The following is a 55,412-nucleotide window of genomic DNA, read 5'->3' on the forward strand; positions in this document are numbered from 1 at the left end:
CAAGCAGCACGGCGTCGGCTCCCCTGCTTTGGCGCAATCCAAACGTTGCAAAGGACCGGGGCCGATGTCGCAGCAGTAGGTGCGTGGTGGGGGGAGGGGCAGCAGCAGCGCCAACTCAGCCAAACTCGGCTTTACCGCTCGTGAGTGTGGAACGCTGCCACCCCTCCCCCCCCCCCTTACAGGGGTGCCGATCGTCGATATCGCTTCACCCGGCTGGCGATGATCCCGCCTGCAACGGCCAGCATCGGCACCGGATACAGGGCAAAAAGGTGCAGCACGCCAACCGTGGTCGCAACCGCCAGCAATTCCCGCGGTCTGGTCAAAACAGCAACGATTGCAGCCAGAATGATCGCCAGGGCAATCAGCTTCGCCACAGCAGCGAGAACGGCCAGCGCCAGACCGATCGTTAAAAAGGTACGCATCACGCCACCCTCCCCGCGTGTTCGATATACAGCAGGTCCCCGATCCAATCCCGGCGGACAGGATCAACGCCAGAGGCAAACCGGGAGAACCCCGCTGCATCGATAACATCGCGCTCGCTATCGTCTGGTTCGACGACAAGCACATGCGGCAGATCGTGCAGAAGATTATTGATGGTGGACAGGTTCATCATGGCAAATTCCTTTCAGACATAAAAAAAGCGCCCTTCGGTGAGGACGCTGTCGGGTTTGTCGGGCGCGAGGTTTCAGCCGTGCGGGACGGCATGTCCCCTGCAGATGGCTAGCAACTCTGGATCACATTCCGTGCTGTCGGGAATGAGCACGACGTGGCCGTGGCCATAGTCGTCTAGGACGAACACCGCTTCGTACCAGCCACCATCGGCAACAATGAACTCCCACTGTTCGAAAGGGCAACCGCGTGCTGTGTCCAGATCCTGCCTGCGGTCACCCGGCTGAAGGACGTAGAGGACAGCAAGCTGCTCCTCCTCCATCAGCGGCTGGTAACGTTTGAGGATAGATGACAAGCCGGGATCGCAGCCTGCCCTGAGAACGTGTGCAAGGCTCGCAGCCGTTGCGATAGTCAGCATCTCGTTTCTCCAAAAAAAGAAGCCCCCGGAAATCTTCCGAGGGCTTGGTGTAGGATTGGTGGCCGGGTCAGGCGCGTGGATCTGGTCCGTAGTCGTTATCGCCAGTGTCGCCCTGTACCAGCATGAAGCCAAGCACGATCAAGGCACCAAGGTAGGGTATGAGATTGATAGCTGCGAACCAGCCGGACTTGTTCTGATCGTGAAACCGCCGAACCAGCAGCGCGATGTATGGCACAAAAGCACCCAGCACGCCGATCACCAGCACCAAAACGGCCACCTTGCCCAGCATACCCAGCTGACCCAAATAGTCGGTATCGATGAACGCGATGGTCAACAGCCCAGCGAACACGACATTGATGGCCAGCAGGAACATCCAGAACTCCTTGCGGGTCGAGCGGCCATCGAACTGCGCGTACCGTTTGAGCGGTAGCAGCGCCCAGCCCAGATAGTCCTCTTCTGCGGGAAGCCCTGTGCCTGCCGCCCGCATCGTCATCGGCAACGCCTGGGGGCGTTTTGGCTGACCTTTCAACAGCCGTTCCTTGGCGGCAGCGAAATCCTCGGCAGTGATTACGCCTTCTTCTTTCAGCTTGTGCAGCTTCTCCAGATTACGGAGGGATTCATCGTCTATCATGGTGTGTCCTTTTGCATGGAAACAGGACCGCACCCGACCATCGGGCACGGCCGAACAGGCAGCGAGACACGCCGCTAAGGCTCTGGTCTGTGCATTGGCTTCCCCCCATTCGCTGAGGGGCAGACACTGGCTTCAACCCTTGCGCCGCCCCTATGTACCTCTCGGGAGCGACGGCCAAAGCCGGATGTTGGAAACCTGGCATACACACAGGCGCGCACACCTTTACCGTTACCGGCTGGACATACGTGTACGCCACCCGGCCCCAGAAATCTGGCGACCGAGTCGTGTATGCAGGGGTTTCCACGCCCCACCTTCTGGCTTTCACAGAAGGCTGGGCGACTTTGCCGTGGGATCAGTGCTTTCGCAAGGGACCTCGGGCCTGTTCATATAAGATGGCCCGTTTTGCGTGACTACAATGACGCTTGCGGCAAGCGACAGATCAGCAGTTTATAACAGGGCGAATGGGCCACGGATCGGCGCTAACTCGCAGACGGGTCACTTTCGCCCAAAACGATTTACCGCGCTATATCAACGGGATGCATCCCGAAATCGCGGGGTAGAGTGTGCTGGATATCCGCTTCTCTTTCGCGCACCCCGCTCCGGTGATTGCGACCGCCCGTGCAATGCCGGTCTACAGCCCCTCGATCGCATGGAGCTGGCTGCGGGCCTCCACGCCAGACGGGGTTCGCAGCGGATCGGATTTGATTAGAGGATTCCGGCCCACATCAGTCAGCGATTACAATGGCTTATATGCCATCCGAGTCAGTTTCGGGTCACACATCAGATTTGATTGAGAAGCTGCCACACCCCAAAATCACGCTTTTCCCTCACAACATCAACACCTTGCACCTGCGAAGCTTCGCGTACGGTGTGCCGATAAGTCACCCGTTTTCGGGTCGCGATCAGGTGAAGGGGCCTGAACGGGATTGGAGGACTTGCAGCGCCAGTCCAGCAGGTACCACCATGGCACCGTTTCCACGCCCATAGTGCCATCGGTGACGGGCGCAAAAACGATGTGCAGACAAACGATTATCGCACCCCAACCAACAGCAGGGTGCCATGACTTCTATCTTGCTTTATCGCCGTTTCCAGAAAGGAATCGGCGTTCGAACCAGTTAAGGAACCACCACATCAGGAAGCCATCGACGAGGGCAAATGGCAGAGAGATCAGGCCCGCGCGCAACTCCGGGAAATTGATTACCGCAATCGCGATTATATGTATCAGCGCGAGACCGGCAATAACCGACCAAAATCGCCAATCCGCTAAACTTTCTTTTCTAGTTTCCGATTTAGTCTGAATAATCGTCAGAAAAACGCCTAAAACTACAGCAGAAGCCAAAGCCTTCTCAGCATTAGAGACTAGATAGACAAAAATAAAAGCCGCTAAAACTGCCAATATGCCGATAAAGTTCCCTCTAAGAGACGACGCGCCTTTTCTACTCTTCGCCATGTCAGTTTCCTGACCTGCACTGATTGTAAGAATTAGCCGTCTTTGCAATATCATAAGCCGTTGAAGCTGTGAGTGCATACACTCCGATTCGACCAGCAATTGCGGAACCAGTCCCCCGCAAAAGTCCATTGGCTACAGCAGCTTGCTTGCCGGTGTAAGCAATAGTGCCCGACACCACAGCGTCGCCAGACCCACTGTTATCTATGGTAGCCCCTGCGATACCCGCAATACCCAGCGACGAGCCAACAACAGCCGAGGCAACTGAAGCTTCGGGTAAGAGCGCATTTGCGATCCAACCGGCAGTATCCAGCGCCAAACCAGTCTTGTTGTCCCATATCGCCGACCCTAGGCAACTAAGCCTTGATTTCGGCTGTTCCTTTTGCGGCTTTTCTTTAACTGTCAGCCGCAGACCGTTTCCGCCATAAATGCCCGACCCATTTACCAGAATACCACGAATAGAGCCAATAAATCCGCTAGGAACATACACGGTTAGTCTTTTTCCGCTTACAACAATAGGCGGGCCATCATCAGAGTTACACTCATCCCCACCCGAACCACCACCATCAGCAGCGGAAGTCGTGCTTGGGGTGTCCTCGCACGCCAGCCCCGTCGGATCGACAGCATTGACGGGATCGCCACCGACATAGTTGTACCAGTTCATGCCATCGGCATATCCGATGGGGTCGGTCTGCATGAACCGTCCGAGGGTGGGCGAGTACATGCGGGCCTTATAGTAGTACATGCCCAGTTCGGGAACCCATGCCTGCCCGGTGTACTGGAACCGCCCGGTGTTACCGCTGCCGGGGATGCCGTATTCGTCGTAGGTGTTGATCGCGATGCTGGCCCCCACATTGGTGTCGAGGGGGAGCTTGGTTGTTCACTGAAAGTCCTGCTGGATTAAGGCGACCCATAAAAGATGCCCAGATTTGCGCGTCAGCTATGCGCCCCACCTCAATCGTTCGGCGACCTCGTCGATGATCCCAAAAGCGGACTTTGTTATGTTGCCGACTGAAGGAAATTGTTGTTGGACATTCCAGCCGCGACGATTTCATCGGGAATTTGAGAAACTCCCAAGAGACAGTTTCCAGCTGTGTTACTAAGGCAGTCGCTAATGCGAGGATTGCTTGGGTGCCAGCGAAGAGTAACTTCCTCCGATGCCGTGGAACGAGATCCAAAGGCCCTGAGGAATTGGGGCGCGGCCCACGATCACCATCGTGAAGCCAGCCAAGGTATGGGTAGATTGGTCGACAATTTCCGAGATGCTCCGAATATCAGCTTGCGAAGGATGTGGCACGTTCTCGGGATGCGTGTGCCAATCTCCAACATAGTGTAGCCCGTCCTGAAAGAGGCGGTTGATTTCTGCACGTTCGACCTGACGATTGGCCCGAAATCCAAATCGGGATCGAAAATCAGTCGGCCGTGGCCCCGTGGCCAAAGTTATATTCCAGCGATCTCCGTCAATTCTTGCAAATAGTTGCCCGCCTGCTTCGCGGTCCCACCATCTGCGTTGGACGTTCGATGAAAAATGCTTGAGCACCGAAGCATCAATCCGAAGATTGATTTTTTGGGGGGCTATAAATTCCAACGATTGCTCAATGACATTCACAGAGCGCCCTCCCAGACCAAGTTCCAGCCATCAGCCTGCCTCCCATCCCAGGATCACCAACGTTGGCACAAAACCGGTCGGACCAGAAGCCGCCCGCTCCCTCCAGGGTGCCCGTCAAGCTAGTCCAAATACGCCATACCGGCGGAGAAGCCAGCCGTGCACCAATATCTATAGCCAGGGAGGCAACTAGGTTTTGACCAGCGGCGAGGTCCAACGCGCCGTAGGGAGAAGTTGGCCCAGCGCAGCGGGGATCGTTATCCTCTTCCCACCAATTTGCTGCGACTATATCTGGCTCGCCAGTGTTTCCGAAGCCACAGCGGAGGCACGGAGTTTTGCCCTGCAAGGCCAACGCATGAGCAGCTACAGCATTCCGTTCAAGCCAGCCATGGACGACCGGGCATCTCACAAGGCCTCGGCACTGCAAATCACTAAGTGCGGCTTCACTAGCCCAATCGCCCGTGACGCTAACGACTACATCAACCTGTTCGAATAGCTCAGGCTTCTTTTGGACCAACGTTCTCCAATCCTCGCCTAGGCCGACAACGCTTTCCAGATGCGGAAGCTGCATCAAAAGCTGAGATGCAAGAGCTTTCGCTTTGTTTTGCCCAACGCGCTGTGCACCTAGTTCATGCCGACCGATATTTTCCCAGCCCAAGAAATCTGGGTCGATTAACGTCAAATTGCTCACCCCTTGCTGAGCGAGAAGTCGTGCAACGCCGCTCCCGAGAGAGCCGCAGCCGATGATTGCAACTCTTAGATCGCGAGTGGAGGCTTGTTGAACCGTGGGAAGTCTGCTTTCAGCAGCACTTACTTGTGTTGTCATGACGCGATCTAGGGATATTCCGGCACCGACGATGGCGGGCGGTGCTCGGCCGGGTCGAAACCCTTTGACCACTTTTAAAGCGCTTGGCGTTCGCAGATGAAACGCTGCGGAGCCAGCCTTACCGGGAGCCGTTGGTCCAGCGATCATTATCACGCTGTTCCCGCCGGGAGGAGGCAGCAACTGATCCAGGTCTACTTCGGGCGACCTCAGATTTAGGAACTTTCTCAGCTGAGCGACCGTGGCTGGGTATTCCGATGGTACCGGAAGCGGGTCCAACCAAACCAGCAGCGAGGGTGCTGTTACCCCATTGAATGGCTTGCCCAGGAAATTCGAGATCCATCGTTCCAACTCCTCAGCGCCATCGGCCACAATCAATTGCGAGTTATAATAGGCCTGCGCCAGCGGTCGGGTTGGAGGCTCCAACTGAACGATAGTTTGTACGCGCAACTTCGACGTGCTGGATCTATGCCAATATGCTTGAAAATCGATCCGGAAGTCTTCGAGAAGCTCTCCTGCTCTAATGGCTGAAATCAAGTTCAACGCATCTTCAATGAAATACCGCACGACGCCCACTGGATCCAGATGATCAGTGGTGGTCCCAGAGCCCGCAACACAAAGACGCAGGTTCCGCTCAACATGCGGAGCATCCTTCGGCGCATCGGGTCCGAAGATAGCCGTTTTTGGCCGCGAATACGGAAATAGCCCATCGACGGCGATCAAAAGTGAGACGCCCTCACTGACCGGCAATTGCCACCCCGTACCTTCAAACTCGTGCTGCGCAATTTGCCACTGTTTCGCTCTCTCGGAAGCTGGGTATTGTTCCTTTATCCAAAGGTCGACAGCGGCGACTGCCGCATCGTGAGTGTCCGCGAAGGCTGCCACGTTATTTTGCGTAGGTGCCCCCGCCACTCTTGTTCACAGGCGATGCTGGCTCACCGCCTTTCCCGCCCTGTTCAGGAGGCTGTTGCGAAAACCAATCTGTATAGAAAACCTTGTCCCACGCGCTCATAGCCTGCTCGTGAGTACAACTGGCATCATCAAGTACCGCGAGGGTATTTACAGCTTCATCCAAGCGATCCTTGAAATGGTTCGAGCGAGGATCATCAGCCGATACCAAAAGCTCGTCCACGACCGGATGGGCGATCTCTTTTTTTGCAGCTAAACGGTTGGCAATCGCCTGCATTGTATCGCGAAGAGCCTCATCATCACGATTGAGTTTGGCGACAAAACATTCCTCAGCAAGTTTTGTGATTGCGAAGCCGCTCGGATTTTTGGATTTCCAAGACGCTCTGCTCTTACTAAACTTTTTTAGATAGCGGACGGTGCGTCGAAATTGGCCTTCGCCAAGATCAGGGCTGAGTTCCTTGTTCACCTTACGAAACCAGGTCGTAACGTTCTTGGCATCCGAGATGCGCCAATCAGGTCCCGCGAGTTCGTACGAATAGGTAACTTTCCCATCCCACGCACTCGTCGTCTCAATTCGGCGGTATGCAGGGACGTCTACATGATACCCAGCATCGTAATACACTCTAACGCAATTTTTTCGAACTTCCGGCTGCTTCTTAAACTTGTCGTCGGTGAGTGCATCACACACCATCTTGCGTACAGCTAAAGCCGACATTGGGGCGCCTTGAGCCCCCACAAGGTCCGTGGCCTTGAAGTAGGCTCCGTCATCGATATCGTAGTCAAGGTCCGGATCCTGAACCATCGTATGCATGGCATAGGACCCTTGAGTATGACAACCAATCGGCTGGGGATTTTCGTTCTTGGCGAGGCCTTTTTTAAGCCGATCCCGATTTGAATTACGGCGATTTTTCATCTCTGTGCGAGCTTTGCCCAGAATAGCGATCTGGTCACCGTGAAAGGCGAGCATTTGCTTTGATGAATTGAACATCTTTTCTATTCCCCCATAGCAGGCATTTGTTCAAACAAGGCTCTTATGAGTTTTCCGCTAGGATCGTTTGCAGCGTCGCACGCGCTTTTGGCTAGATTGACGTCCGCCCTGGCCTGATTGATTAACGCGGTCATGGCGGATTCGGACGTGTTATCTAGTTCTAGATACGGCACCATGTCGGGCTTTAGATCGCCCTTGGGAAAGCGAACTAAATCCACTTGCCGTCCCATTTTTGAGAATTCAGCTGCGAACATGCGGGCCATGTTATCAAACGCAAATTCTTGCGCGGCGATACTCAGTGAAGCCGCCTTTGCGCCAAGCTGCCAATCCACGTATCCTCTGTCCAAATCTGCCTTCTCGATATTTTCCCCATCCGGCCGGGGGTATGTGCCTAGGGCGAAGATTTCGAGAGGTCGATTTCCGTCCATCTTAATTGCGTCCAGCAAACCGACCAGGATCGGGTTGTTTGCCCAAAGACCGCCGTCTGCGAAAACGCGATAACCGCCCAATCCACCATTATCGTCAACCGCAGCTAACGAACGGAAAATGGGAGCTGCACTTGTGGCTAAGCAGGCGTCGACGAGAGTTGTGTCATCATCGCGAGTGCCGCCCCAATGCCCCGTTTTGAACACCCACGAGCGCTGTTGGCTCATTTCCACCGCCGGAATTGACAGAGCGATTCTTCGATCCTGATGGACGTCGCGAAAGGTCTTTTTGCCAAGAACCCCTTCAAGCGCCTCTTTCAGTGCAGTAGCTCCCGCTCGATTAATACCTGATCGTCGGGGAATCTGGAGCAGTATTGCGGCTTTACGTGCGGGAACTCGCTTCGGGAATATTTTAGGACCGTGCTCTCGATAAAGCTTCACGACTTCGGCCATAGGTTCGCCAATCGCCAACGCACAGCCAACAATGGCACCCGTGCTTGTTCCGACAATTAGGTCGAAGCCTTTGCCTAAGTCCAGGCTCGCGCATTTACGCTCTTTGGCGAAAAGATGCCCCAGTTCGTGCAGAAATGCCGCGGAGTAAATTCCCCGCATCCCGCCGCCGTCGATAGTTAGAACTCGAAGTGGCTTTTCCATGCGCCATCCCCCGCGACTAAATAAGGATCAATTTGGACGATTCAATTAGCCGCTACCTAGTCACTTCGCAAATGGACCCAAATAGCAGTCGTTCTTGTTTCCGCAGCCCCGCAGAACGAAAGGATTTCAGAAAAATCTTGGCAATGGCGCCGACCTATGTCGGGCTCGAGCGCGCCATTCGTTACTCCTTGCTGCGTTTCGCGCTAGCTAGGGGCTTGATAACTGAATGAAGGGCGGTTCGTATCCGTCCGTGGCTTTGGCGGCCGAGCAATTGGTTCGACTGAAGGTCTGCTCTTATGATTATCGCGCCCGATAGCGGACAGTCCGCTCCCGGCCCAGTTATGGCCCTTCATCTCACAGCTGGTCGCCCGTCAAAGCTGTAGTGGGATTGAGTTGGGTCCGAGCAATTTTCTTGCCCAAAGCGACCCAAACAGGACCCAAAGTGCATGACCAGCCCAACAGCCGTTCCGCTTAATTCACTCGATTTGCCTGCTGGAAGTGGTGGTGCCGCTTACGTGACTCGAACACGTGACCCCATCATTACGAATGATGTGCTCTACCAACTGAGCTAAAGCGGCACAGGGTCCGCCCCATAGTAGGGAGGAATATGCGCTGCAACGGAATTTGCCGTTACAGGAAATGGAGGCCCGAGCCGGAATCGAACCGGCGTATACGGATTTGCAGTCCGCTGCGTCACCACTCCGCCATCGGGCCTCGCGCCCCTTGCTCTCGCAGGGGAAGCGGCCCCCTAGCGCCTCATGCGCTGCAAGGCAATCGCTTGTCTGCACTTCCTGCTCTTCGGACTGGCGCTTTATCTCAGATTCAGTATTGAATCGAAACTATGAGCTTCAAGAATCTGATAGACGCCATCGCTGTCGATCACTCCGTCGTTATTCTCCCGGACGCCGATCAGTGGATGCAGGGCAGAACGTTGTTTGGCGGCGCATCGGCTGCACTCGCGCTGGCTGCAGCGCGGAAGGCGTTGCCAGATTTGCCGCCATTTCGCGCCGCGCAAGTCGGGTTTGTAGCGCCAGTCGGTGCAGAGATGTCATTTCAGGTAGAAATCGTACGCGCCGGGCGAAATGTCACACAGGTTCGCAGCGATATTTTGTGTTCAGGGTCGCTGGCGTTCACATCACTGATGCTGTTCGGTGAGGAACGGGATGCCAACGCCTTGCATCCCGCACGCAGAGCAGAACCCTGGCCTGGCCCACCGGAAGAGGCAGAGCCGCTCGTCAATTCCGTAGGGCCAGCGTTTTTTGTCAACAATCTGGAGATTCGCCGCGCGCAGGATCAACGCGGACCGGGCGAACCAATCGTGCGGCGCTGGGTCCGGCTGAAGGATCGCAGCGGGCTTGATGCAGTTACGGAGGCAATCGTTCTTGGCGATGCACTGCCTCCCGGTTCGATGAGAGCGATGCAGCGTCAGGGCCCGCTCAGCTCAATCAACTGGAGCTTCAACCTGCTCAATCCCGCAGCGACAACCCGCGATGGCTGGTATCTTGCGGAAACAGCAAGCGATCATGCCGATCACGGTTATTCGAGTGAGCGGTTGCGCCTGTGGAATGCCGATGGCGAACAGATACTTGCGGGGATGCAGGCGGCAGCGATCTTCGGATAAAAGCGCGCCTGCCCGATCAGATGGGAACTGGGCATGGCGCTACCCCTCAAACGTCTTCGTAGCTGGCGCGCCTCTTCTCCATTCCCGCCATAACTGCCTCGATCTGATTTTTGGAACGCATCAATGGGTGTTGTTCGAGGCTTTCGTCCATCAGCAGGCTGTCTGTCGATTTGTCCGGCATGGCATTGGCAATTCGCTTCGCCGCACGGATCGCATGGGGGCTGCGATCGGCAATTGTGCGCGCGATGGCGAATGCACGCGCCAGCGGGTCGGTGTCGATATGCGTGGCCAGCCCCAGTTCCAACGCCTCCGCACCGGTAAACTCGCAATTGGTATAAATCAGTTCGCGCAGCACATCGTCGCGCACCAGACCGCGCCACAGGGCATATCCGGCCATATCCGGCACCAGACCCCATTTCATCTCCATAATCGCCATCCGGGTGTCTGGCGCGACGATGCGGATGTCGGCCCCACTGGCAATCTGCAATCCGCCACCGAAGCAAACGCCATGCACTGCCGCGACAACCGGTACGGCAAGTTTGCGCCACTGCATGGCAACCTGCTGAAACTTGTTGGCATTGCCAAACGTGCGTTCGGTCAGCGGCGGTTCGCCTGTACGAGAGTGGGAAAAGCTGGTGAGATCGAGCCCCGCGCAGAACGCGCGCCCTTCCCCGGATAAAACAACCGCGCGCAATCCCTTAGCATCATGCAGCGCACTACCGGCAGCGATGATCTGTTCGAACATATCTGGATCGAGCGCATTCATCTTGTCCGCGCGGATCAGCCGAACATGCGCCACGCCATCGGCATCCAGAGTAACCGCTACCCGGTCGTTTTCACGAAATTGCATGACGGTCATCCTGTGCTGCGCCTTGCCAGTTCGGAGGAACCTCGCGCATGGCGGCAGCCAAGTCCAGTAGCAAACTGCAATTGGTCAGATACACCCCGCCAAACGCATACTCAAAACGCGCGTTCTGGTGACAATCAAATGGTCGATCAGCGTTATTTCAAGAGGTTGGCACACAGCCTCCAGTCGCCGGGTTTCCACGATATCGACTTCGCTTGGATAGCATTCGCCTGACGGATGATTATGGGCCAGCAACAGACCGGATGCCTCCAAAGCGAGTGCACGGGCGATCAGCGGCCGGGTTCGGGCAACGATCTGGCCCCTGCTCCCCTCTGCAATCAGCGCATCCCCCAGATATCCTTGCTGATGATCGCAGAATACCACGAACAGCCGCTCGTCCGTCTGGCCACCGATGCTTGCCCGCAAATGCTGGTGCAGCACAGGGTCGGCCGCATCGATCCTGCTCGATATCAGACGCTCTCGATATGCACTGTCGACCAGTTGTCGGGCGGCGGCAATCGCCCGACATGCCTCATCGTAGCCACCCGCCACTTCACGTAGCTGAGACGAACTGGCCGATAGAATCCGCTCCAGCGAACCGAAGCCCGCAATCAGCCGTTCGGCCAGTTGGATGGAATCGTCGCCCGCAAACGGCTCGAAGAGTTCCGCCACGCGCGATATGTCCCGTATTTGCGAACGCGGCGGTGATGGTTCCATATGCCCAGAGCCAGAATGACGATCTGACAATATGATGGCCCCACATAGAGCACCACATAAGCCAGTGCGGCCGTCCCCTGCGCCAGATCTTTCGCCAGGTGAGCAGTTGCTGCCAGCACCTGAAACGCCGCAAACCACAGCGGATACACCCGATTGGCCGTCAGAGCGACCGCCACCGAAACGATCAGCGCGACCCCATCGAGTATCGCATTGGCCGTATCGAGTTGAGAAAGATCGCTCCACTGACCAAGAAACCAGTTCGCTATCGGGAATGCGATTGAAAACCAGAGCAGGACTCCGGCCAACACGCGTTCAGGCCCGCCTCCATATCGCCACGCCGCAATGGCGAGAATGGCGAACAGGCCGAACTGGAACCAATATCTGAATTCACCGGAAGCAAACCACACCTCTCCTCACTATATCGAGTCAGGATGCAACGGAAGCGCGGATGTCAGTGGCGATCGCATGGGCTTCGATCGGGGTATCAAGGCTGCCATCGCTACCCATCTTCTCCCGCGCGACTTTGCTCAGTTCATCGTGGACCCGTAGGAGATTGGTCGACAGCGACAGAGCCTGCTGTTCGGCATGGATCAAACGCATCAGTGCGCGCTGCCCGGTATCGACCTCGGTATCGGAACGAAGCCGGGCGAGAATCATGGCCTGCTTGAGGCGAGCACAGGCAACCATCGCTTCATCGCTGACGGCTTCCGCTTCGCGCATCAGTTTGCGGATATTAAGCGCCTCATCATGCGTTTTGTCAGTCATTTATAACTCCAGCGGAAAGCATCCGCTGAAGCTCAGTCAGCCGATGCCGAAACTTTCGACGGAGTGACCACAATCCCCTTCAACGCCTCGCTCAAAGAGAGAGTTGCCGTCACCATCAAGACCACTGCGGCGACGATACCGAATGCGATTCCGATGATGACGGCGAGGCGTATCAAGACAGCATTGTCGCCATCCAGCACCCCGGGCACTACCTGCGGTTCCTCATACTTCTTCCACGGCGCCTCGATCGCAATTGGCGCTGCATCGGAAAGAACGAATTCCCCAGGTGCGACCCGGCTTCCTTGATCGAGTCCATCATCGCTTTTCGGAACCTGAGAATTTCTCCATGCAGAATTTCTGCAGGGTTGATCCGACAGCAAATTCGTTTGATTGCTGGCACTTACGGCTGTGCGCGAAGCCTCACCCCGCCATGCTTCCACCAGTTCGCCAAGGCTGGCGACACCGTAGATTTCCTTCAATGCGCGGACATGCTGGTTAACCCGCGATTCGGAAATCCCCAGCTCAGCCGCCACCGCCTTGAGCGGCAGGCGCCGATCAATGCCTTCCAGAACAGCGATCTGCCGTTCGGTCAGTTGGGGTTTATCCTCGTCAGCCATCATACTTCGCATCGTCACCGAGGCCCAGTATAGGTGTCGAGCACGCACACGGCAAACGTCCCGCAAATCGCTTCACGGAACGTTGCCCTGCACATTACGCAGCCGAGCTGTTGATCCCAAGCGACTGGAAATACCGCTTCACATTGCGCGCCGCCTGGCGGAGCCGCTGTTCGTTCTCGACCATCGCGATGCGAACATAGCCCTCGCCATCTTCGCCATACCCGACACCGGGGGCCACCGCGACTTCGGCATGGGTCAGCAACTGTTTGGAAAACTCCAGGCTTCCCATGTCTTTAACGGCAGGCGGCAGAGGTGCCCACGCGAACATGCTGGCGGGCGGCGGCGGGATATCCCACCCTGCCCGGCCGAACGCCTCCACCATGACATCGCGCCGTTTATGATAGAGCTGGCGGTTCTTCTCCACGATGTCCTGCGGGCCGTTGAGAGCGGCACAGGCCGCTGCCTGAATCGGCGTGAAGGCACCGTAATCCAAGTAAGATTTCACCCGCGTCATCGCGGCGATCAGATTGCGATTGCCAACGGCGAAACCCATGCGCCAGCCCGCCATCGAATAGGTTTTGGAGAGCGAAGTGAACTCCACCGCGACATCCTTCGCCCCTTTGACCTGCATGATCGAAGGGGTTGGATTCCCATCATAATATAGCTCGGAATAGGCGAGGTCCGACAGGATCCAGACCTTGTTTTCCTTCGCCCAGGCAACCAGCCGTTCGTAAAAAGCAAGGTCGACTACCTCGGCTGTCGGATTGGAGGGATAGTTCACCACCAGCACGCTGGGCCGCGGCACGGTGAAGTGCATCGCCTTGTCCAGACTGCGCCAATAGTGTTCGTCGGGCGTCGTCGGGACCGAGCGGATCGTCGCGCCTGCGATAATAAACCCAAATGTATGAATGGGATAGCTTGGGTTCGGCGCCAGCACCACATCGCCCGGTGCGGTGATCGCGGTGGCGAGGCTGGCCAGCCCTTCCTTCGACCCCATCGTCACCACGACTTCGGTTTCGGAGTCGAGTTCGACGCCGAAACGATTGCCGTAATAATTGGCCTGAGCGCGGCGGAGGCCGGGTATTCCCTTCGACTGGGAATAGCCGTGCGCGTCGGGCTTTTTCGCCACTTCGCACAGTTTATCAATCACATGCTGGGGCGGCGGCAAGTCGGGATTGCCCATGCCGAGGTCGATAATATCCTTGCCCGCCGCTCGCGCGGCCGCTCGCATCCCGTTCACTTCGGCGATGACATAAGGCGGCAGTCGCTTGATGCGGTAGAATTCGTCGTCCATCTTTCCCTGGCTTGGTTCGAGGCCGTGGCACTGCGCCACCGGCTGTTTAAGGCCTTAGGGGATATTTCGTTTCCGCGAAACAGCAGATCATGCCAAGATTGTTGCGCCCGATGCAGGCCAAAGTGCAGGAGCGAGAGAGACGATGCCGGAAGACACCCCCAGCCCCAGCGCCCAGTTCGCCGCTCTGATGGACGCGCAAGGCGAAGCGATGCGTGAGTTCTGGAGCCAGTTTGACACCATCTTTGACACTAAAAGTGCGCCGCAACCCATTCAAAACTGGAATGAAATGTCCGAGTGGACCGACAATGCCCGGCATATTCACGCAATGTGGCTGGAATTTATAGCGGAGAAGACGGACAACACCGGTGCTTTCACCTCTCCGCTCGATCCGGCGCAGTTCATGATGCTTTCGCAAGGCTGGACCAAGGCCGCGCCGTTCGATTCCAGGGCCGCGCAAAAGTTCGCGGAAGACAGCCTGAAGCTGTGGCAAAGTGTGCTGGGTCTGAATGCCACCGATGATGCAGAGGCCAGCGCGGCGGAGCTTCCGCGCAAGGATCGCCGGTTTAACGATCCGGCATGGCGCAACCATCCGGCCTATGCCCTGCTGCACCAGACCTATCTGATGCTGTCGGACTATTTCGTGTCGACCGCCGAGCATGTCGAAGGGGTCGATGCGGAAAAGCAGGAGCAACTGGCCTTCGCGACGAAGGCGCTGGCCGATGCGATGAGCCCGGACAATTTCCTGCTGACCAATCCCGTGGTTCTGCAACGCACGATCGAATCGAAGGGGGAGAACCTCGTTCGCGGGATGCGCCATCTGATCGACGATCTGAAGCGCGGCCAGCTGACTCACACCGATTCAAACGCGTTTCGACTGGGCGAGAATATAGCCACCACTCCGGGCAAAGTGGTGTTCGAAACACCGATGTACCAGTTGATCCAGTACACCCCCACGACGGACACTGTGCTGGATGTGCCGCTGGTGATTTTCCCGCCGTGGATCAACCGGTTCTATATCCTCGACCTGACTCCGAAGAAGAGCTTCATCAAATGGGCGCTGGATCAGGGGATCAGTGTTTTCGTGGTCAGCTGGAAATCGGCCGATGCATCGATGAAAGATGTGGTGTGGGACGATTACATCCGCAGCCAGATCGAAGCGATCGACCATATTCGCCAAAGGCTGGATGTGCCCGCTGTCCACGCAATCGGCTATTGCGTTGCCGGCACCACGCTGGCGGCGACGCTGGCGATCCTCGCCCGCCGCGGCGAAGCGGACAAAGTGAAGAGCGCCACGTTCTTCACCGCACAGGTCGATTTCGAAAAGGCGGGCGAACTGAAAAGCTTTATCGACGACAGCCAGCTCGAAATGATCGGCCAGCTATCGCCTGAGGGGTATCTCGACGGGCGCTATCTGGCGGCGACGTTCAACCTGCTGCGCGGCCGCGATCTGATCTGGAACTATGTCGTCAACAATTACCTGCTGGGCGAGGAATATCCGGCATTCGACCTGCTCCACTGGAATGGCGACGTCACCAATCTGCCGGCCCGGTGGCACCACGAATATCTGCGCGATCTCTATCGCGACAACAAGATGGTGGTGCCCGATGCGCTGGAGGCGGATGGCACCCCGATCGATCTGACCCGCATCGAAACCCCGGTCTATATTCAGGCCGGTCGCGAAGACCACATCGCCCCGGCGGAAAGCGTCTGGCGCATAACCCGCCATGTGAAGGGCGATGCGGTGTTCCTGCTCGCCGGGTCGGGCCATATCGCCGGGGTGGTCAACCCGCCCGCCGCTAACAAGTACCAGTACTGGATCGGCGACAGCGCGGCCCCGACCCTCGAAAAATTTATCGAAGGGGCGCAGGAACATCCGGGGAGCTGGTGGCCGCACTGGCTGGGGTGGTTGCAGGAACAGGATGCCACGCAAGTGGCCGCCAAAGGAAAGCGCATCCCCGGCAAAACCAAAAAAGACCCCGTGATCGAAGACGCCCCCGGCCGCTACGTCAAAACACGCTGATACCGGCCGCATATAACTGGCCCCATATAGCCCGTGCGACGAGGCGTTCTCCGCTCATGTTGCACTGCACAAATATTCCTTGACTTCGCGCTTGCGAAGCCTATTTTGTGCAGTGCAACATAGGAGCGTAAACCGATGGCCGATGCCAGCGATCCGAAAACTGTAGAGCTGAAAGCCGACGCATCTGCCGAGAAGGCATATGCAGAAGCAACCAGTGGCACCGCAACCGCGAAGGCAGCGCCGCCTGAGGTAGTAGCACCTAAGGCAGCGGCAAAACCGGCACCGGTGAAGGCAGCACCTGCCAAGGCTCCGGCGAAAAAGCCGGTCGCCCGCAAAGCGGCGGCCAAACGCCCGGAAAAGGTTGCCGCGAAGAAGGCCGCCCCTGCCAAGCCAGCCCCGGCTCAAAAGGTTGCAGCGCCGAAGAAGGCCGCAGCTCCGAAAAATACCAAGACCGCCACCGCACCAGAATTCAAGGATACCATCATGACCAAGACCGCAGATTTCACCAAGACCATCAAAAACGCCGCCAGCGACCTGCAGGAAAAGGCCAAGACCGCCTTTGAAAAGAGCAAGTCCTATGCCGGCGAAATGACCGAATTCAGCAAGGGCAATGTCGAAGCTGCCGTCGAATCGGGCAAGATCCTGAGCAGCGGCATGCAGGACATGGCGCGCGGCGAAATCGAAGCGGCCAAGGGCGCTTTCGAAACCGCCACTGCCGACATGAAGGAATTCGCCGCGGTGAAGAGCCCGACCGACCTGTTCAAGCTGCAAGGCGAACTGGCCCGTCGCAACTTCGACGCGATGGTTGCTCACATGTCGAAGAACGCCGAAGCTTCGATGAAGCTGGCCAACGAAGCCTTCGCGCCGATTTCGAGCCGGATGAGCATCGCTGCCGAAAAGTTCACCAAGGCAGCCTGACACGAATTCTCCCGCCGCCGACTCTCTCCTCTCCAGTAAAAGCGGCAGGATCATCGCGGGCCGGACGGTACATCACCGTCCGGCCCGTTTCGTTTCAGCACCAGTCGCCATTCAGCCCTGACGGCCTGCAAATTGCGATTGGTCCTGGCTGCGCGTTTTATCCGCGTTGTTTTAGCTGGCGCGTGTTTGGATGGATTTAACCGTTTCGCGGCATCTTTCCGGCATGACGGAGTTCCCGTATTGAGAGTCTCGTCTTGCCCTCCGCCAATCGCATACGATATTGCAGCCATGATGATTGCTTCGCACTACTCTGCCCTGCCCCAACCTGTCCGCGCAGCGGAAGATGACGACGCACACGATGGCGAAGGCCAGATCGGCATCGCCACCAAGGCCAGGGCCAAACCCAAAAAGCCGAGCCAGTACAAAGTGCTGATGCTCAATGACGATTACACCCCGATGGAATTCGTGGTGATCGTGCTGAAACGGTTTTTCAAAATGGATCTGGAACAGGCGACGCGGATAATGCTCCACGTTCACCAGCGCGGCGTGGGCGTGTGCGGGGTTTTCCCGTATGAAGTGGCGGAAACCAAGGTCAATCAGGTGATGGATTTCGCACGGGAAAATCAGCACCCGCTGCAATGTACGCTGGAAAAGGCCTGATCGCCCGATCCCCGTTCGGAAGGGGGCTGCTGTTTTGGGGGCATGACCTGCCGCAAATTTCCCGCTAGGGCAGCTTGCATCTGACAACCGGACCCCTGATCGCTTGCTCAAGTTTCTTCCTGCTATCGACCGTTATATCCTGCGGCTCACGCTTGTGCCGATGCTCGGCGTGTTCGTGCTGGCGGCATCGCTGCTGACGCTCGATCAGATGCTGAGCCTGTTCGATTTCGTCGGTGCCCAGGGCGGCCCGGTGGGGATCGTCTTCAAAATGCTGGCTGCGCTGCTGCCCGAATATGCCAGTCTGGCGATACCGCTGGGCCTGCTGCTCGGCGTGTTGCTGGCGTTCCGTAAGCTGGCCACCACCAGCGAACTGGACGTGATGCGCGCGGTCGGCCTCAGCTATGGCCGGTTGCTGCGGGTGCCCTATGCCATTGCCGTGCTGCTGGTGGGGGTCAACACCGCGCTGGTGTTCTATATCCAGCCGATGAGCCAGTATTACTATGCCCGGCTCGACTACGAACTGCGCTCCGGCGCGCTGGGCGCATCGATCAAGGTCGGTGAATTCACTACGCTGAAAGATCGCATGGCGCTCCGCATCGAAAAGAGCGAGGACGACGGGCGCCGTCTGGTGGGAATCTTCGCGCGCATCGCCGATGGCAAGGGCGAAGTGCTGTCGATCTCCGCCCGCGAAGGGCGCTTTCTGGCGACGAGCGACAATCCCAACACGATCATCCTGCGGCTGACCGATGGCACCATCGTGCAGGACAGCGCCGGCAAACCGGGCCGCGTGCTCAGCTTCACCAAACAGGATTTGCCGATCGACCTTCCTGCAGTGGAAGCGTTCCGCAAACGCGGAGAGGGGGAGAGCGAATATATCCTGCCCGAACTGCTGCGGATCGGGTGGAACGGCGCCACGCCCGAACCGGCGCGCGATGCCAGTCAGGCCAGTTTCAATTATCGCATGGTCGAAGTGGTCATGATGATGCTGATGCCCTTACTGGCGGTCGCGCTGGCGATTCCACCCAAGCGATCGAGCAGCGCGCTGGGCGTGTTCGTGTCCATCGTGATGGTCGTCGCCTATCACAAGATCAACCAGTACGGGCACGATTTCGCGACAATGGGGCGGGTCGATCCGATACTGGCATTGTGGGGACCATTCGTGCTGTTCGGCGCGCTGATCGTGTGGATGTATTACCGCGTGGCCTATGTGCCCGGCGGGCAGGCGATCGGGGCGCTGGAAACCGTGTTCGCCAAACTGTCGAAGCGCCTTGGCAAACTGTTCAGCAGGCGGCGCAAACTGGCCGGACACCTGCAAGCGACTCCGGCGGAATAACGCGATGCAACTCGATTTCTTCCCCAGCAGAACGCTGACCGGCTATCTGGCCAAGATGTTCATCGTGCGGATCATCGCCGTGCTGGTAATGCTGGTGATGGTGCTGCTGATGCTCGACCTGCTGTCGAACAGCGGCAAAGTGCTGGCTGCACCCGGCAACGGGCAGGCCGAAGTGCTGACGTATGTCAGCTTGCGCGCGCCGCAACTGATCGCGCGGTTCCTGCCCTACTCCGTCCTGCTGGCGTCGATCCTGACACTGGCGACGCTCAACCAGAACAGCGAAGTGATCGCGATGAAGGCCGCAGGTCTTTCCGCGCATCAGGTGCTGGCGCCGCTGCTGCTGACTGCGCTGGTGACATCGGGGCTCAGCTTCGCATTCAACGAACGGGTGCTGACCCGCGCCAACGCCACGCTGTCGGCCTGGCAAGCCAACGATTACGCCAAAATGCCCACTGCATCGGGGGCGAAGGCCAATGTTTACGTCACCGATGGCACCAATATCCTCTATGCCGCGAATGCCAGCGGCACCGGCGCGGCCATGCGGCTGGAAGGCGTGACCTATTACCAGCGCGCGCCCAGCGGGGCGATTGCCACAGAGACACGGGCCGCCAGCGCCACATACGCCAGCCCCGGCTGGAAGCTGACCGATGCCACCCGTTTCGAAGTGGCCACCGCCGAAACCACCCGTCAGCCCTCTGTCGTACTGGGGCAGGATCTGACACCCGAACAGATCGAGCTGGGCAGCGTGAACCCCGACGGGCAATCGCTGATGGAACTGTCCCGCTCGATCGCCGATTACCGCGAAGCCGGGCGCCGCACTGCCGAGCTGGAGGCGAAGTGGTGGCACAAGATTTCCGGCCCGCTGTCCGCTGCGCTGATGCCCTTGCTGGGCGCGGTCGCCGCATTCGGGCTGGCGCGGTCGGGCCAGCTTTTCCTGCGCGCGATCATCGGCATGGCGCTGGGCTTCGCCTATTTCGTGGTCGACAATGCCGCGCTGGCGATGGGCAATTTCGGCGGATACCCGCCATTCCTGGCTGCGTGGGCACCGTTCATGCTGTTCCTGCTGATCGGTGAAACAGTGCTGATCCGTACAGAGGAATAGCCCGCGCGCTCCATAGCGAGCGGCGCGCCTCAGGCGGGGCAGCACAGCCAGACAGGCAGAGGTGCAGCGGCCTGATCTTGTACTCGCCTGCGTTGTCTCCTCGGCAGAGCTAAGCTGAGCTGAACTCGGCACGGCCTGCCCGGCCCGCTCTCTTCCGGCAATACCGTGCCTGCGGGCGGCTGGCGGCGACAGCCCTTGCCGCGCAGCCAGTTATTCCGCCGACTTAGCCCGGCTATGGCGCCGCTATGGCGCGCGGCTTACGCGGACTTGTCGGTGTTCCGCGCGCGCATCGTGCTCGCGGCGATCCGCCCGACCAGCGGGATCATCCCGGTATAGTTCGCCTGAAGATACGTCGAATCCGCGCCCAGATGCGCCGACAGCCGCCGATGCGCCTCGCCCAGCGAGTGATAGGGCATCGATGGCAGCAGGTGGTGCAGCGCGTGAAACCGCAGCCCCACCGGCGCCCACATCGCCGCGGCAATGCCCGGCGGCGGCACGTTGACCGAATCGAGATACTGCGCGGTCACCGTCATCGGCTCGCCCTGATTCTCCCACAAATGCGCCACCAGCGTGCGAAGCTGGTTGAGCACCGCGACCACGGAAAACACCGCCAATGCCACCAGCAAGGGCCGCCAGCCAAGCAGCGGAATGCTGGCGAACAGCGCCAGTGCCCAGATCGACGCGCCTGTTTCCAGCAGGATATACCAGCGCCGCTTCGATTCCGCAGGCGGGCGGCGGCGATAATCGGGGTTGATCGCCAACGTCGAAAACCGTTCCCAGTTCATCTTGCGGATCGCCGGGAAAATCAGCCCCAGCGGCGCGAGAATCCCGAACCGGATCATCAGCGCAGGCGGTGCCAGCAAGGCGATCAGCAGGAACACCGGCAGGCTCCACGGTTTCATCAGCGCCAGCGGCAGATATTCCGGGTCTTCCGGGGTGCCATATTTGGTCCGCGAATGGTGGATGGTGTGCCCGTCTTCATACATGAACGACGGGGTCAGCATCGGAATGCCGACCAGCAGATTCCACACAGAGCGGAAACCGGGCAGCGCATCGCGATGCATGTGTGAGATTTCGTGAATGAACAGCAGCGCGCGATACAGTGCCTGCACCGCCACCAGCCCCAGCAGAATCGCCAGCCATGTCTTGTCGGTCAGGATCGCCCCGGCCAGCGCGGCATAGCCGATCAACGCAGAACCGAGCATGTCGGGCCAGTAGATCCCCGGCTTGGCTGTATGCAGGTCGCGCGTCAGATCGACTGCGGCGCGCAACAGCACCTTGTCGTCCGGGAGGCGCGTGCGGTCAATCGCCGCATCTGTTGCGGTTTGAGCTTCCTGCCCGGAGTAGGCGGTGGAGTGACTGGCGGGTTGAGTGGCGTTCATTATCTGCTTTTCCGAAACGATGACACGCCTTACTGCGCCCCTTTCGGGGTGGCGCGCTATGGCATAGGTCAAATCGCAGCTACCCCGCAGCTATGGAACACACAATGAACGAGGCTGCTGCTGTGTCTGACCGACAGATAGAAGTGATCCCTGTCACGAACAAGCGCGAGCGCACGGATTTTGTCGATCTCAGTTATCGGATTCATGCCGACGATCCGCATTGGGTGCCCCCGCTGCGGATGGAAGCGATGGAGCTGGTCACCCCCGGCAAGAACCCGTTTTTCGACCACGCCGATGTGCAGCATTTTCTGGCGAAAGAAGGCGGCCGCACGGTCGGGCGCATTTCCGCGCATATCGATCATCTGGCGATCGCTCAGCCGCCGGAACAGGGCATGGGGCCGGGCGTCGGCAACTGGGGCCTGTTCGAAGCGGAAGACGAAACAATCGCCGCCCGCCTGATCGCGACGGCAGAAAAATGGCTGCGCGACAAGGGGATGAACCGCGTTCTTGCTCCGCTGTCGATGTCCGTATGGGAAGAACCGGGGCAACTGGTGGTCGGCCACGATCACTCGCCCACGGTGATGATGGGGCACCAGCCCGCCCGCTATCGCGACTGGTTCGAAGCGCTTGGCTATACCAGGGCCAAATCGCTTTATACTTACGAACTGGATATTACGCAGGAATTCCCCCCGCTGATCCAGCGCATCGTTTCTTCGGGCGAGAAGAATGCGAAAATCCGCATCCGTAACGTCGATAAATCGAAATTCGACGAAGAAGCGCGCCTGATCCTCGATATTCTCAACGATGCATGGTCGGATAACTGGGGCTTCGTGCCGTTCACCGACGCCGAAATCGCCTATGCCGGCAAGAAATTCAAACCCATCGTCCGCGAAGACCTCATCATGGTCGCCGAATACGAAGGGGAGCCGGTGGCATTCATGATGACGCTGCCCGATCTCAACGAAGTGCTGAAACCGATGAAGGGCAAACTGTTCCCCTTCAACTGGATCAAGTTGCTGACATGGCTACGCAAGCCGCAGGTCCGCACGATGCGGGTGCCGCTGATGGGGGTCCGCAAGCGCCTGCAATCCTCCCGCCTTGCCAGCCAGCTGGCGTTTATGATGATCGAATATATCCGCCGCAACGCGATTGAAAAATATGGCTCGACACGCGGGGAAATCGGCTGGATCCTCGACGATAATCAGGGAATGGTCGCTATTGCCGAAGCGATCGACAGCCATGTGAATCGGGAATACGTGATCTATCAGAAAGGGCTGTAAGCGCGATTGCTTCAGGGCGGTGACGCAACGAAGGGCGCGCACATTATCAGCCCCACCGTCACCCCGGCCCCAGAGCCGGGGTCCAGCTTCTGCTGGCTCCACGCCGGAAGAATAGCCGGGCCGCCGGATAAAGTCGGGGGCGACGTGGGTGATTGGCGCCCCCACCTCTCGTCATTGCGAGAAGCCGCAGGCGATCTGGCAATCCATAGACCATCCCTCGCCCCCTCACAGCCGCCGCGATGGGCGGGAACGTGGGGTGGAAGATGGTCACACGAAGGCGCGAAGGCACGAAGTGGGTTTGGTTCTTGGGTGGGGTCGCACTGCCAATGGTTGGCCGTTACTATCGCACATCAACCATCCCTCGTCATTGCGAGGAGCGTAAGCGACGAGGCAATCCATGGAACGCACGTTGCCTCAGCTTAAACCGATGCTGTGGACGGAGACGTCAGGCCATGGATTGCTTCACTGCGTTCTCAATGACGAGCAGGAAGGTGGACGCTGGAGAGATCCGGTATGAAAGCCCCACCGTCACCCCGGCCCCAGAGCCGGGGTGCAGCTTCTGCTGGCTCCACGCCGGAAGAATAGCGCGCCCCCCGGATCAAATCCGCCGCCCCCTCGTCATTGCGAGGAGCCGCAGGCGACGCGGCAATCCATGACCCTACCTCACCATTATTACAACCGGCGCGAAGGGCGGATCGCGGCGAACCGACAATCGCCACTCACATTGCCCACTAAGCGCCTCTATTCGTGGTATTTGTGCCACGCGGCGACGCAATTCTGCGGGACGCGGGAACGGTGTTCTGCCACCTGTCGTTCGCTTCATATGATCGCCCCGGCTTTTCCGTCCGGTGGCGCGATGAGGAAAACGCGCAGGTGGCAACCCAAGGGGTGAAATCTTATAATCGGTCCAAAGCGGCTGCCGCGCCGCCAATCGGTATCGTGCTGGTGGTGGAAGACGACGCTATTCTGGCGCTGAATATCGAGGAAACCCTGCTCGGCGCAGGCGCGACACGGGTTATTCAATGCAATTCGTCTGACGATGCGCTGGCAGCATTACGCACGCATCGACCGGACGCCATGATACTGGATGTGCATCTGTCGGATCGCGACGATGGCTGGGCGCTGGCCGAACTCGTCAGTTCGGTCGGGCCGAAACCGCCGCGGATCGTATTTTCCACTGGTGCCCCGCAAGATATCCCGGCCAACATCGCCGAACTGGGACCGGTGCTGGAAAAACCCTATGCGCCCGAGGATTTGCTCGCCGCGATCCAAACGCGCCCCGGTGCAACCGGGCTGTTCTCCCGCTTGAAAAGCGTATTGCGCTAAAGCGAATTCGCGCTGGCCCCGCTCCCGCAGCGCGCACTGCCCGCTACACCGCTCTTTGTCTCCGAAACTTCGCCAAACCCACCCGTTTCGCCGGGCCATAAAAAAGGCCTCCGCTCGCATTCGAGCGGAGGCCCTTCGGGATCGTATCACCAGCCGCTTGGACGGGAGGGGGGGTCTCGGCGGTGACATAAGGGAAATGCACCGACCGAAAACCGGTTCCCCGCAGAATCGCATTTTTCAGATTTTTTTGATTCACCGCAATTCGGCGGCGCAATGGGAGGTGTGCGGGGGCCTTCGCGGGATGCCCTCTCAACCCCTTCAAATAAAGGGCCGCATTTGCATTCGGCGCCCTTCGAACTGCGCGAAGTCGCTGGTGCGTTCCATATCGGGCACGGCGATCCGGCCATTGCGCCAGTCGACCAGTTTTTCGCTCCGCAGCCATTGCAGCGTGCGGTTCACATGCACCAGCGACAGGCCGAGCATTTCTGCCACTTGCGTCTGCGTGATCGGCAGTTCGAGGCTGTTGTCCCGCCGGGCGATTCCGCTCGCCTGTGCGCGGTCCACCATCCACACCGCCAGATTGGCGATCCGTTCGCGGGCGTTACGCTGGCCGAGCGAGACGATGTGTTCTTCCAGCTCGGTTTCTTCCTTCGCCGCCATCCACACGATGTCGTATCCCAGCCGCGGATGCGAGCGGATCAGCGTGGGGAAATCGACGCGATGGAATTCGCACAGCCGCGCCGGCAGGATCGCTTCCACCGAATGGCTGCGCGGATCGTCGAACGCACCCTGCAGTCCGACCAGATCGCCGGGGAACATCAGGTTGACGATTTGCCGCCGTCCATCGTCCAGCGTGCGGACCCGCATCAGCACCCCTTCCAGCACCGTGAACAACTCGCTCCCGTCGCTACCCTGTTCGAACACTGTATCGCCGCGCTCGACCATGCGTTCGCCGCGTTTGATCGACTGCATGGTTTCGACTTGTTCGGGGCTGAGCGCACGGAGACATTGTGCCAGTTGCAGCGGGCATTCGCTACACCGCGTCTGTTGAGACGATCCCACCCTTAACCCCCATTGCAAAAAGCAGAAAATGCCACCACTTCACGTGCGGTGGCAGCGGTCTGTCCTCTCGCTGCCAGCTTGTCAATTCGCAGGCGGAACCTTCGCTGTCCTGCAACGTTACCCCGCTATCTCAAACGGGAAGGGTTTACATGTCGCTTGGAGATCAAGTCGCTTCCAATCTGCCGTATTTGCGCCGCTATGCCCGCGCACTGACCGGCTCTCAATCGACCGGTGATACATTCGTGCGCGCTACGCTGGAGGCCGCACTGGCCGACGACGAGCTGAAAAAATCGCTCGAGGCCGGTCGTGTCCCGCTCTACCGCGCATTTAACAAAGTGTGGTCGAGCGCCTATCTCGAAGTGGCCGACGATGGCCGCACGACCGATGGGACCGGCGAACACGAAAGTGCCGCCCGCGATCGGCTGAAAGTCATCACCCCGCTTAATCGGCAGGCTTTGCTGCTGACCACGCTGGAAGATTTCTCCATCCCCGAAACCGCGGAAATCATGGAGCTGGATTCAGCCGAGGTCGAATCGCTGGTCAAGGAAGCTGTCGAGGAGATCGACCGCGAATCCACCACCAGCGTTCTGATTATCGAAGACGAGCCGCTGATTTCGATGCAGCTCGAAGATCTCGTTCGTTCGCTGGGTCACGATATCTGCGGCACAGCCGCTACGCGCACGCAAGCGCAGGAAGTCGTTGCCGAAAAGACACCCGGCCTTGTGCTGGCGGATATTCAGCTGGCCGATGGGTCTTCCGGTCTCGATGCAGTGGACGATATTCTGGAAATCGGTTCGGTGCCGGTGATCTTCATCACCGCCTATCCCGAACGCCTGCTGACCGGCGACCGGCCAGAACCGACCTATCTGGTCACCAAGCCGTTTCAGGAATCGACCGTTCGCGCCGCTATCAGTCAGGCGCTGTTCTTCGGATCGAGCCGTCCGCTGGCCTGACACCGCGCATCATCGCATATCGACCCGGCGAGACAGGCAACTGTCTCGCCGGGTTTTTTAAATCTCACACCATTGAACACACAGCACGGACAGAGACACAGCGATCGGCTGTGATGTCAGAGCTGCGCCAGCAGCAAGCCGCTGGCGCTGCACTCACCGCCTGCCTTTGGCCTGCCGACGCTCTGCCCGCTTACGCGCACGGATTTCGAATTCGCTGGGGCGGCGTACCGGCACCAGCAATCGGCACCGCACACCTTCGCGGGCAAATTCCAGCCGCACCGGATGGCGCAGTTCGTGGGCCACGATCTTTTCGATCAGATCGGTGCCGAACCCGCGCGAACGCCGATCGGGCACAGGCGGACCGCCGCTTTCCACCCATTCGATACTGGCCAGATTGTCGCTTTCCAGCGCCCAGGTCAGGCACACTTTGCCCTCGGGCGTGCTCAGCGCGCCGTATTTTGCGGCATTGGTCGCCAGTTCATGGACCGCCAGACCCAGCGACAATGCGTCGTTGGGTGCCAGTTCGACATGCGGCCCCTTCAGCTCTATCGACGCTTCGCTGCGGGCATAGGGCGCCAGTTCGGCCTGCATCACCGCGCCCAGTGGCGTCGTGCTCCAATCCGACGATGTCAGCAAATCGTGCGTGGCCGACAGCGCACGGATGCGGCCGTCCAGCCCGTCGGCAAAATCGTCTATATCGGTCGCCCGCCGCCGGGTGAGATTGACGATCGACAGCACATTGGCCAGCGTGTTTTTGACACGGTGGTTCAGTTCGCGGGTCAGTGTGTCGCGGATCGAATTCTGTTCTTCCAGCCATTCGAGCGAAGCCTGATCTTCCGCCGCCTGTTGCGTCAGCAACCGCACCACCACCATCAGCAGGCTGGCCACCAGCAGCCCGAACAGCAGCGTCAGCATCGATAGTGTGGATAGCCCCGCCCCGCGCGCGGATTCCACTTCCAGCACCATCGGGTGATTGGCGATGCTTACCTGACTACGCACGACGCGCCCGGTGCGCTGCGCCGGGGCGAGTTCGGCCAGCAGGTTATCCTTGCCCGGCGCACCGTCATACAGGCGCACACCCATGTCGCCCGGCGTTTCCAGCTCCATCGCGGAAATCAGGAAATCCTGCGCGTTGAACGGGCTATAGACAAATCCGCGCAACTTCCGTCCGCGGACCCCGCCTTCAAACACTGGCATATAGATCAGAAAACCCGGCTCTGGCTTGCGGCCTTCCTGTGCCAGCACGACTTTGCCGCTGGCGGTGGGGCGCACCGAATGGATCGCTTCCTCCATCGCCTCCCGCCGGACAGGCTCGGAATACATGTCGAACCCGATGGCGCGGCGATTGCGTTCGGTATCGGGCTGCAAAAACGTGACGGGCACCACCAGTTTTGCATTGGCGGGCGGTTTGGGATGCACCGTACGACGGCTGGCAGTCAGTTCACTAAGCGCTGCTTCATACCGGGAGACATCGCCCGGTTTCAGCGCAATTGCCCAGCCGATACCTTCCGCTCCGCGATAATCGGAATCAAGCCGCAATTCACTGATAAAGCGCCGGAAAAGCGGGCCTGGCACAGCATCGACCGTACCGAACAGAGCCGCGCCAGCACGCAGATAGGCCGAAGAGGTATTGCCGCGCCGTTCCAAAGCCGAACTGACTGCCTGCGCTGTTTCGCTCAGCCCGGCCTGTTCGCGCTGCCACTCGCCCCGCTCTATCGCGAAGATCGACAGAGCGGTAATCGCTGCAATCAAAAGAAAAATCGCCAGCGGCGCGGCGCGCGGATATTGGACCAGCAATTGCCGTGCCCGGCGATTCTGCACGTCCGAATTACTCAACCCAGTACCCCCAACCGGCTTGCTGACCCAACCGACCGCAAACCATTGTCTGCCAATACATACCCGGCAATATCAAGGGAACCATGCGCGCCCGGCTTCGTTCCCAACTTGACAGAACAGCCATTCCGAAGAGTAGGCACTCAACGACCGGCCGTTTACTGCGGACGCATTTTGTATCGATACATTATTGTTTGGGACGTTCATGACAGCGGACAAGAACGACACGAAAGATTCTGCATCACAGGGGGGCGAAAAGGATCGCAACACAGTGAACAGACAAAAAAAAGATGCACAGCCGGGGTGGGCCAATGGCCTGCGCCAGCTCTATGATTCTGTCGTGGAAGAAGAACTGCCGGATAGTTTCAAGGATCTGCTTTCCAAGCTGGACGGCAAGAACTGATGAGCGAGACCGAGCGAACGGCCAGCGAGAAGGCCGATTTCAAGCGAGAGCTGACCGAAGTGGTTCCGCATCTGCGCGCATTTGCGCGTGGCTTGTGCGGCCGCCCCGACATGGCAGACGATCTGGTGCAGGAAACCATGCTGAAGGCATGGGCCGCGCAGGATCGATTCCAGCCCGGCACATCGATGCGCGCATGGACGTTCGTAATCCTGCGTAACGCCTATCTTACCGATATGCGCCGCAATCGTTTCCGTGGCGATTTCGATGAAAACGTGGCCGAACGAATCCTGACCGCGCCTGCCGGGCAGGAAGAACCGATCCATCTGTCCGACATGCGCCGCGCGCTGCTGACTTTGCCGCCCGAACGGCGCGAAGCTTTGCTGCTGGTGGGCGCGGGCGGTTTCTCTTACGAAGAAGCGGCCAATATCTGCGGCTGTGCCGTGGGTACGATCAAAAGCCGCGTGGGCCGCGCCCGCGCTGCTCTGTCGGCAATGCTGGAAGATGGCACGATTCCCAAGCGCACCGCCGACGACGAAAGCGCCCACCGCGCCTTGCTGGAAGAGCTGGACGAAGTGGCCGCGGGCAACGGTGTCAGCCTGCCGACCCGCTGATCGCGATCTGCTTGAACAGGCTCCACGCTTGCGGCAATATCGCAGGTTCCGATTGTCATAAGGCTCCTGAGTGATGAGCGCCCACGATTCCCGCGATGCGGCTCAGCCTGCGCCAGATGGCGGCGAACCCGCGCGCGTATCGGACAGCTCCACACAAATGACATTCGCCGCGCAGGAATTGCGGCTGATGTCGGCGCTGGTGGTCATTCTGGGTCTGGGACTGTTTCTGGCGCTGCCGTTTGTGCTGTCGATCGGGTCGGTGGTATTCCTGCCGCTGGTTACAGCCCTGATCCTGACGATAGTGCTGTCGCCACTGGCCGATAAACTCGCCAGTTGGGGCCTGCCCAATGTGCTGGCATCGTTCCTGTCGCTGCTGCTGCTGTGCGCGATCGTGATGCTGGCGCTGGGGCTGATCCTGCAACCGGCAGTCGCCCTGTTCGATCAATTGCCGCAAGTGGTCGATCAGGTCAGCAAGCGGTTCAGCGAACTGCGTGCGAACTTCCACTGGATTGCATCGGCCAACGAGCAAATCGCACAGATTACCGGACATACCGGGCGCGAAGTCGTGCTGGCCAGCCCGTCGGTGATCGAACAACTTGCTTTCGCGACGCCCAGCGTCGTGCTGGAAACCCTGCTGACGTTCCTGATGACTTTCTTCATGGTGGAAGCGCGCGTCAGGTTGCGCCGCCACCTTCTGCTCGACCGCAGCGATTTCGGCAGCAGCATCAAGGCCGCCCGCGTCATCCGCGAAGTGCAGGATCGGGTCGCTGCCTATATTCTGACAGTTACTTTCATCAATGCAGGCGTGGGCGTGATCGTGGCGCTGGGCGCATGGGCGCTGGGTGTCGATGCGCCGGTGATGTGGGGCGGACTGGCCGCACTGCTCAATTTCCTGCCCTATATCGGCCCCCTGGCGATGACAGGGGTGCTGGCGCTTTATGGCGTAGGCACAGCGGAAACTGCCCTGCTCGGCATTATCCCGGCGGCGGCATATCTCGGACTGCATACAGTGGAATCGAACGTGGTCACGCCTTCGATCCTCGGCGCGCGGTTCACGATGAACCCGGTGGTAATCCTGATCGCGCTCAGTTACTTCAGCTGGATCTGGGGCGTGTTCGGCGCGCTTTTGTCAGTACCCATTCTGCTGACGCTGACGGCTTTCTTCGACCATGTCGGGCGGCCTAACCTGATCGGTTTCATTTTTGGGGAGCCATTGTTCATCGGCAACCCGATGAGCGCGGAACCGACCGAAGGAAGCTGATACGAAAAACCCGCCCCGGATGACCGGAGCGGGTTTTCTTTATTCGCTGTCGCGCAGGGATCAGCCCGGATATTTCCAGGTGGTGCCACGTGCGAGGTTGTCCGATGCGAAGCTCCAGTTCAGCTTGGTGTCGATCACTGCGTCCAGATAGGCCGGGCGCGCATTCTGGTGATCGAGGTAATAGGCGTGTTCCCACACATCGACGGTCAGCAGCGGATTGCCATCCTGATCGGCCAGTGTGTCGCCATCGTGGGTTTCCGCGATTTCGAGCTTGCCGCCCTTCTCGACCAGCCAGACCCAGCCGCTGGCGAAGTGGCCTGCGCCACGCGCCTTCAGCTCGTCCTTCAGCTTGTCGAGCGAGCCGAATGCGTCGTCGATCATCGAAGCGAGTTCATCCGACGGGTTGCCGGTGTCAGCCGCCAGCGAATGCCAGTAGAACCCGTGGTTCCAGCTCTGCGCGGCGTTGTTAAACAGGCCCTGATTCTTGCCACGAACGGCGGCGATCACTTCTTCCAGCGACTTGTCGGCCAGTTCGCCACCTTCGATGGCGGCGTTGGTCTTGTCGATGTACGCCTTGTGGTGCTTGCCATAGTGGTACGACAGCGTTTCAGCGGAAATGGCCGGTGCCAGCGCCGTATCGGCATAAGGCAGCGGGATAAGATCGAAAGCCATTTGGTTTCTCCCGTATTCGGATTGGAGTGGTAGAAAGGGTTCTCTTCTCCAATGCGCGAGAGACGGCAAGGTTGCAACAGAGTCTGATTAATCCTTGCTTGTCCGGTCGACAGCAGTGGTAACAGCTACGTCGAGTGTCACATTGCCCACTGTCCGCATGATATCGGGCAGCATCTCGACAGCGACCAGCAGAGCCAGCGGGCCGACGGGCACTCCCATCGCCAATGCGATCGGACCGATGGATACGACAAAGCTGATCGAACCGGGCAAGCTAACCGACCCGACCGAAATCACCAGCGCCACCGCTATACCGGCAGCCAGCGACAGCGGAGTCAGCGTAACCCCCGCCAGATGCGCGACATAGATCGCCACCGCCAGATTCATCGCCGGGCTGGTCGAACGGAAAATCGCCACCGCCAGCGGCAGGACAAATTCCGCTGTGGTTTCGCGCACACCCAGTCGCTGCGCCGCGACCAGCATCGCGGGCAAGCTGGCCAGCGAACTTTGCGTGGATAGCGCGACAGCCTGCGCCGGGAACATCGCGCGGGTGAACCGCAGCGGATTGATCCCTCCAGCGACCCACGCCAGTACATATCCGCCCAGCATGACGATGAAGCCCATCGCTGCCACTACCAGAATATAATGCGCCAGCGTCGCGAATGCCGCGCCCCCGCTTTGTGCGGCAACGCCCATTGCCAGCGCAAACACGCCCACCGGGGCCAGCCACAAGACCCATCCGATAATCAGCAGCATCGTGTTGGCCAGCGCGCGGAAGAACTGGATCATCGTGTCGCGCTGCCCCGCCGGCAGCCGCACCAGTGCCAGCGCGAACACGGCAAAGAACAGAGTCAGCGGCAACATCGAAGTGTTGGCAGCCGCTTCCACAATATTGGGGGCAACCAGCGATTCGACGAATGCGCCGATCCCCGGCACTTCCTGCGCCGGGCCAGTGCTGGCCGAAAGGATGCCTGCGGCGGAAGCGGGCGGCGGAAATACAGATAGCAACACCGGCAACACAAATGCCGAAACCAGCCCGCCGAAAATCAGCACTACAGCTATCCAGCTCAGCATTTTGCGAGCCACGGCCCCGGCGCGCGCGGCTTGCGCCATTTGCGTGATACCCAGCACCAGCAGCGCCGCGACCAGTGGCACGATGGTGACTTGCAATGCCCTGAGCCACAGCGAACCGACCGGCTTCGTCACCGTCAGTATCGGATCGATCACTGTGCTTCCCGCCAGCGCCCAGCCCAGCAGCAGCCCCGCAATCAACCCTGTCAGTGTCCACCCCGCCGGCAGCCGCACGTTGACGAGCTGATGTTCCGCCGATTGCGCGCGTGCAGCGCGATCCCCTGTATCGTCCATTACCCCAGAATAACGCAATTCTCGTTTCGCGCTAGGTACTGACTAAAGGGTGACATTTTCACCGGTTCACGGCATGGCGGCTGCTATTGACGAGACGAGAGATTGAGAGACAGATGGGACGCAGGTTCTTCGGCACCGACGGCATTCGCGGCCGTACCAATCAGGGGGTGATGACCGCCGCCACAGCAATGAAAGTCGGCCAGGCCGCCGGTCGGCATTTTCTGCGGGGCGACCACCGCCACCGGGTCGTTATCGGTAAGGATACCCGCCTTTCCGGCTATATGATGGAAAGTGCGCTGGTCGCCGGTTTCACCAGTGTGGGCATGGATGTGATCATGACCGGGCCTCTGCCGACCCCGGCGATTGCCCTACTCACCCGTGAAATGCGGGCCGATCTGGGGGTGATGATTTCCGCCAGCCATAACCCATTCGAAGATAACGGCATAAAACTGTTCGGCCCCAACGGCTTCAAGCTGTCCGATGCAGACGAACTGGCAATAGAGGCAATGCTCGATCAGGAATTGCCCTTGGCAGAGGCCAGCCAGATCGGTCGCGCCCGTCGGATAGACGATGCGCGGGGTCGCTATATCCACGCAATCAAGCAGACGGTGTCGAACGAAATTCGCTTCGACGGCCTGAAGGTCGTGGTCGATTGCGCCAACGGAGCGGCCTATCAGGTGGCCCCATCGGCGATCTGGGAACTGGGCGCGAAAGTAATCCCCATCGGGGTCGAACCCAACGGCACAAACATCAACCGCGAGGTCGGATCGACTTCGCTCGATGCCATCAAAGCCAAAGTTATCGAAACCGGTGCCGATATCGGCATCGCGCTGGACGGCGATGCGGATCGCCTGATCGTAGTCGATGAAAAGGGCGAAACGGTCGATGGCGATCAGATCATGGCGCTCATCGCACTGCGTCTGCATGACAAGGGCGCGCTGAAGGGCGGCGGTATCGTGGCCACGGTGATGTCGAACCTCGGCCTTGAACGCTGCCTGCAAGGGCATGGGCTGACGCTCGAACGCGCCAAAGTCGGTGACCGCTACGTGCTTGAAAAAATGCGCGCAGGCGGGTTCAATGTCGGCGGGGAGCAGTCGGGGCACATGATCCTGCTCGATCATGCGACCACTGGCGATGGCACGATTGCGGCCATGCGCGTGCTGGCCAGCCTCGTGCGTTCGGGCAAGCGAGCGAGCGAGATGCTCCGCCAGTTCGATCCTGTACCGCAATTGCTGAAAAACGTGCGCTACGATGGTGGCACCCCGCTCGACGATGCTCAGGTCAAACAAGCGATTGCCGATGCCGAGAGCGAACTGACCGGGCGCGGGCGACTGGTTATCCGCCCGTCGGGCACCGAACCGGTGATCCGGGTGATGGCCGAAGGCGACGACGAAGGGCAAGTCGAACGCGTAGTCGATTCGATCTGCGATGCCGTGCGGGCAGCCACCTGATGCTGGACATGCGGCCCGATTGCGAACGGTGCGGCACCGACCTGCCGGCTGAGGCACCCGGTGCCTTCATCTGTAGTCTGGAATGCACATTCTGCGCCGAATGCGCCGACGATCTGGATGATCGCTGCCCCAATTGCGGCGGTGAACTGATGGATCGGCCCACGCGGGCGAAGTCGCTCCACGCCAAATTCCCGCCATCCACACAGCGGAAGCACTTGGCATGATCGACCGCCCCCCTCCCCGCATATTGTCCATCGCCGGTTCCGATTCATCGGGCGGCGCGGGAATTCAGGCCGATATCAAGACGATCACGATGCTCGGCGGATATGCGATGACAGCGATCACTGCGATCACCGCGCAAAACACCACCGCAGTTCAGGCGATTGCCCCGCTTTCCGCTGACATGGTTTCGGCGCAGATAGATTCGTGCATCAGCGATATCGGGGTGGATGCGATCAAGATCGGAATGCTGCACGATATCGCGATTGTCGATGCGCTCGACAGTGCGCTGGCGGGTCTGGACGCGGCAGTGCCGGTCATCCTCGACCCGGTGATGGTTTCCACCAGCGGCGCGACTCTGATCGCGCAGGATGCCATCGCGGCGATCCGCGAAAAGCTGTTCGCCCGCTCCATGCTGGTCACGCCCAACTTGCCCGAACTGGCGCACCTCGCGGGGCGCACACTGGAAGATACCAATCAAGTGATCGACGCCGCGGCGGAACTGGCAGACCGACACGGCTGCTGCGTTCTGGCCAAGGGTGGCCATACCGAAGATGCGCGAGTGATCGACATTCTGATCCAGCCGGGCGGTCGCTGGGTCCAGTTCGATCACGCGCGGATCGACACCCGCCACACCCACGGGACCGGCTGCACTCTGTCATCAGCCATCGCCACGCTGATCGGTCACGGGCAGGCGCTGGACCACGCGGTGCGGCTGGCGCGGCAATTCGTGCTGGCGGCAATCAATGCCGCACCGGGCTTTGGCGCAGGTAACGGCCCGCTGGGGCAGCAGGCCGTCCGCAATCTCAATTAATGCACCCCACCCCGTTCGCCGGGGCCGGTCCTGTTAATGCGAAGGGGCGCTGCTGCCGAACAGCCGCGCCCCCGCTCTTCCCGCCGATACGCGGGCAATGTCCCTCCCTGTCAGCAGGGAGCTTTGGCGGTTGCATCGTCCAGTTTGTAAAACCCGGCGATGTGGCCCCACGCCTCGTCCGCGGTTTCGCACCAGCGGAACAGGTTGAGGTCATCCTTGTTGATCGTCCCTTCTTCGGCCAGCGCCTCGAAATCGATCACGCGGTTCCAGAAATCCTTGCCGAACAGCAGGATCGGAATCGGCTTCATCTTGCCCGTCTGGATCAGAGTCAGAAGTTCGAAGAACTCATCGAACGTACCGAACCCGCCGGGGAATACCGCCACTGCCTTCGCCCGCAGCAGGAAGTGCATTTTGCGGAGCGCGAAATAGTGGAACTGGAAGCTGAGATAGGGCGTCACATACTTGTTGGGCGCCTGTTCGTGCGGCAACACGATGTTGAGGCCGATCGATTCCGCCCCTGCATCGCTCGCGCCGCGATTGGCCGCTTCCATGATCGACGGACCACCGCCCGAACAGATCACGAACTGGCGCCTTCCGTCTTCGACAATGGACTTTTCGCTGACCATCTTCGCCAGCTTGTGCGCTTCGGTGTAATACTTCGCCTTTTCCACCAGCCGTTCGACCACCGTGCGGTTCGCATCGGTGGCGGAAGCAAGCATTTCCTCGACTTTATCGGGCGAAGGAATGCGGGCCGAACCATACATCACCAGCGTGGAGCCTACGCCCGCTTCATCCAACAGCATTTCGGGCTTGAGCAGTTCAAGCTGGAACCGAACCGGGCGCAATTCCTCGCGAACCAGGAAATCGGTGTCGCGAAAAGCCAGGCGATAGGCCGGGTGCCGCGTTTGCGGAGTATCCGGCGTTCCCTTGTCGGTGAATTCGGCTTCCTGTTCGGCGCGGTAAAACTTGCGATCCTTCAGATCGCGTTCCTGTCTCTTGTTATCATCAGTCATCACCGCCCGATAGGCCGCGGCAGAGCGGTGGGCAAGATACAGAAGCGCGCGAAGAAGCTGCGGCATTAGGTAGCAAGCGCAGAAAGCCTGCTTCGAGTGCCGCTTCTCCAAGCATCGGCTCGACTCCACTTTGGCCTCAAGGTGAGGCAGGAAGCGAGCATGATAAAGTTCATCCGACTTGTGGCGCTGCCGGTATGGGCTCTCGTGGTGGGGCTCGCGGTCTTCACCACCGAAACCGTGGCGGACGAACTGGGCTGGACCTCAAAGGTTCGCGAGTTCGTAAGGGCGGGGCCTGCCGCCATGTTTGATTCAAGCTACGATACCACCATCGTCGCTATGGCATGGTTTCTCAGCGGGGTTCTTGCCATATCTTGGGGAGAGTGGGCCTTCCGTAAGTGGGAAGCCAAGCGAAAGGTCGGCAACTGGCAGCACTTCACAGTTAATTGGAAGGACGGCCAGCCCTTGGCTCAGAAACATGTGGGTGTGGCTGGCCTAACGATGCTGGACGGGCAGGTCATGGGGAACGTGAACCATTCAGACCCGAAGGTGTCGCGCAATGCAATTGCGCTGATAATCCAGTTCGACCGCGAGATTGCCGATCCATGCCCATACGTGTTCTCTGATCGGAAGGTAATTTGGCGCGAGGTCGAAAGTGGCGACCACTTCTTGGTGATGGAAGTTGATCTACGCACCAAGGATGATGCGGCCTTTGGCGTCATTGTTCGACCGAAGGCGTGGTCAAATGGCGAGAAGTTTGACGCCGCTATGCGCTGGCATGACGCTCACGAAATCCCGCACGAGAAGGTGCTGGAAGCACCTAAATCCGAACGTCACTGGCCCCAATGGCTGCCAGACATTGCAGGAAGAAAGCGGCACTAAAGCCGCCCCGGCTGATCTTGTTGTTGAGGTTCCTGTCGTTCTCGGCAACGCCAATTTCGGCCAGCTTCTCGGCCAGTTGCGCATATGTGATCCCCCGCCGCTTCAATTCGCCCTTTAGCAGGCTCTTTGCGCGAGTCTCATATTCAACGGTGACAGGATCATTCTTGGCCATCAGGCACTCCGAACATCATCATTTTTGATGATATAAACCATTGACTACGACGATGTAAACCATCATATTCGGTGAGTAACATCACTGGATATGATGATGAAGAGCAAAGGACAGCACTTTCTACTCTCCGCGAAGGCTCGCACCATCTCGCTCAAGCAGGTTTACACCATGGGCGAGGACAAGGCCTATGCGCTGTTTCGTTCCCTGCGCTGGCCGGAAACGGAAGGGGCGGCTGTTTGCCCGCGCTGCGGCTGCTGCGATGCCTACGACATTCCCTCGCGCCGCAAGTTCCAGTGCAAGGCCTGCAAGCACCAGTTCAGCGTCACCAGCGGCACAATCTTTGCCGCCCGCAAGCTGTCGTTCACCGATCTACTGGCCGCTATCGTACTGTTCGTGAACGGTGCGAAGGGTGTCTCTGCGCTCCAGATCAGCCGCGATCTCGATGTGCAGTACAAGACCGCCTATGTGCTCTGCCACAAGCTGCGCGAAGCCATAGCAAAGGGACAGGCTGGCATTCGCTTGGATGGTATCGTGGAAATTGACGGGGCCTATTTCGGCGGTCACATTCGCCCGGAAAACCGCAAGGAGGATCGCCGGGATCGTCGCCTTGCGAAGCACCAGACCGGCAAGCGGCAGTGCGTCGTCATCATGCGTGAGCGCAAGGGCCGGTCGCTTCCCTTCGTGGTGCGCCATGAAGGCGATGCCGTGCCTATCGTCCGCGATCGCGTCGGCACTCTCGCGACCATCCACGCAGATGAGGCTTCGAGCTGGGATGACCTGCACTCCGGTTGGCAGACTTGGCGCATCAATCACTCGCTGGCCTATTCGCAAGACGGGGCCTGCACCAATCAGGCCGAAAGCTACTTCTCGCGCCTGCGCCGGATGGAAGTCGGCACCCATCACCATATCGCAGGGCCGTATCTCCACGCCTATGCTGGTGAGGCAAGCTGGCGCGAGGATAACCGTCGCACCAGCAACGGCGGACAGGCGATGATGGTTGTGGGAGCCGGTCTTGCTAGTCGCCAGAGCCGCAACTGGACCGGCTATTGGCAGCGCGCCGCCTAAGATGCAGACTGCCTACCGAGGGAATCGGAGGTGGCGGTATGACAAGAAGTTACTTGGTGGTGGGCATCCATGAAATCCACCTCGACGATAGCGGAGGGTTCATCGCCCTTCGCTTTCAAGCCAACGATGGAAAGCCTGTTGGCATTGGTCTTCATCCTGAAATGGCACATGACCTTGCGCTTGGTCTACTGGGAACTGTGGCCGATGGCACCAGTCGCGGAATCTTGCCTGCACAACTTCTCCCCACGATGAGCCCGACGACCAATCTCTCTGCAAACGAGTCTGGCCTTGAGGTCGAGTATGATCTTTCGGATGGCCTTCGCATCGCGTCTGAAATGCCGTGGCCTGTGGCGCGCGAACTTGCTGAGAAGATGCTTCGCCTGTGTGACGAAAACGACGCTGCACCTTCGATGCCGAATTAGCCATTTTCAGTTCTCCTATTGGTGCCGCCTAATAATAGTCAGGCGGGTGCTGCAAAAGGGTGATGCAATGCATGATGATCTAGTTGCCGAAATCCGCGATGTTGCTGCGCGACTTCGCAATGATGGAAGCCCTGCGAACGCAGTGGTTCGATCCTATCTCGCGGAGCGAGTCCGCAAGCTGGAAGAAATCGCTGAAGAACTGGAACGTCGAACACCCATCCCGTTCATCCCTACGCCTTAGGGATCAAACTCAATCTCCGACCTAGCCGCGCTGCGCCACTGCGCCGGATACTTGTCAGAGGATTCCACGCCGCGCCCACGACGGGAACGCAGCGATGAATCCACTGCGTTCTGTGCCTTCTGCAGCGTGGCGCGGTCAGGCTCGACCTCTCCGACCTGCCTAAGCACTTCCAGCGTGATCTCGCGCACGGTCATGGCTCTGTCAGCGGTTCGCAGAACCTCTAAGGCCCGCCTACCGCATGTTCCGAACGGAATGGGCAGGCTATGGGTCCATGGTCGAACAGGCGGGCTGTCCTGCGGCTCCCACTGGTCGCTGTCCTCTTGCAGCAGCATGGCCGCGCTTTTCACCAGAGCGTCCAGCTTGGCGGCGCGGGCCTCCAATTCGGGCAGCAAGGCTTGCTCCTGCCGGATGCGCCCTATGCGCTCCAGCAACAGGTCACGCTCGCCGGTGAGTGCGGAATATTTCTTGCGCAATGCATGCTGATAGTTGGTCAGGCCCATGGCCCAAGAGTAGGCGCTTGGCCCACCGCTGGGTAGATAGCAATCTTCTGCCGTTGCTACCTAATGCCGAGAAGCTGGATGCCCCGTGAGGATTCGAACCTCAATTGACGGAGTCAGAGTCCGTAGTCTTACCATTAGACGACGGGGCATCGGGTGCGCGGCGGGAAGCCCTGCCAACGCGAGAGAGGGCGCACTTAGTTTCCATGCCCCGCTAGGTCAAGGGGATGCGTGACCGATCTCTTGCCCCGCAATCAAACCAGCGCTAGCATTGCAGGCAGGTGCCCGTGCGCGAACGGTTTTATGCGGCGCGGGTGGATTATTGAGAAAGAGTACAATGGCGGACGTGTCTCCGCCGGACACAAACAGGAGAGCTGGCAGGAAAGGGGGCAAAAAGTCCGGCAAAGTAGCCGATTTTCGCTACAAGGGCCCCCCTCAGCTCAACGATCGTCGCCCCGGCCAGTCGCCGGACAATCGCGGCGAACCCAAGGCTTCCGAGCCACAGCGCGGCGCGTCGAACCGGCGCAAAGGGCGGCGCAGGAGGCATGGCGGCAAACCTGCACAGTCTCAATCACCTCAGGCCCAGTCGCCACAGGTGCAGTCATCTCAGGTGCTGGCCCAGCCCGAAACCCGGCCCAATTCAGCCGCCGACAAACCACGCCACCCACGCGGCACCCCGCATCCGCGGCAGGCCTATGCTGCGCTCGACCTTGGCACTAACAACTGCCGCCTGTTGATCGCGCGCCCTTCGGGAGAAAATTTCACAGTGATCGATGCATTCAGCCGGGTTGTCCGCCTGGGCGAAGGGCTGGCCGCCAGCGGGCAATTGAGCGAAGCGGCTATGGATCGCGCCTTGGGCGCATTGCAGGTCTGCTCCGACAAATTGCGCCGCCGAAACGTGTTTCTCGCCCGCTCGGTAGCGACCGAAGCCTGCCGCCGCGCATCCAACGGGGAAGAGTTCATTGAGCGGGTTCGCCGCGAAACCGGCATCGTGCTCGATATTATTTCCGCTCAGGAAGAGGCACGGCTGGCTGTGCTCGGTTGCCACGTATTGCTGGAACAGGGCACTGGCCCGGCGGTGATTTTCGACATTGGCGGTGGGTCAACCGAACTCGTACTGATAGAGCCAACCGATACTGTTCCGCGCATACTCGACTGGGTCAGTGTGCCGTGGGGCGTGGTGTCGCTGACCGACACGGTCGGCCGTTCAGAAGGGGATGCGGAAACCCGGCTGGCCCGTTACGCCGAAATGCGCCGCACGGTGTTCGACAGCTTCACCGATTTCGCGAAGCGCGTCGCCCCTGCTGCCAGCGACGCGGAGGATGTGCGTCTGCTGGGCACAAGCGGGACAGTGACCACACTTGCCAGCCTGCATCTGGGACTGCCGCAATACGACAGACGAGCGGTCGATGGGTTGATCGTTCCGTCGCAATCGATGCGTGGGATTGCCGATCGGCTGTCGGCAATGTCGCCCGATGAAAGGCGCACGCTGCCCTGCATCGGCAACGACAGGGCCGATCTGGTTGTCGCCGGTTGTGCGATCCTCGAATCGATTCTCGATATCTGGCCAGCCAACCGGCTGGGCGTGGCCGACCGGGGGATTCGCGAAGGCATCCTCCGCTCGCTGATGGCAGGTGCGGCATGAGCCGGTCGGGACGCAACCCGGACAAACGCCTGAGAACTGCGCGCGGGCGCACTGCATCGTCGAATCGCTGGCTCGAACGCCAGCTCAACGATCCTTACGTAAAACAAGCCAAGGCGGAGGGGTATCGCAGCCGCGCGGCCTATAAGCTGACGGAGCTGGACGATAAGTATCGCCTGTTGAAGGGGGCGCAGCGCGTGGTGGATCTCGGCATCGCTCCCGGTGGATGGAGTCAGGTGGTCCGCAAACGCGCGCCTCATGCCGCCGTGGTCGGCATCGATCTGCTGGAAACCGAGCCAATCGAGGGCGTTACGATTCTTCAGATGGATTTCATGGCGGATGAAGCGCCGCCCGCGCTCGAATCGGCGCTGGGCGGTCCTGCGGATCTGGTGCTGTCCGACATGGCGGCCAACACGGTGGGCCATAAGCAGACCGATCACTTGCGAACGATGGGGCTGGTCGAAACCGCCGCGTGGTTCGCGATTGAGAACCTGACGACGGGTGGAGCGTTCGTGGCCAAAGTGCTGGCGGGCGGGACCGATACCGATCTGCTCGCTTTGCTGAAGAAGCACTTCAAGACCGTCAAACATGCCAAACCACCCGCCAGCCGCAAGGGATCGAGCGAATGGTATGTGATCGCACAAGGATTCAAGGGCGCCGAATAGGGGCGCCCTTGCAAATCTTATCAACGATTTAGATCGGAGGCTGAAGCCCCGCCTAAGCTTACTTGGCGGGGGCGGCTTCTGCCGCTGCCGCTTCTGCAGCTTTGGCATCTTCGCCTGCCGGAGCATCCGATGCGGCATCAGCCGGCGCGGCTTCGTCACCTTCAGCAGGCTTGGCTTCGGGCGTTGGCAGTTCGGGTCCGCCGCCCAGCGAGCGCAGATAGAGGATGATATTGGCGCGATCTTCGCCCTTCGACAGACCGGCGAAGCTCATCTTCGTACCTGCGGCAAACGCCTTCGGGCTGGTCAACCACGCGTCGAGGTTTTCATAGCTCCACTTGCCGCCATGATCGGCCAGCGCAGACGAAAAAGCGAACCCACGCTTGCCGTGGCCGATATCCTCGCCAACGGTGCCGTAGAGATTCGGGCCGGTGCCGTTTGCCCCGCCCTGATCGAAAGTGTGACAAGTGCCGCAGCGGGCCTTGGCAGCCTTTTCACCCTTGGCGACATCGCCAGAGGCAAGCAGTTCAGCCAGGCTCGGTCCCTTGTTGGCGTCGCCACCTTCATCCGCCGCGCCTTCGACGGGATAACCCATCTCGTGCGGAGCGTGGTGTTTGTCGGCCATAAAATACTTGGCGCTCAGGCTAGACAGGCCAAGTGCGACGATCCCCGAAAACAGGACCCATCCGGCAGCGGTGTTGAAACGGTCGTCCATGCGTGCAGCTATCCCGCGAATTCTCAAAAGTGGCAAAGGAAAGGCAAAGTCCCCTTGCGGGCCGCTCTAATTGCACGATTGCTTGCGCGCAAGAGCGGAAACCCTTGCCGCCCGATTGACGCACAGCTACGCGCGCATTCGCCCATGAACAGCTTTCCTGCCCCCGCCCGCGCTATGGTTGCCCAGATGGCCGAAGCAGCCGCCGCCGATCCGGCGCGCGCTATCGCCTATCAGGGCTCGCCCGGGGCCAATTCCCACCGTGCGGCGGTGGAAATGGTCCCCGGCTGCCTGCCACTGCCGTGTTTTTCTTTTGCCGACGCAATCGAAGCGGTGAAGGACGGGCGTGCGGGTGCGGCTGCGATACCTATCGAAAACAGCCAGCATGGGCGCGTGGCCGATATCCATTTCCTGTTGCCGGAAAGCGGGCTGTCCATCGTTGCCGAACATTTTTTGCGAATCAATCACGCGCTGATGGCTGCGCCCACCGCCGATGGACAGCACGGCCCATTCGAATATGCGCTGAGCCATCCGCAAGCTCTGGGGCAGAGCCGCCACTACCTGCAGAAACGCGGGATCAAGCCGCAGGCACATTCGGATACTGCCGGTGCGGCCGCCTATGTCGCGGAAATGTGCGATCCCACTCTGGCCGCCATTGCCCCGCCGATGGCGGCAGACCTCTATGGGCTCGATATTGTGGAAAACGATGTCGAAGATGCCGCAGACAACACCACGCGCTTCCTGCTGCTCGCCCGCGAACCGCTGCCCCCTGAAACGGTCGCAGGCCGACCTGCCATCACTACGTTCGTGTTCGAAGTGAAGAATATCCCCGCTGCGCTTTATAAGGCGTTGGGCGGGTTCGCGACCAACGGCGTGAATATGACCAAGCTGGAAAGTTACCAGATCGGCGCGCGGTTTGCTGCTTCGATGTTCTATTCGGATATTCTCGGTGCACCGGGCGATCCGGCTGTCGACCGGGCGCTGGACGAACTGGCGTACCACAGCAAGGAACTCCGCATTCTGGGCACTTACCCCCAGGCACGCGAGCGCGGCTGATCTCTGCGCTTGCGATGGCGCGCCGGGCGTGTCACCACCTTTTCCTGTGACGACAAGTACGGGGGAATTGCAGCCAGCAGGCGAAGCGTGGGATGCCGTCCGCGCGGATTCTTCCATTCAATATGCGCCGATTCCCCAACCCAAGACTGCTCAGCCGCCTGCGTGGCTGGAGACCGTGTTCAAATGGTTGGCGGAAGTGCTGGGCCCGGTAGGGCGCTGGCTGGTTAATGCATGGCCAGTGCTGAAATGGGCTTTGCTGGCACTGGCAATCGCCGCCCTGCTGTATCTGTTATGGAAACTGATCGGCCCCGCGCTTGGCTGGCGCCCACAAAAGCACAGCGATTCCGATCGCGAAGACGAATGGCAACCCACCCATGCCGCTGCGCTAGCTTTGCTCGAAGATGCAGACCGGCTCGCGGCAGAGGGGCGCTTCGATGAAGCGACACACCTGTTGCTCCAGCGCAGTGTAACCCAGATTGCCGATGCCCGCCCCGATCTGGTCGATCCGTCCAGCACTGCGCGCGAACTGGCGGCATTGCCTGCCCTGCCCGATGCCGCACGTGCGGCCTTCGGTACGATAGCGACCCGTGTGGAACGCAGCCTGTTCGCGCTCCGCACACTCGGTGCAGACGACTGGCTGATCGCCCGCGATGCATATGCTGCGTTCGCTCTGGAACGGATCGCTCGATGAGTGGTACGGGCACCTCTGCCTTCAACCCGCGCGTGATGCTGGGGTTGGTGCTCTTCGGGGTACTGGCATTTCTTGTTACCCTGTATTTCATCGGCAGTGGGCAAACCGGTAAGAACGGTGTGGCCGAAGCCGACGTGACCAATCGCGGGCTTAACGGGTACGCTGCGCTGTATCGAATGCTGGAGCGGCAGGGACACGATGTCTCCCAGTCGCGCAGCCGCAAGCAATATCTGACCGATGGCCTGCTGATCCTGACACCATCCGCCAATGCCGAAGCTGACGACATTCGCAAGGTTATCGAAGATCGCCGCTATATCGGCCCCACTCTGCTGATTATCCCCAAATGGGTCGCAATCGACGCCCCACGCACAACCCCCGGCCGTAAACCCGATTGGGTCATACTGGGCGGCAGTTTTACCCCCGAATGGATTTCCGATCTGGGAGATGACTTGTCGCTGAAAGCAAAGATCGAGCCGGCCGAAACACGGTCTTCACAGTGGAGCGGGCTAGGCAAATCAGGCACTTTTCCCAGCCCGAAATATGTGCAGGCTTTCACGCAAGGGCGGATCGTCGGTCTGGCAGAAGATGCTCAGGGGCGGAATCTTGTCGGCTATATGGACGATGGCGGTTGCTATCCGGTCCTCGACCAGGCCGCGGGGCTGACCGCCATCCCGCCCGACGATTGTACCGAGGATCAATGGAACGTCATGGTCGTGGCCGAGCCGGACCTGATGAACAATTATGGGCTGGCCGATCGCAACCGTGCGCTGCTTGCCACGCAAGTGGTGAACCTTGCGCGTGAAGGGATGGATCTGCCGATCGTGTTCGATACGACGCTATCTGGTGCAGGTGGCACGCAGAACCTGCTGACTCTGGCATTCACGCCGCCATTCCTTGCCGCAACATTGTGCCTGCTGATCGCTATGCTGATCGTGGGCTGGCGCGCGTTTCGCCGTTTTGGCCCGCCAATGGCGGAAGGGCACGCGATTGCATTCGGCAAGCGGCAACTGGTCGCCAATACCGCCGGGTTCACGATCCGCAGCCGCCGCCTGCATTTGCTGACGGCGCCTTATGCCGCGCTTGTCGCCCGGCGGTTGGCGGCAGCGCTGGGGCTACGTTCGGCAGACGCGGCTGCGATCGATGCCGCCGTTGCTCGGCGGGCACCTGACGCACCGGTTTACTCTCAACTCGCCGCTCGTCTGTCGCAAGCGCGCGGCCCATCCGAAATCCTGCGTGCCGCGCACGCGCTCAAGTCGCTGGAAAGGACTATCGCCCCATGACCATGACCCTCCCCGAGGTTCGCACCCTTGCCGATGCGATCCGCGCCGAAGTGGCCAAGGCCGTTGTCGGGCAGGATGAAACCGTCGAACACCTGCTGGTCGCGCTGCTGGCCGAAGGGCACGTGTTGCTGGAAGGGCCGCCCGGAACGGCGAAGACATTTCTGGCGCAATGTTTCGCCACTGCATTGGGCCTCGATTTCGGGCGTATTCAGTTCACGCCTGATTTGCTGCCGGGCGACATTCTCGGTTCCAACCTGTTCAATTTTCAGACCAGCCAGTTCACTTTGACGCGTGGGCCGATCTTCTGCGATCTGCTGCTGGCCGACGAAATCAACCGCACCCCGCCCAAAACCCAGGCCGCTTTGCTGGAAGCGATGCAGGAACGCCGCGTGACGCTGGACGGCGAAACCCATGCTTTGCCCGAACATTTCATGGTCGTCGCCACCCAGAACCCGATTGAAAATCAGGGCGTCTATCCTCTGCCCGAAGCACAGCTCGACCGGTTCCTGTTCAAGCTGCTGGTGCCCTATCCCTCCTCAGAGGAAGAGGCCGCGATTGTTGCGCGCTTCGGTCAGCGGCAAGGGCCGCAACGCCCAGCGGACTTCGGCATCGCTGCCGTCGCCAATGGCGAAACAATCGGACAAGCGACCGCAGCGCTCGATCAGGTGACAGTGGCCGGGGAAATCGTCGATTATGTCGTGCGGCTGGTTCGCGCCACGCGTGATAATGCCGATCTCAGTAGCGGGGCCTCGCCGCGCGCGGCTGTGCAACTGGCAAATGCCGCGCGTGCACGCGCTGCGCTGGAAGGGCGCGATTATGTGATCCCCGACGATGTAAAAGCGCTGGCCGTGGCTGTGCTGCGCCACCGCCTCGTGCTCAGTCCTGCTGCCGAAATCGAGGGGCGCGAAGTCGAAACGCTGGTGGCCGAAATGGTCGAATCGACCGAGGCTCCGCGCTGAGGTGAAGCTGCCGCTTGTCCCAACTGCCCGTGCGGCCTGGATTGCCGCGCTCTCCGCGCCGGTGGCCCTGTTGATCGCAGCCGCGGCGCCCGCTGCATGGGTGGTCGCGCCCGCAGCAGGTGTAGCATTACTGGTGGTGATCGTGCTCGATGCGCTGGTGGCCGGTCGGCTCAACGATTGGCGCGTGATCGCTCCGCACGATTGCGAAGTGGGGGAGCCGCTGCACGTGCAGGTGTTGGCCGACCTGTCCGCCCGCGCTGGCGGCGGCGCCGTCGAGGCCGCGCTGGAATTCGATTCTCGTCTGGCAGACAGTGGCCGGGCATTTGTGGCCCTGCAGCCCGATCAAGGGAACGATACCTGGCAAGGCGACATCGCGCTCACCCCCAACCGACGCGGCACTGCCACGCTCGGCCGGATCTGGCTGCGCTGGAATGGCCCACTGGGTCTGGGGTCGCGGCAGATGCAGCACGACCTGGATGACGCTATCCGCATCTGGCCCGATCTGTCGCCAGTCCGCAGCCCGGCGCTGCAACATTTCCTGCGCGACGCCCAGTTCGGCCTGATCGCCCGCCGTATTCGAGGCGAAGGCACACAATTCGAAGCGCTGAGCGAATACGAACCCGGCATGGATCGCCGCCGGATCGACTGGAAGGCCAGCGCGCGCCACACCCGCCTCTATGCCCGCGAAAACGAAAGCGAGCGCAACAACCAGATCGTGTTCGCGTTCGATTGCGGTCAGGCTATGTGCGAGCCGGTCGATGGCCTGCCGCGTATCGACCGCGCCGTTTCTGCTGCGCTGACCGCTGCTTATGTCGCGCTGAAAGGCGGTGACCGCGTGTCGCTGTTCGGATTTACCGCCCGCCCGCAAATCGCCACTCCGTTTTACGGCGAAACCCGTCAGTTCCACCGTTTGCAAGCCGCCGCTGCCGCGCTGGATTATCACAGCGAAGAGCCCAATTTCACACTGGCGCTGGCGACACTGTCCAGCCGATTGCAGCGGCGTAGCATGGTAGTGGTGTTTTCCGATTTCACCGACCCGACCGGGGCAGAAATCATGATCGAAAGCCTTGGTCGACTGGTCGATCACCATCTGGTGCTGTTCGTCACCATTGCCGACAGCGAGCTGTCCGATATGGAAGGCGCCGAACCCGATACGCTCGATAATCTGGCGAAGGCAGTCACCGCCGATACCCTGTCGCGCCAGCGCGCTCTGGTACTGCAACGCCTGCGCCAGATGGGGATCGATGTGATCGAGGCACCGTGGGATCGGATCGGCTACCGCCTGATCGATGCTTATCTGGCCGTCAAACGCAGTGGAGCAATCGGATGAAGGCCCCTACCCTCAGCGGCCTGTTCGGCCGAAAACAGGATGCCAGCCCGCCACCCGATATCGAAGCGGCCGCACTGCGTTCGGACAGGTTCCGGCTGGCGCGCGAAAGCGAATGGCAGCGGCTCGACACAATCATTACTGCAATGGAAAAGGGGCGCCTGCGCAGCCTGTCCGACGATGACGTGCTGGCCTTGCCTGCGCTGTATCGTACCGCTGCATCCAGCCTGGCGGTGGCGCGCGAAACTTCGCTCGATTCCGCGACAATCGCCTATCTCGAATCGCTTGTGCAGCGGGCGTGGTTTCAGGTCTATGGCCCACGACAGGGCTTTGTACGATGGCTCGCCGGATTTCTCGGCGGTGGGCTGAGCAGAGCGATACGTGAAATCTGGCCGGAAATTCTGGTTGCGCTGGCCGTGATGGTCGCCGGGGTAGCGACCGGGTGGCTGTTGGTCAGCGGCGATCAGGATTGGTATTTCTCCCTCGTCCCCAGCCAGTTCGCCGACACCCGCATACCGGGCGCATCGCGCGAAGTATTGATGGAATCGCTATCCACCACCGATAGCGCGGGCGGCTTGTCAGGCTTTGCCGCCTATCTGTTCCAGAACAACGCCAGCGTATCGATCCTCGCATTCGCGCTGGGATTTGCATTTGGCATACCGACGTTGATGATCCTTCTGAAAGAAATGGCCACACTCGGCGCGATGCTGTGGCTGTTTTCCACGCGAGGGCTGACACTGGATTTCGCCGCATGGCTTTCGGTTCACGGAACGACTGAGCTGTTTGCCATCCTGCTGGCCGGAGCTGCTGGCCTGCACGTGGGGCGTTCGATGGCGTTTCCCGGCGGCCGCTCGGTCATGGCGGCTGCGGCGGAAAGCGGGCGGCGCGCGGCCATCGTGATGGCAGGGGTGGTGATGATGCTGATCGTCGCTGCCCTGCTGGAAGGGTTTGCCCGGCAACTGGTGGGCGATACGCTGGAACGCCTTGCGATTGGCGGCTCGATGCTGGTGATCTGGTGCGCCTATTTCTTCGCATTCCGCCGCGTTCCGCCGAGTGCAGAGCGATGAACGTGCGCGACCGGCAGTCTGCGTTTATTGCCAAGCGGCAACGCACTGTACTGACGCCCGAAGGATTGGCGCTGCCCTTTATCGTCGGATCACGGTCGGCCCGGATCGGTGCGCTGATATTAGACTATCTGATCCTTTTGGTTGGCACCATCGCAGTAACAATAGCGATGGCTTACATCGGCCTGCCCTTGCGCGAGATGGAAGGTGGCGACGGCGCCGGCGAGTTTTTGGCGGTGTTGTGGACCATATTCTGGTTCATCGCGTGGAACGGATATTTCATGGCGTTCGAACTGGGCCCGCGCGGGGCAACCCCCGGCAAACGGATCGTCGGTATCCGCGTTGCCGCTCGCCCCAACGCCGCAGGCAGCGCGGGTCGGTTGACGCCGGAAGCAGTGATCGCCCGCAATCTGCTGCGCGATATCGAACTGTTTATGCCGCTGATCCTCGTGCTGATGGCGCCTACCGGTGCGGGCGGCCCTGCGGCGATGGCCGCAACGGCGTGGTTCCTTATTTTCGCGCTGTTCCCGTTCTTCAACCGCGATGCGTTGCGCGCTGGCGATCTGATTGCCGGAACATGGGTAGTTGAAGCGCCCCGCACAAAACTGGCACGCGCGCTTTCGGTGGAAGGGGGCGCGCACGGCGCCAGCGAAGTGACCGGGGCAACATACCGCTTCGGGGATGAGGAATTGTCGATCTACGGCGAATACGAATTGCAGACATTGGAACGGGTGCTGCGCGACAATCAGGCCGAAGCGATGGAAGCGGTGCACGCGGCGATCTGTCGCAAAATCGGCTGGACCCCCGGCGCAGGCGATGAACGCGCCTTTCTGGAGGCATTCTATGCTCAGCTACGCGCCCGGCTTGAAAATGACATGCGTTTCGGCAGGCGCAAGGCGGACAAGTTCAGTTAGCGAGGGGCGGAAACGAAATTCACCATAGCATTCGTTGCCCCTCGGTTCCCGGCCAAAATAAGGCAGACAGGACCAACGATTCTCATTCAGCCTCCCCTTCCCCGCGTCATTGCGAGGAGCGCAGCGACGTGGCAATCCACGGACCGCACCTCGCCGCCACTGCATGCCAGCCCTCGCGTCGCAGGTCGCCTGCTGTGTTCGCACAATCGCGAATAGATAAGTAAGCACAGGAAATGCTCCTCGAACCGGAGCTGAGGCACTAACCGAAAAGGCACACACCAGCCGAGAAAAACCACTAACTACGCGTCCACACTCCCCAGAATCGACCACAAAGATCAACACACAATGCCCCGTTATTCCATTCATCCCGATCCGCTTTGCGATCAGGCCGTGCTCGACCTGCTGCAACTGCATCTGAACGAGATGCATCAGTGGTCGCCAGCCTGCAAAGTGCATGCGATGCCTGCCGAACGTCTGCGGGCCGACGATGTGGCATTTTATTCGGCATGGGATGGCGACATGCTGGCCGCCGTTGGCGCACTGAAGGATCTCGGCGGTGGCAGGGGGGAATTGAAATCGATGCGCGCCGCCCCCGCCTATCGCGGCAAAGGTGCGGGGCGCGCCATGCTCGACCACCTGATTGCCGAAGCGCGGCATCGCGGGATGGGATGGCTGGGTCTGGAAACCGGAAATGCTGCTCCGTTCGACGCTGCGCGGGCACTATACGCCCGCAACGGGTTTGCCCAATGCCCCGCATTCGGCGACTATGTTTCCGACGATTTTAGTATCTGCATGGAACGCACCTTATGAAGTTCAATCGCCGCACCACTCTCGCCGGGGCTGGCGCGCTCATCGCTGGTGCCTGCGTTCCGTTGCAACAGGACACATCCGGCAGGCTGACGGCAAAGCTACGCCTGATCGAAGTGGGTAGCGGCGGCACACTGGGGGTGATGCTGCTGAATACAGCGGATGGCCAGGCCATCGGCCACAATTCCGGCGAACGTTTCGCCATGTGCTCCACCTTCAAAGCAAGCCTTGCCGCGCTCGCGCTCGATCGCGCAGCAAAGGGTGCGCTCGATCTCGATAAAGTTTTGCATTGGCGGGAAAGCGATCTGCAATCCTACGCGCCGTTCGCGAAAGAACGGCTGGCCACCGGTGCGACGATCCGCGAACTTGCCCGCGCAGCGCAGGTTCTGTCGGACAACACAGCTGCCAATCTCGTGCTCGGCGCTGTCGGCGGCCCGTCGGTGCTGACGCAATTCTGGCGCAGTCTGGGGGACGATGTCTCGCGGCTGGATAACATCGAGCCGCTGCTCAATGTTGTGCTGCCCGGCAGATTGGAAAATACCACTACGCCCGATGCAATGGCGCGCACTCTGGCCAAAATCCTGTTCGGCGGCGGCGTGGCTCCGCAAGCAGCGCAGACTTTGCAACAATGGATGCGCGAAACGCAGACCGGCACCAAGAAAGTGCGAGCCGGGTTACCAGCCGAATGGGTCGCAGGCGACAAGACCGGCTTTTCCGGCTCGCCACCCGGAATGCAGGGAGTCTCTGCCGATATTGGATTCGCGATACCGAGCGATGGCGCGCCGATTGTGTTCGCCACATATCACCGCGCCACCACGGTCGGCCCGCCTAGCCCGATGGCCGACGCTGCGATGTCGCAGGTCGGCGGTGTCATCAGGCAATTTGCGGGGGATTAAGTGTCAGAAATACGAGGCTACTTGGTGGTATAACCGCCATTGACGAGTATCGTCTGACCGGTCATCCACCAACCCTCTGTAATCAAAAAGCGAATCCACGGAACGATATCCTCGATGTCGGTCAGGCCCGTCTTCGAAAATGGTGAAAGCGCCGCCGCACTCTTGTGATAGGCCTGCGCCTCCGATGATTCCTGCCCATAAAAGAACGGCGTATCCATCGGGCCCGGACCAATGGCGGTCACAGAAATTCCGCGTTCGCCAAACTCTTTCGATGCTGCACGCGTGAAATGCGCAACCGGAGCCTTGCTGCCGGCATAGGTCGCGTAAAACGGCGTGTACGCGCCCAGCAGAGAGGTCACCAAAGTGCAGATTTTCCCATTATCGCTGACATGCTTTCCTGCCTCTTTCAGGAAGAAAAACGCGGACTTGGCATTGACTGCGCTCATGCTGTCATAATCGTCTTCGGTTGTTTCGAGCATCGGCTTTTTCAGCACTTTACCGACTGTGTTCACAGCGACATCGATGCGGCCCATCGCCGCAACGGCATCGGCAAACAATTGCTCCATCGCACCGGCCGTCGTCAGATCAGCTTGAAAGGTATGTGCTTTTGCACCTGCCTCTTCGATCGCCGCGGCTGTTTCTTCGGCTGCCGCCTTTGCCGGATCGCTGTTATAATGAATAGCAACAGAGCTCGCCCCCCGCTCCGCCAGATCTCGGGCGAGCAATCCGCCCAGATTTTTGGCGCCGCCTGCAATGAGCACGGTCTTCCCGTTGATTGAATGATCGGCCATTCTGAATGTCTCCTGTTATGTACTGACATCCGTTTCGCTGTTTATCATTGCTGGATAAATGAGCTTTCTTGACTTCATATGTTGTATATTTGGAACAATGAGCGATGGACCGGATAGAATTGCTCAATGTGTTCTGCCACGTCGTGGAATGTGGCAGCTTCACGCGTGCCGCAGATCGGCTGACTATGCCGCGATCGTCGGTTTCTTTGGCAATTCAAGAACTTGAACGGATCGTCGGAACGCGCCTGCTTCATCGCACGACGCGCAAGGTTTCCCCAACGCAGGATGGGCTTGAATGCTACGAACGATGCCAGCCGCTGATCGAAGAATTCGACGATCTCAGCAATATGTTCACCGCCGCGCAACGCGGCCTGAGCGGTCGCATCCGGGTCGATCTGCCCGGTCGGGTCGGTCGACTGATCGTAGCCCCGGCCATTGGCGAATTTCTCGCCCAACATCCTGAAATCGATGTAATAATGGGTATCACCGATCGCTCTACCGATCTGATTGAGGAAGGTGTCGATTGCGTCTTGCGCGTAGGTACTCCTGAAAACAGCTTCCTCGTCGCGCGCCAAATCGGCGAGGTGAAACTGATCAATGTTGCCAGCCCGGACTATCTGGCGCGTCACGGAACCCCATGCATCCCGGCTGATTTGTCGGATCACAGCATGGTGTTGTTTGCTTCGCCCAACACCGGGCGGGTCGAACACTTTGAATGGGTTGCCAGCGGTCAGCTATATACACAGCCCGTTCGCGGGCGGCTGACGGTGAACAATGCCGAGGCCATGATCGCCGCCTGCCATGCTGGTTTAGGCATAATCCAAATCCCGGCATATGACGTACAGGACTCGATCGCCCGAGGTAACCTCGTTGAAATCATGCCTGAATTTCGCGCAGAGTCCATGCCCATGAACCTCCTCTTTCCCCGCCGTCGCGAGAGGACCAGACGGGTGCTGATATTTGCCGATTGGCTGGAATCGCTCGTCCGTCGCGAGATTCTAAGCACACAATGAAATGATAGAGCACGTCGCAGAACACGCTCAGTCTCGGCACCAGGACATTGAAATATAGTATTTTCCCCAGCCCCGCTTTGTATCCAAATTTAGACCAATCCTCATACGCTCATCCACACGTCGCAAAAAACAGTGATCCGATGAGCAGAAATGCCAACAGAGCTCCACGAAAAGCCGCTTTCATCAAGGCGAAGATTCGTCGCAACAATGACTGGGCCGATGCATCGATCGCCAATGTATCGACATCGGGTTTGATGATCAAAACGCAGTCTCCACCCGAAGTCGGCTCGATCGTTGAGCTTCGGCATCGAGGATGGAATATGCAAGGCGAAGTGGTCTGGAACAGCCGGTCGCGCGCTGGCATTCGCGCTTTCGAGCCAATCGATATAGCTGAACTAACAGGCAATTCCGGTCTTGGCCAAAGTGTGCGGAGTGACACATCGCGGCCGATGCCCAAGGGCATATGGCATTGGGCCCGGGCGCGCTAAATCGCACGCGCCCGGCACCCGTAATTTCAATCGCTTCCAGCCGGTTTGCTTTGTAATTGCACGTAATTCTGCAAGCCCATCCGCTCGATCATGTCGAACTGAGTTTCGAGAAAGTCGACGTGATCTTCCTCGCTTTCCAGAATTCGTTCAAATATCTCACGACTGGTATAATCGCGCACGGTTTCGCAATGGGCGATCGCATCCTTGAGCAGAGGAATCGCTTCCATCTCCACAGCCAGATCGGCCCGCAGGATTTCCTCTACCGTTTCACCGACCTTCAGCCTGTGGATCGCCTGAAAATTCGGCAGGCCCTGCAGAAACAGGATACGCTCGGCCAGAACATCGGCGTGTTTCATTTCGTCGATGGATTCGTGGCGTTCGTATTCTGCGAGCTTCGTCACGCCCCAATCGGCCAGCACACGATAGTGCAGCCAGTACTGATTGATTGCGGTCAGTTCGTTTGTCAGTGCCTTGTTGAGGAACTCGATGACTTTTTCGTCACCCTTCATCGCTGTCTCCTGTGCTGCGTTGTCGACAGCTTAGACGTCAGGAGGCGGAGCGGGCAAGCTGCGACTGTCCCGTAGCGTAGCCGGAAGACATCGCGCCCAGAGTCGGGGCACGCTCTTCGAACAGGATTTCCTCGGCCTCGTCCAGGCAATGGCCGCACTGGGGCCGCTTGCCCAATTCGGCATAGACCTGTTCGGCATCGCCGCCACACCGGCGCGCGGCGCGGCGCAAGTCGCATTCACGGATGGCGTTGCAGATGCAGGTGTACACGAAGTTCTCCCATGTGACGACTCGCAAGCTAATGCGAGTAAATCGCAATAGCAAGCCCTAGTGTCGTCTCAGTGGAAATCCGTGGCCATAGGTCATGCATCGCCAGGCCCATTCGAGAGGTCCGTAGTTAAAGCGCGCGAGCCACCATTTCGACCACGCGAGCATAGCCCCGCACCCAAACAACACGACTACGTACAGTTCCACGCGGTTCAGCTGACCGAACAGTCGCAGGCCCGGCGGCTGGAACACGAACAGCATCGCCAGCGATGTGCCGATATAATTGGAGAACGCCATCCGCCCCGCCGCGATAGTCCGCCGCCCCAATCGGCCATGCACGTGCTGCCCGGCCACCGCCAGCAGAGCGGCCAGCCCAACCACCACCGGCAGACGGGTGAATGCCGAGGGGCCGAGGAACGCAAACAGCGATCCGCTATAGCTCAACCCGTCGCGCATCACCCACAGGCCCAGCGCAGCAGTTGCAAGCGAGCCTGTCGCCACGCCGATCCATCCCCAGCGTAGCTGGGTGCGTCGCGCGACAGAGCCATCGAACAGACCGAAACGGTAGAGCGCCATTCCAATCAGCATCAGCGGCAGCGTTTCCAGCCACACTTGCGCGATCATCAGCAACCATTCGCTCGCATGGGCGTGCACGGCATGTTCGACATATTCGAAATAGCTGCCATTGCGTGCGATCAGCAGTTCGGCGGCACCGTCGGCACGCTCCTGCGCCAGCAATTCTTCCAGCTCGGCACTGAGCGATACCCCGCCCGGCGCCCAATCTGCCCACAGCGCGCCAAATTGCGCGCTATAGACCAGCGCACCGGCGAAATACCCGATCAGCCCGACAGCCAGTAGCGCCTCTGCCCTCAAGCGGAGGAACAGCAGCGCAACAATCCCGCAAGCCGCATAGGCGGTGAGGATATCTCCGCGCCACAACAGGAAATAGTGCGCCAGACCGAACAGCATCAGGCCCGTCAGACGGCGCACCTGCCGCCATCCGCTGTCACCGCG

The 55,412-nt window shown here is 59.7% G+C and carries 62 protein-coding genes and 3 tRNA genes (1 of these 65 running past the window's edge); 32 read left to right on the plus strand and 33 right to left on the minus strand.

The window, feature by feature from the left end; genetic code table 11:
* Positions 1 to 176: 176 nt before the first annotated feature.
* The 12 genes from CV013_RS00005 to CV013_RS00060 form a co-directional block, all read right to left on the minus strand.
* A complete protein-coding gene (locus CV013_RS00005; RefSeq protein WP_102153233.1) occupies positions 177 to 422 on the minus strand; it encodes a hypothetical protein in 246 nt (81 codons plus the stop codon).
* Positions 422 to 613, minus strand: a complete 192-nt coding sequence (locus CV013_RS00010; protein ID WP_102153234.1) for a hypothetical protein — start codon at positions 611 to 613, stop codon at positions 422 to 424. The genes CV013_RS00005 and CV013_RS00010 overlap by 1 nt, the downstream gene beginning before the upstream one ends.
* 72 nt (positions 614 to 685) lie before the next feature.
* Positions 686 to 1,027: a hypothetical protein gene (locus tag CV013_RS00015; RefSeq protein WP_102153235.1), complete on the minus strand. Its 342-nt coding sequence runs from the start codon at positions 1,025 to 1,027 to the stop codon at positions 686 to 688.
* A gap of 67 nt (positions 1,028 to 1,094) precedes the next feature.
* A complete protein-coding gene (locus CV013_RS00020) occupies positions 1,095 to 1,658 on the minus strand; it encodes a DUF805 domain-containing protein (protein ID WP_109862127.1) in 564 nt (187 codons plus the stop codon).
* 1,066 nt (positions 1,659 to 2,724) lie between these two features.
* Positions 2,725 to 3,108 (minus strand): hypothetical protein, encoded by a 384-nt coding sequence (locus CV013_RS00025; protein WP_102153236.1) that lies wholly within the window; start codon positions 3,106 to 3,108, stop codon positions 2,725 to 2,727.
* Between the two features lies 1 nt (position 3,109).
* Positions 3,110 to 3,958: an RHS repeat-associated core domain-containing protein gene (locus CV013_RS00030; protein ID WP_198591811.1), complete on the minus strand. Its 849-nt coding sequence runs from the start codon at positions 3,956 to 3,958 to the stop codon at positions 3,110 to 3,112.
* Between the two features lie 258 nt (positions 3,959 to 4,216).
* On the minus strand, positions 4,217 to 4,714 hold the full coding sequence (locus CV013_RS00035) for a Mov34/MPN/PAD-1 family protein (RefSeq protein ID WP_157935711.1): 498 nt from the start codon (positions 4,712 to 4,714) through the stop codon (positions 4,217 to 4,219).
* Complete coding sequence (locus CV013_RS00040; protein ID WP_190276559.1) at positions 4,701 to 6,419, minus strand: ThiF family adenylyltransferase; 1,719 nt, start codon at positions 6,417 to 6,419, stop codon at positions 4,701 to 4,703. The genes CV013_RS00035 and CV013_RS00040 overlap by 14 nt, the downstream gene beginning before the upstream one ends.
* A 1-nt stretch (position 6,420) precedes the next feature.
* A complete protein-coding gene (locus CV013_RS00045) occupies positions 6,421 to 7,431 on the minus strand; it encodes a cyclic GMP-AMP synthase DncV-like nucleotidyltransferase (RefSeq protein WP_102153239.1) in 1,011 nt (336 codons plus the stop codon).
* A gap of 5 nt (positions 7,432 to 7,436) precedes the next feature.
* Entirely contained in the window at positions 7,437 to 8,510 is a 1,074-nt protein-coding gene (locus tag CV013_RS00050) for a patatin-like phospholipase family protein (protein WP_102153240.1), read from the minus strand.
* 502 nt (positions 8,511 to 9,012) lie between these two features.
* Positions 9,013 to 9,088, minus strand: a tRNA-Thr gene (locus CV013_RS00055).
* Between the two features lie 62 nt (positions 9,089 to 9,150).
* Positions 9,151 to 9,224: transfer RNA gene (locus CV013_RS00060), tRNA-Cys, on the minus strand.
* A 127-nt stretch (positions 9,225 to 9,351) separates the two neighbouring features.
* Between CV013_RS00060 and CV013_RS00065 the strand changes: the two genes are divergently transcribed.
* A complete protein-coding gene (locus CV013_RS00065) occupies positions 9,352 to 10,131 on the plus strand; it encodes an acyl-CoA thioesterase (RefSeq protein ID WP_102153241.1) in 780 nt (259 codons plus the stop codon).
* 46 nt (positions 10,132 to 10,177) lie between these two features.
* Here the strand turns inward: CV013_RS00065 and CV013_RS00070 are convergent, their stop codons facing one another.
* The 6 genes from CV013_RS00070 to CV013_RS00095 form a co-directional block, all read right to left on the minus strand.
* Positions 10,178 to 10,981, minus strand: coding sequence for a crotonase/enoyl-CoA hydratase family protein (locus tag CV013_RS00070; RefSeq protein ID WP_102153535.1), 804 nt, complete (start codon positions 10,979 to 10,981; stop codon positions 10,178 to 10,180).
* Positions 10,982 to 11,065: 84 nt separating this feature from the next.
* Positions 11,066 to 11,650, minus strand: coding sequence for a JAB domain-containing protein (locus tag CV013_RS00075; protein WP_157935712.1), 585 nt, complete (start codon positions 11,648 to 11,650; stop codon positions 11,066 to 11,068).
* Positions 11,590 to 12,102 carry a hypothetical protein gene (locus CV013_RS00080; protein ID WP_102153243.1) on the minus strand — a complete coding sequence of 171 codons (513 nt, stop codon included), beginning with the start codon at positions 12,100 to 12,102 and terminating at the stop codon, positions 11,590 to 11,592. Before CV013_RS00080 ends, CV013_RS00075 begins: the two co-directional genes overlap by 61 nt.
* A 19-nt stretch (positions 12,103 to 12,121) precedes the next feature.
* Positions 12,122 to 12,460, minus strand: coding sequence for a hypothetical protein (locus CV013_RS00085; RefSeq protein ID WP_102153244.1), 339 nt, complete (start codon positions 12,458 to 12,460; stop codon positions 12,122 to 12,124).
* A gap of 32 nt (positions 12,461 to 12,492) precedes the next feature.
* Complete coding sequence (locus tag CV013_RS00090) at positions 12,493 to 13,089, minus strand: LuxR C-terminal-related transcriptional regulator (protein ID WP_232806546.1); 597 nt, start codon at positions 13,087 to 13,089, stop codon at positions 12,493 to 12,495.
* A gap of 82 nt (positions 13,090 to 13,171) precedes the next feature.
* Entirely contained in the window at positions 13,172 to 14,371 is a 1,200-nt protein-coding gene (locus CV013_RS00095) for an LL-diaminopimelate aminotransferase (RefSeq protein WP_102153245.1), read from the minus strand.
* A gap of 142 nt (positions 14,372 to 14,513) precedes the next feature.
* On the opposite strand from CV013_RS00095, the gene CV013_RS00100 reads away from it, so the two are divergent.
* The 5 genes from CV013_RS00100 to lptG all read left to right on the plus strand — a co-directional run bounded on the left by CV013_RS00100 (position 14,514) and on the right by lptG (position 20,404).
* Positions 14,514 to 16,391, plus strand: coding sequence for a PHA/PHB synthase family protein (locus CV013_RS00100; RefSeq protein WP_102153246.1), 1,878 nt, complete (start codon positions 14,514 to 14,516; stop codon positions 16,389 to 16,391).
* A 135-nt stretch (positions 16,392 to 16,526) separates the two neighbouring features.
* Entirely contained in the window at positions 16,527 to 17,309 is a 783-nt protein-coding gene (locus CV013_RS00105) for a phasin family protein (RefSeq protein ID WP_102153247.1), read from the plus strand.
* Positions 17,310 to 17,597: 288 nt separating this feature from the next.
* Complete coding sequence (gene clpS, locus CV013_RS00110; RefSeq protein WP_223805377.1) at positions 17,598 to 17,969, plus strand: ATP-dependent Clp protease adapter ClpS; 372 nt, start codon at positions 17,598 to 17,600, stop codon at positions 17,967 to 17,969.
* A gap of 103 nt (positions 17,970 to 18,072) precedes the next feature.
* A complete protein-coding gene (locus tag CV013_RS00115) occupies positions 18,073 to 19,302 on the plus strand; it encodes an LptF/LptG family permease (RefSeq protein WP_102153248.1) in 1,230 nt (409 codons plus the stop codon).
* A 4-nt stretch (positions 19,303 to 19,306) separates the two neighbouring features.
* The gene (lptG, locus tag CV013_RS00120) at positions 19,307 to 20,404 is read left to right on the plus strand and encodes an LPS export ABC transporter permease LptG (RefSeq protein ID WP_102153249.1); all 1,098 of its coding nucleotides are present in this window, start codon (positions 19,307 to 19,309) and stop codon (positions 20,402 to 20,404) included.
* A 257-nt stretch (positions 20,405 to 20,661) separates the two neighbouring features.
* Here lptG and CV013_RS00125 read toward each other — a convergent pair whose 3' ends face one another.
* Positions 20,662 to 21,786: a fatty acid desaturase family protein gene (locus CV013_RS00125; protein WP_102153250.1), complete on the minus strand. Its 1,125-nt coding sequence runs from the start codon at positions 21,784 to 21,786 to the stop codon at positions 20,662 to 20,664.
* Between the two features lie 122 nt (positions 21,787 to 21,908).
* Between CV013_RS00125 and CV013_RS00130 the strand changes: the two genes are divergently transcribed.
* Both CV013_RS00130 and CV013_RS00135 read left to right on the plus strand, forming a co-directional pair.
* Positions 21,909 to 23,066, plus strand: a complete 1,158-nt coding sequence (locus CV013_RS00130) for a GNAT family protein (RefSeq protein ID WP_190276568.1) — start codon at positions 21,909 to 21,911, stop codon at positions 23,064 to 23,066.
* A 747-nt stretch (positions 23,067 to 23,813) separates the two neighbouring features.
* On the plus strand, positions 23,814 to 24,392 hold the full coding sequence (locus tag CV013_RS00135; RefSeq protein WP_223805376.1) for a response regulator: 579 nt from the start codon (positions 23,814 to 23,816) through the stop codon (positions 24,390 to 24,392).
* A gap of 318 nt (positions 24,393 to 24,710) precedes the next feature.
* On the opposite strand, the gene CV013_RS00140 is transcribed toward CV013_RS00135, so the two are convergent.
* Positions 24,711 to 25,454, minus strand: coding sequence for a Crp/Fnr family transcriptional regulator (locus CV013_RS00140; protein WP_123639995.1), 744 nt, complete (start codon positions 25,452 to 25,454; stop codon positions 24,711 to 24,713).
* 149 nt (positions 25,455 to 25,603) lie between these two features.
* Here CV013_RS00140 and CV013_RS00145 point away from each other — a divergent pair, with 149 nt between their 5' ends.
* Positions 25,604 to 26,407, plus strand: a complete 804-nt coding sequence (locus CV013_RS00145) for a response regulator (protein WP_102153252.1) — start codon at positions 25,604 to 25,606, stop codon at positions 26,405 to 26,407.
* A gap of 153 nt (positions 26,408 to 26,560) precedes the next feature.
* On the opposite strand, the gene CV013_RS00150 is transcribed toward CV013_RS00145, so the two are convergent.
* Positions 26,561 to 28,243: a CHASE domain-containing protein gene (locus CV013_RS00150; RefSeq protein ID WP_223805375.1), complete on the minus strand. Its 1,683-nt coding sequence runs from the start codon at positions 28,241 to 28,243 to the stop codon at positions 26,561 to 26,563.
* Positions 28,244 to 28,511: 268 nt separating this feature from the next.
* Here CV013_RS00150 and CV013_RS00155 point away from each other — a divergent pair, with 268 nt between their 5' ends.
* From CV013_RS00155 to CV013_RS00165, 3 genes are all read left to right on the plus strand, one after another.
* On the plus strand, positions 28,512 to 28,643 hold the full coding sequence (locus CV013_RS00155) for a NepR family anti-sigma factor (RefSeq protein ID WP_223805374.1): 132 nt from the start codon (positions 28,512 to 28,514) through the stop codon (positions 28,641 to 28,643).
* Complete coding sequence (locus CV013_RS00160; protein ID WP_102153255.1) at positions 28,643 to 29,254, plus strand: sigma-70 family RNA polymerase sigma factor; 612 nt, start codon at positions 28,643 to 28,645, stop codon at positions 29,252 to 29,254. Before CV013_RS00155 ends, CV013_RS00160 begins: the two co-directional genes overlap by 1 nt.
* 73 nt (positions 29,255 to 29,327) lie before the next feature.
* Entirely contained in the window at positions 29,328 to 30,515 is a 1,188-nt protein-coding gene (locus tag CV013_RS00165) for an AI-2E family transporter (protein WP_102153540.1), read from the plus strand.
* Positions 30,516 to 30,575: 60 nt separating this feature from the next.
* On the opposite strand, the gene CV013_RS00170 is transcribed toward CV013_RS00165, so the two are convergent.
* Positions 30,576 to 31,187 (minus strand): superoxide dismutase, encoded by a 612-nt coding sequence (locus CV013_RS00170; protein WP_102153256.1) that lies wholly within the window; start codon positions 31,185 to 31,187, stop codon positions 30,576 to 30,578.
* Positions 31,188 to 31,274: 87 nt separating this feature from the next.
* A complete protein-coding gene (locus CV013_RS00175) occupies positions 31,275 to 32,549 on the minus strand; it encodes a dicarboxylate/amino acid:cation symporter (RefSeq protein ID WP_102153257.1) in 1,275 nt (424 codons plus the stop codon).
* A gap of 113 nt (positions 32,550 to 32,662) precedes the next feature.
* Between CV013_RS00175 and glmM the strand changes: the two genes are divergently transcribed.
* Genes glmM through thiD form a run of 3 tightly spaced genes read left to right on the plus strand, consistent with a single transcriptional unit; the run spans position 32,663 to position 35,033 of the window.
* Positions 32,663 to 34,000 carry a phosphoglucosamine mutase gene (glmM, locus tag CV013_RS00180; RefSeq protein WP_102153258.1) on the plus strand — a complete coding sequence of 446 codons (1,338 nt, stop codon included), beginning with the start codon at positions 32,663 to 32,665 and terminating at the stop codon, positions 33,998 to 34,000.
* Positions 34,000 to 34,224, plus strand: coding sequence for a DUF1272 domain-containing protein (locus CV013_RS00185; RefSeq protein WP_102153259.1), 225 nt, complete (start codon positions 34,000 to 34,002; stop codon positions 34,222 to 34,224). The genes glmM and CV013_RS00185 overlap by 1 nt, the downstream gene beginning before the upstream one ends.
* The gene (gene thiD / locus CV013_RS00190; protein WP_102153260.1) at positions 34,221 to 35,033 is read left to right on the plus strand and encodes a bifunctional hydroxymethylpyrimidine kinase/phosphomethylpyrimidine kinase; all 813 of its coding nucleotides are present in this window, start codon (positions 34,221 to 34,223) and stop codon (positions 35,031 to 35,033) included. Before CV013_RS00185 ends, thiD begins: the two co-directional genes overlap by 4 nt.
* 110 nt (positions 35,034 to 35,143) lie before the next feature.
* Here the strand turns inward: thiD and CV013_RS00195 are convergent, their stop codons facing one another.
* On the minus strand, positions 35,144 to 36,046 hold the full coding sequence (locus tag CV013_RS00195; RefSeq protein WP_102153541.1) for an LOG family protein: 903 nt from the start codon (positions 36,044 to 36,046) through the stop codon (positions 35,144 to 35,146).
* A 159-nt stretch (positions 36,047 to 36,205) separates the two neighbouring features.
* Here CV013_RS00195 and CV013_RS00200 point away from each other — a divergent pair, with 159 nt between their 5' ends.
* Positions 36,206 to 36,925 (plus strand): hypothetical protein, encoded by a 720-nt coding sequence (locus CV013_RS00200; RefSeq protein ID WP_123639994.1) that lies wholly within the window; start codon positions 36,206 to 36,208, stop codon positions 36,923 to 36,925.
* Here CV013_RS00200 and CV013_RS00205 read toward each other — a convergent pair.
* A complete protein-coding gene (locus CV013_RS00205) occupies positions 36,864 to 37,097 on the minus strand; it encodes a DUF6471 domain-containing protein (RefSeq protein ID WP_102153262.1) in 234 nt (77 codons plus the stop codon). The two genes, CV013_RS00200 and CV013_RS00205, sit on opposite strands and share 62 nt — an antisense overlap.
* 96 nt (positions 37,098 to 37,193) lie before the next feature.
* Here CV013_RS00205 and CV013_RS00210 point away from each other — a divergent pair, with 96 nt between their 5' ends.
* The 3 genes from CV013_RS00210 (at position 37,194) to CV013_RS15465 (ending at position 38,825) form a co-directional block, all read left to right on the plus strand.
* Complete coding sequence (locus CV013_RS00210; protein ID WP_102153542.1) at positions 37,194 to 38,162, plus strand: IS1595 family transposase; 969 nt, start codon at positions 37,194 to 37,196, stop codon at positions 38,160 to 38,162.
* A gap of 38 nt (positions 38,163 to 38,200) precedes the next feature.
* Positions 38,201 to 38,584 carry a hypothetical protein gene (locus CV013_RS00215; RefSeq protein ID WP_102153263.1) on the plus strand — a complete coding sequence of 128 codons (384 nt, stop codon included), beginning with the start codon at positions 38,201 to 38,203 and terminating at the stop codon, positions 38,582 to 38,584.
* 67 nt (positions 38,585 to 38,651) lie between these two features.
* Positions 38,652 to 38,825, plus strand: a complete 174-nt coding sequence (locus CV013_RS15465; protein WP_157935713.1) for a hypothetical protein — start codon at positions 38,652 to 38,654, stop codon at positions 38,823 to 38,825.
* Here the strand turns inward: CV013_RS15465 and CV013_RS00220 are convergent.
* Together CV013_RS00220 and CV013_RS00225 are read right to left on the minus strand one after the other, a co-directional pair.
* On the minus strand, positions 38,822 to 39,325 hold the full coding sequence (locus CV013_RS00220) for a hypothetical protein (protein WP_102153264.1): 504 nt from the start codon (positions 39,323 to 39,325) through the stop codon (positions 38,822 to 38,824). The genes CV013_RS15465 and CV013_RS00220 overlap by 4 nt on opposite strands.
* A 75-nt stretch (positions 39,326 to 39,400) precedes the next feature.
* Positions 39,401 to 39,474 (minus strand) — tRNA-Gln (locus tag CV013_RS00225).
* Positions 39,475 to 39,659: 185 nt separating this feature from the next.
* Here CV013_RS00225 and CV013_RS00230 point away from each other — a divergent pair.
* Together CV013_RS00230 and CV013_RS00235 are read left to right on the plus strand one after the other, a co-directional pair.
* Positions 39,660 to 40,967: a Ppx/GppA phosphatase family protein gene (locus tag CV013_RS00230; protein ID WP_102153265.1), complete on the plus strand. Its 1,308-nt coding sequence runs from the start codon at positions 39,660 to 39,662 to the stop codon at positions 40,965 to 40,967.
* Complete coding sequence (locus CV013_RS00235) at positions 40,964 to 41,629, plus strand: RlmE family RNA methyltransferase (protein WP_102153266.1); 666 nt, start codon at positions 40,964 to 40,966, stop codon at positions 41,627 to 41,629. The genes CV013_RS00230 and CV013_RS00235 overlap by 4 nt, the downstream gene beginning before the upstream one ends.
* Before the next feature lie 58 nt (positions 41,630 to 41,687).
* Here CV013_RS00235 and CV013_RS00240 read toward each other — a convergent pair whose 3' ends face one another.
* Positions 41,688 to 42,341 carry a c-type cytochrome gene (locus CV013_RS00240; RefSeq protein WP_102153267.1) on the minus strand — a complete coding sequence of 218 codons (654 nt, stop codon included), beginning with the start codon at positions 42,339 to 42,341 and terminating at the stop codon, positions 41,688 to 41,690.
* A 144-nt stretch (positions 42,342 to 42,485) separates the two neighbouring features.
* On the opposite strand from CV013_RS00240, the gene CV013_RS00245 reads away from it, so the two are divergent.
* The 9 genes from CV013_RS00245 (at position 42,486) to bla (ending at position 51,332) form a co-directional block, all read left to right on the plus strand.
* Positions 42,486 to 43,394 (plus strand): prephenate dehydratase, encoded by a 909-nt coding sequence (locus tag CV013_RS00245; protein WP_102153268.1) that lies wholly within the window; start codon positions 42,486 to 42,488, stop codon positions 43,392 to 43,394.
* 46 nt (positions 43,395 to 43,440) lie between these two features.
* The gene (locus CV013_RS00250; RefSeq protein WP_102153269.1) at positions 43,441 to 44,085 is read left to right on the plus strand and encodes a hypothetical protein; all 645 of its coding nucleotides are present in this window, start codon (positions 43,441 to 43,443) and stop codon (positions 44,083 to 44,085) included.
* On the plus strand, positions 44,082 to 45,365 hold the full coding sequence (locus tag CV013_RS00255; RefSeq protein WP_102153270.1) for a DUF4350 domain-containing protein: 1,284 nt from the start codon (positions 44,082 to 44,084) through the stop codon (positions 45,363 to 45,365). The genes CV013_RS00250 and CV013_RS00255 overlap by 4 nt, the downstream gene beginning before the upstream one ends.
* Positions 45,366 to 45,367: 2 nt before the next feature.
* Positions 45,368 to 46,324: an AAA family ATPase gene (locus tag CV013_RS00260; protein WP_102153271.1), complete on the plus strand. Its 957-nt coding sequence runs from the start codon at positions 45,368 to 45,370 to the stop codon at positions 46,322 to 46,324.
* 1 nt (position 46,325) lies between these two features.
* Positions 46,326 to 47,654 carry a DUF58 domain-containing protein gene (locus CV013_RS00265; RefSeq protein ID WP_102153272.1) on the plus strand — a complete coding sequence of 443 codons (1,329 nt, stop codon included), beginning with the start codon at positions 46,326 to 46,328 and terminating at the stop codon, positions 47,652 to 47,654.
* The gene (locus CV013_RS00270; protein ID WP_102153273.1) at positions 47,651 to 48,718 is read left to right on the plus strand and encodes a stage II sporulation protein M; all 1,068 of its coding nucleotides are present in this window, start codon (positions 47,651 to 47,653) and stop codon (positions 48,716 to 48,718) included. Before CV013_RS00265 ends, CV013_RS00270 begins: the two co-directional genes overlap by 4 nt.
* Positions 48,715 to 49,629 (plus strand): RDD family protein, encoded by a 915-nt coding sequence (locus CV013_RS00275; protein WP_102153274.1) that lies wholly within the window; start codon positions 48,715 to 48,717, stop codon positions 49,627 to 49,629. The genes CV013_RS00270 and CV013_RS00275 overlap by 4 nt, the downstream gene beginning before the upstream one ends.
* Positions 49,630 to 49,974: 345 nt before the next feature.
* The gene (locus tag CV013_RS00280; protein ID WP_102153275.1) at positions 49,975 to 50,439 is read left to right on the plus strand and encodes a GNAT family N-acetyltransferase; all 465 of its coding nucleotides are present in this window, start codon (positions 49,975 to 49,977) and stop codon (positions 50,437 to 50,439) included.
* The gene (gene bla / locus CV013_RS00285; protein ID WP_102153276.1) at positions 50,436 to 51,332 is read left to right on the plus strand and encodes a class A beta-lactamase; all 897 of its coding nucleotides are present in this window, start codon (positions 50,436 to 50,438) and stop codon (positions 51,330 to 51,332) included. The genes CV013_RS00280 and bla overlap by 4 nt, the downstream gene beginning before the upstream one ends.
* A 17-nt stretch (positions 51,333 to 51,349) precedes the next feature.
* On the opposite strand, the gene CV013_RS00290 is transcribed toward bla, so the two are convergent.
* Positions 51,350 to 52,123 (minus strand): SDR family oxidoreductase, encoded by a 774-nt coding sequence (locus CV013_RS00290; RefSeq protein ID WP_102153277.1) that lies wholly within the window; start codon positions 52,121 to 52,123, stop codon positions 51,350 to 51,352.
* Positions 52,124 to 52,227: 104 nt separating this feature from the next.
* Between CV013_RS00290 and CV013_RS00295 the strand changes: the two genes are divergently transcribed.
* Positions 52,228 to 53,136, plus strand: coding sequence for a LysR family transcriptional regulator (locus CV013_RS00295; RefSeq protein ID WP_102153278.1), 909 nt, complete (start codon positions 52,228 to 52,230; stop codon positions 53,134 to 53,136).
* 109 nt (positions 53,137 to 53,245) lie between these two features.
* Here the strand turns inward: CV013_RS00295 and CV013_RS15775 are convergent, their stop codons facing one another.
* On the minus strand, positions 53,246 to 53,398 hold the full coding sequence (locus CV013_RS15775) for a hypothetical protein (RefSeq protein ID WP_232806537.1): 153 nt from the start codon (positions 53,396 to 53,398) through the stop codon (positions 53,246 to 53,248).
* Between CV013_RS15775 and CV013_RS15985 the strand changes: the two genes are divergently transcribed.
* On the plus strand, positions 53,331 to 53,624 hold the full coding sequence (locus CV013_RS15985; RefSeq protein ID WP_408056996.1) for a PilZ domain-containing protein: 294 nt from the start codon (positions 53,331 to 53,333) through the stop codon (positions 53,622 to 53,624). The two genes, CV013_RS15775 and CV013_RS15985, sit on opposite strands and share 68 nt — an antisense overlap.
* 26 nt (positions 53,625 to 53,650) lie before the next feature.
* Here the strand turns inward: CV013_RS15985 and bfr are convergent, their stop codons facing one another.
* The 3 genes in view from bfr to CV013_RS00315 are tightly spaced (at most 37 nt apart) and all read right to left on the minus strand, a layout consistent with a single transcriptional unit that may run on beyond the window.
* A complete protein-coding gene (gene bfr, locus CV013_RS00305) occupies positions 53,651 to 54,133 on the minus strand; it encodes a bacterioferritin (RefSeq protein ID WP_102153280.1) in 483 nt (160 codons plus the stop codon).
* 37 nt (positions 54,134 to 54,170) lie between these two features.
* The gene (locus tag CV013_RS00310) at positions 54,171 to 54,428 is read right to left on the minus strand and encodes a (2Fe-2S)-binding protein (protein WP_408056990.1); all 258 of its coding nucleotides are present in this window, start codon (positions 54,426 to 54,428) and stop codon (positions 54,171 to 54,173) included.
* Between the two features lie 30 nt (positions 54,429 to 54,458).
* Positions 54,459 to 55,412, minus strand: partial view of a DUF418 domain-containing protein gene (locus CV013_RS00315; protein WP_102153281.1) — the 3' portion only. The gene runs 315 nt beyond the window's last position; only the last 954 of its 1,269 coding nucleotides appear in the window; its start codon lies beyond the right edge, outside the window; it ends in the stop codon at positions 54,459 to 54,461.

It is taken from the genome of Tsuneonella flava, assembly GCF_002870965.1.
Classification (GTDB): domain Bacteria; phylum Pseudomonadota; class Alphaproteobacteria; order Sphingomonadales; family Sphingomonadaceae; genus Tsuneonella; species Tsuneonella flava.

Coding starts and splice junctions, on each gene's coding strand:
- CV013_RS00005 (WP_102153233.1), bottom strand. CDS start 422: ATGCGTACCTTTTTAACGATCGGTCTGGCGCTGGCCGTTCTCGCTGCT.
- CV013_RS00010 (WP_102153234.1), bottom strand. CDS start 613: ATGATGAACCTGTCCACCATCAATAATCTTCTGCACGATCTGCCGCAT.
- CV013_RS00015 (WP_102153235.1), bottom strand. CDS start 1,027: ATGCTGACTATCGCAACGGCTGCGAGCCTTGCACACGTTCTCAGGGCA.
- CV013_RS00020 (WP_109862127.1), bottom strand. CDS start 1,658: ATGATAGACGATGAATCCCTCCGTAATCTGGAGAAGCTGCACAAGCTG.
- CV013_RS00025 (WP_102153236.1), bottom strand. CDS start 3,108: ATGGCGAAGAGTAGAAAAGGCGCGTCGTCTCTTAGAGGGAACTTTATC.
- CV013_RS00045 (WP_102153239.1), bottom strand. CDS start 7,431: ATGTTCAATTCATCAAAGCAAATGCTCGCCTTTCACGGTGACCAGATC.
- CV013_RS00050 (WP_102153240.1), bottom strand. CDS start 8,510: ATGGAAAAGCCACTTCGAGTTCTAACTATCGACGGCGGCGGGATGCGG.
- CV013_RS00065 (WP_102153241.1), top strand. CDS start 9,352: ATGAGCTTCAAGAATCTGATAGACGCCATCGCTGTCGATCACTCCGTC.
- CV013_RS00070 (WP_102153535.1), bottom strand. CDS start 10,981: ATGCAATTTCGTGAAAACGACCGGGTAGCGGTTACTCTGGATGCCGAT.
- CV013_RS00085 (WP_102153244.1), bottom strand. CDS start 12,460: ATGACTGACAAAACGCATGATGAGGCGCTTAATATCCGCAAACTGATG.
- CV013_RS00090 (WP_232806546.1), bottom strand. CDS start 13,089: ATGCGAAGTATGATGGCTGACGAGGATAAACCCCAACTGACCGAACGG.
- CV013_RS00095 (WP_102153245.1), bottom strand. CDS start 14,371: ATGGACGACGAATTCTACCGCATCAAGCGACTGCCGCCTTATGTCATC.
- CV013_RS00100 (WP_102153246.1), top strand. CDS start 14,514: ATGCCGGAAGACACCCCCAGCCCCAGCGCCCAGTTCGCCGCTCTGATG.
- CV013_RS00105 (WP_102153247.1), top strand. CDS start 16,527: ATGGCCGATGCCAGCGATCCGAAAACTGTAGAGCTGAAAGCCGACGCA.
- clpS (WP_223805377.1), top strand. CDS start 17,598: ATGATGATTGCTTCGCACTACTCTGCCCTGCCCCAACCTGTCCGCGCA.
- lptG (WP_102153249.1), top strand. CDS start 19,307: ATGCAACTCGATTTCTTCCCCAGCAGAACGCTGACCGGCTATCTGGCC.
- CV013_RS00125 (WP_102153250.1), bottom strand. CDS start 21,786: ATGAACGCCACTCAACCCGCCAGTCACTCCACCGCCTACTCCGGGCAG.
- CV013_RS00145 (WP_102153252.1), top strand. CDS start 25,604: ATGTCGCTTGGAGATCAAGTCGCTTCCAATCTGCCGTATTTGCGCCGC.
- CV013_RS00160 (WP_102153255.1), top strand. CDS start 28,643: ATGAGCGAGACCGAGCGAACGGCCAGCGAGAAGGCCGATTTCAAGCGA.
- CV013_RS00165 (WP_102153540.1), top strand. CDS start 29,328: ATGAGCGCCCACGATTCCCGCGATGCGGCTCAGCCTGCGCCAGATGGC.
- CV013_RS00170 (WP_102153256.1), bottom strand. CDS start 31,187: ATGGCTTTCGATCTTATCCCGCTGCCTTATGCCGATACGGCGCTGGCA.
- CV013_RS00175 (WP_102153257.1), bottom strand. CDS start 32,549: ATGGACGATACAGGGGATCGCGCTGCACGCGCGCAATCGGCGGAACAT.
- glmM (WP_102153258.1), top strand. CDS start 32,663: ATGGGACGCAGGTTCTTCGGCACCGACGGCATTCGCGGCCGTACCAAT.
- CV013_RS00185 (WP_102153259.1), top strand. CDS start 34,000: ATGCTGGACATGCGGCCCGATTGCGAACGGTGCGGCACCGACCTGCCG.
- thiD (WP_102153260.1), top strand. CDS start 34,221: ATGATCGACCGCCCCCCTCCCCGCATATTGTCCATCGCCGGTTCCGAT.
- CV013_RS00195 (WP_102153541.1), bottom strand. CDS start 36,046: ATGACTGATGATAACAAGAGACAGGAACGCGATCTGAAGGATCGCAAG.
- CV013_RS00200 (WP_123639994.1), top strand. CDS start 36,206: ATGATAAAGTTCATCCGACTTGTGGCGCTGCCGGTATGGGCTCTCGTG.
- CV013_RS00205 (WP_102153262.1), bottom strand. CDS start 37,097: ATGGCCAAGAATGATCCTGTCACCGTTGAATATGAGACTCGCGCAAAG.
- CV013_RS00210 (WP_102153542.1), top strand. CDS start 37,194: ATGAAGAGCAAAGGACAGCACTTTCTACTCTCCGCGAAGGCTCGCACC.
- CV013_RS00215 (WP_102153263.1), top strand. CDS start 38,201: ATGACAAGAAGTTACTTGGTGGTGGGCATCCATGAAATCCACCTCGAC.
- CV013_RS15465 (WP_157935713.1), top strand. CDS start 38,652: ATGCATGATGATCTAGTTGCCGAAATCCGCGATGTTGCTGCGCGACTT.
- CV013_RS00220 (WP_102153264.1), bottom strand. CDS start 39,325: ATGGGCCTGACCAACTATCAGCATGCATTGCGCAAGAAATATTCCGCA.
- CV013_RS00230 (WP_102153265.1), top strand. CDS start 39,660: ATGGCGGACGTGTCTCCGCCGGACACAAACAGGAGAGCTGGCAGGAAA.
- CV013_RS00235 (WP_102153266.1), top strand. CDS start 40,964: ATGAGCCGGTCGGGACGCAACCCGGACAAACGCCTGAGAACTGCGCGC.
- CV013_RS00240 (WP_102153267.1), bottom strand. CDS start 42,341: ATGGACGACCGTTTCAACACCGCTGCCGGATGGGTCCTGTTTTCGGGG.
- CV013_RS00245 (WP_102153268.1), top strand. CDS start 42,486: ATGAACAGCTTTCCTGCCCCCGCCCGCGCTATGGTTGCCCAGATGGCC.
- CV013_RS00255 (WP_102153270.1), top strand. CDS start 44,082: ATGAGTGGTACGGGCACCTCTGCCTTCAACCCGCGCGTGATGCTGGGG.
- CV013_RS00260 (WP_102153271.1), top strand. CDS start 45,368: ATGACCCTCCCCGAGGTTCGCACCCTTGCCGATGCGATCCGCGCCGAA.
- CV013_RS00270 (WP_102153273.1), top strand. CDS start 47,651: ATGAAGGCCCCTACCCTCAGCGGCCTGTTCGGCCGAAAACAGGATGCC.
- CV013_RS00275 (WP_102153274.1), top strand. CDS start 48,715: ATGAACGTGCGCGACCGGCAGTCTGCGTTTATTGCCAAGCGGCAACGC.
- CV013_RS00280 (WP_102153275.1), top strand. CDS start 49,975: ATGCCCCGTTATTCCATTCATCCCGATCCGCTTTGCGATCAGGCCGTG.
- bla (WP_102153276.1), top strand. CDS start 50,436: ATGAAGTTCAATCGCCGCACCACTCTCGCCGGGGCTGGCGCGCTCATC.
- CV013_RS00290 (WP_102153277.1), bottom strand. CDS start 52,123: ATGGCCGATCATTCAATCAACGGGAAGACCGTGCTCATTGCAGGCGGC.
- CV013_RS00295 (WP_102153278.1), top strand. CDS start 52,228: ATGGACCGGATAGAATTGCTCAATGTGTTCTGCCACGTCGTGGAATGT.
- bfr (WP_102153280.1), bottom strand. CDS start 54,133: ATGAAGGGTGACGAAAAAGTCATCGAGTTCCTCAACAAGGCACTGACA.